At 35.1% G+C, this 57,671-nt stretch carries 60 protein-coding genes and 1 pseudogene; 59 read left to right on the forward strand and 2 right to left on the reverse strand.

From position 1 onward, the window contains the following. Nucleotides 1-8 precede the first annotated feature (8 nt). The 29 genes and pseudogenes from WMO42_RS03150 to pgeF all read left to right on the forward strand — a co-directional run bounded on the left by WMO42_RS03150 (nucleotide 9) and on the right by pgeF (nucleotide 28,907). Entirely contained in the window at nucleotides 9-563 is a 555-nt protein-coding gene (locus tag WMO42_RS03150; protein ID WP_349191547.1) for a hypothetical protein, read from the forward strand. Between the two features lie 125 nt (nucleotides 564-688). Continuing rightward, nucleotides 689-931, forward strand: a pseudogene (locus tag WMO42_RS03155) (type I restriction-modification enzyme R subunit C-terminal domain-containing protein); the annotation flags it as partial. Between the two features lie 165 nt (nucleotides 932-1,096). Beyond that, nucleotides 1,097-2,098 (forward strand): phosphate acetyltransferase, encoded by a 1,002-nt coding sequence (gene pta / locus WMO42_RS03160; RefSeq protein ID WP_022206630.1) that lies wholly within the window; start codon nucleotides 1,097-1,099, stop codon nucleotides 2,096-2,098. Between the two features lie 249 nt (nucleotides 2,099-2,347). Next, the gene (locus WMO42_RS03165) at nucleotides 2,348-3,547 is read left to right on the forward strand and encodes an acetate kinase (RefSeq protein WP_055174816.1); all 1,200 of its coding nucleotides are present in this window, start codon (nucleotides 2,348-2,350) and stop codon (nucleotides 3,545-3,547) included. Nucleotides 3,548-3,725: 178 nt separating this feature from the next. After that, nucleotides 3,726-4,250 carry a DUF177 domain-containing protein gene (locus tag WMO42_RS03170; RefSeq protein WP_022501711.1) on the forward strand — a complete coding sequence of 175 codons (525 nt, stop codon included), beginning with the start codon at nucleotides 3,726-3,728 and terminating at the stop codon, nucleotides 4,248-4,250. Nucleotides 4,251-4,254: 4 nt separating this feature from the next. Beyond that, nucleotides 4,255-4,434, forward strand: a complete 180-nt coding sequence (rpmF, locus tag WMO42_RS03175; RefSeq protein WP_022501712.1) for a 50S ribosomal protein L32 — start codon at nucleotides 4,255-4,257, stop codon at nucleotides 4,432-4,434. Nucleotides 4,435-4,725: 291 nt separating this feature from the next. Continuing rightward, nucleotides 4,726-5,742: a phosphate acyltransferase PlsX gene (gene plsX, locus WMO42_RS03180; protein ID WP_055306619.1), complete on the forward strand. Its 1,017-nt coding sequence runs from the start codon at nucleotides 4,726-4,728 to the stop codon at nucleotides 5,740-5,742. A gap of 197 nt (nucleotides 5,743-5,939) precedes the next feature. Next, nucleotides 5,940-6,173 carry an acyl carrier protein gene (acpP, locus tag WMO42_RS03185; protein WP_022501714.1) on the forward strand — a complete coding sequence of 78 codons (234 nt, stop codon included), beginning with the start codon at nucleotides 5,940-5,942 and terminating at the stop codon, nucleotides 6,171-6,173. A gap of 235 nt (nucleotides 6,174-6,408) precedes the next feature. Then, nucleotides 6,409-7,119: a ribonuclease III gene (rnc, locus tag WMO42_RS03190; RefSeq protein WP_349153172.1), complete on the forward strand. Its 711-nt coding sequence runs from the start codon at nucleotides 6,409-6,411 to the stop codon at nucleotides 7,117-7,119. Between the two features lie 16 nt (nucleotides 7,120-7,135). Beyond that, complete coding sequence (gene smc / locus WMO42_RS03195) at nucleotides 7,136-10,714, forward strand: chromosome segregation protein SMC (RefSeq protein WP_349191549.1); 3,579 nt, start codon at nucleotides 7,136-7,138, stop codon at nucleotides 10,712-10,714. A gap of 1 nt (nucleotide 10,715) precedes the next feature. After that, nucleotides 10,716-11,651: a signal recognition particle-docking protein FtsY gene (gene ftsY / locus WMO42_RS03200; RefSeq protein ID WP_349172275.1), complete on the forward strand. Its 936-nt coding sequence runs from the start codon at nucleotides 10,716-10,718 to the stop codon at nucleotides 11,649-11,651. A 116-nt stretch (nucleotides 11,652-11,767) separates the two neighbouring features. Continuing rightward, nucleotides 11,768-12,985 (forward strand): threonine ammonia-lyase, encoded by a 1,218-nt coding sequence (gene ilvA, locus WMO42_RS03205; RefSeq protein ID WP_055174806.1) that lies wholly within the window; start codon nucleotides 11,768-11,770, stop codon nucleotides 12,983-12,985. A gap of 200 nt (nucleotides 12,986-13,185) precedes the next feature. Then, nucleotides 13,186-15,171, forward strand: coding sequence for a carbohydrate-binding domain-containing protein (locus WMO42_RS03210; protein WP_349191550.1), 1,986 nt, complete (start codon nucleotides 13,186-13,188; stop codon nucleotides 15,169-15,171). 175 nt (nucleotides 15,172-15,346) lie between these two features. Then, complete coding sequence (ylxM, locus tag WMO42_RS03215) at nucleotides 15,347-15,691, forward strand: YlxM family DNA-binding protein (RefSeq protein ID WP_022501720.1); 345 nt, start codon at nucleotides 15,347-15,349, stop codon at nucleotides 15,689-15,691. 20 nt (nucleotides 15,692-15,711) lie between these two features. Beyond that, nucleotides 15,712-17,067, forward strand: a complete 1,356-nt coding sequence (ffh, locus tag WMO42_RS03220) for a signal recognition particle protein (protein WP_055174800.1) — start codon at nucleotides 15,712-15,714, stop codon at nucleotides 17,065-17,067. 35 nt (nucleotides 17,068-17,102) lie between these two features. Next, complete coding sequence (rpsP, locus tag WMO42_RS03225) at nucleotides 17,103-17,348, forward strand: 30S ribosomal protein S16 (RefSeq protein WP_022501722.1); 246 nt, start codon at nucleotides 17,103-17,105, stop codon at nucleotides 17,346-17,348. Nucleotides 17,349-17,369: 21 nt separating this feature from the next. After that, nucleotides 17,370-17,600 (forward strand): KH domain-containing protein, encoded by a 231-nt coding sequence (locus WMO42_RS03230; protein WP_022501723.1) that lies wholly within the window; start codon nucleotides 17,370-17,372, stop codon nucleotides 17,598-17,600. 217 nt (nucleotides 17,601-17,817) lie between these two features. Next, a complete protein-coding gene (locus WMO42_RS03235) occupies nucleotides 17,818-18,927 on the forward strand; it encodes a metallophosphoesterase (protein ID WP_349191551.1) in 1,110 nt (369 codons plus the stop codon). Next, a complete protein-coding gene (locus tag WMO42_RS03240; RefSeq protein ID WP_090139971.1) occupies nucleotides 18,924-21,302 on the forward strand; it encodes an AAA family ATPase in 2,379 nt (792 codons plus the stop codon). Before WMO42_RS03235 ends, WMO42_RS03240 begins: the two co-directional genes overlap by 4 nt. Nucleotides 21,303-21,326: 24 nt before the next feature. Next, nucleotides 21,327-21,842: a ribosome maturation factor RimM gene (gene rimM, locus WMO42_RS03245; protein WP_022501726.1), complete on the forward strand. Its 516-nt coding sequence runs from the start codon at nucleotides 21,327-21,329 to the stop codon at nucleotides 21,840-21,842. A gap of 141 nt (nucleotides 21,843-21,983) precedes the next feature. Beyond that, nucleotides 21,984-22,631 (forward strand): DUF4234 domain-containing protein, encoded by a 648-nt coding sequence (locus WMO42_RS03250; protein WP_349191552.1) that lies wholly within the window; start codon nucleotides 21,984-21,986, stop codon nucleotides 22,629-22,631. 136 nt (nucleotides 22,632-22,767) lie between these two features. Then, nucleotides 22,768-23,115: a 50S ribosomal protein L19 gene (gene rplS, locus WMO42_RS03255; RefSeq protein WP_022501728.1), complete on the forward strand. Its 348-nt coding sequence runs from the start codon at nucleotides 22,768-22,770 to the stop codon at nucleotides 23,113-23,115. A gap of 141 nt (nucleotides 23,116-23,256) precedes the next feature. Then, the gene (gene lepB / locus WMO42_RS03260) at nucleotides 23,257-23,817 is read left to right on the forward strand and encodes a signal peptidase I (RefSeq protein WP_349191554.1); all 561 of its coding nucleotides are present in this window, start codon (nucleotides 23,257-23,259) and stop codon (nucleotides 23,815-23,817) included. Between the two features lie 98 nt (nucleotides 23,818-23,915). Then, nucleotides 23,916-24,800 (forward strand): ribosome biogenesis GTPase YlqF, encoded by an 885-nt coding sequence (gene ylqF / locus WMO42_RS03265; protein WP_022501730.1) that lies wholly within the window; start codon nucleotides 23,916-23,918, stop codon nucleotides 24,798-24,800. Nucleotides 24,801-24,840: 40 nt separating this feature from the next. Continuing rightward, nucleotides 24,841-25,515, forward strand: coding sequence for a ribonuclease HII (locus WMO42_RS03270; RefSeq protein ID WP_055174792.1), 675 nt, complete (start codon nucleotides 24,841-24,843; stop codon nucleotides 25,513-25,515). Between the two features lie 20 nt (nucleotides 25,516-25,535). After that, a complete protein-coding gene (locus WMO42_RS03275; RefSeq protein WP_349191556.1) occupies nucleotides 25,536-27,095 on the forward strand; it encodes a flagellar hook-length control protein FliK in 1,560 nt (519 codons plus the stop codon). Between the two features lie 117 nt (nucleotides 27,096-27,212). After that, nucleotides 27,213-27,497, forward strand: coding sequence for an EscU/YscU/HrcU family type III secretion system export apparatus switch protein (locus WMO42_RS03280; protein WP_022501733.1), 285 nt, complete (start codon nucleotides 27,213-27,215; stop codon nucleotides 27,495-27,497). Next, nucleotides 27,490-27,927, forward strand: a complete 438-nt coding sequence (locus WMO42_RS03285; protein WP_349191557.1) for a YraN family protein — start codon at nucleotides 27,490-27,492, stop codon at nucleotides 27,925-27,927. The genes WMO42_RS03280 and WMO42_RS03285 overlap by 8 nt, the downstream gene beginning before the upstream one ends. Nucleotides 27,928-27,959: 32 nt before the next feature. Further along, nucleotides 27,960-28,907, forward strand: coding sequence for a peptidoglycan editing factor PgeF (gene pgeF, locus WMO42_RS03290; RefSeq protein ID WP_318255799.1), 948 nt, complete (start codon nucleotides 27,960-27,962; stop codon nucleotides 28,905-28,907). A gap of 176 nt (nucleotides 28,908-29,083) precedes the next feature. Here pgeF and WMO42_RS03295 read toward each other — a convergent pair whose 3' ends face one another. Next, nucleotides 29,084-29,926 (reverse strand): hypothetical protein, encoded by an 843-nt coding sequence (locus tag WMO42_RS03295; protein WP_349191558.1) that lies wholly within the window; start codon nucleotides 29,924-29,926, stop codon nucleotides 29,084-29,086. 142 nt (nucleotides 29,927-30,068) lie between these two features. Here WMO42_RS03295 and der point away from each other — a divergent pair, with 142 nt between their 5' ends. From der to WMO42_RS03325, 6 genes are read left to right on the forward strand one after another with little or no spacing between them, the layout of a single operon-like run. Continuing rightward, nucleotides 30,069-31,394: a ribosome biogenesis GTPase Der gene (der, locus tag WMO42_RS03300; protein ID WP_022501737.1), complete on the forward strand. Its 1,326-nt coding sequence runs from the start codon at nucleotides 30,069-30,071 to the stop codon at nucleotides 31,392-31,394. After that, nucleotides 31,394-32,053, forward strand: coding sequence for a glycerol-3-phosphate acyltransferase (locus WMO42_RS03305; protein ID WP_055306613.1), 660 nt, complete (start codon nucleotides 31,394-31,396; stop codon nucleotides 32,051-32,053). The genes der and WMO42_RS03305 overlap by 1 nt, the downstream gene beginning before the upstream one ends. Nucleotides 32,054-32,074: 21 nt before the next feature. After that, nucleotides 32,075-33,085 (forward strand): NAD(P)H-dependent glycerol-3-phosphate dehydrogenase, encoded by a 1,011-nt coding sequence (locus WMO42_RS03310; protein ID WP_055174776.1) that lies wholly within the window; start codon nucleotides 32,075-32,077, stop codon nucleotides 33,083-33,085. A 9-nt stretch (nucleotides 33,086-33,094) separates the two neighbouring features. Beyond that, a complete protein-coding gene (gene rsmD, locus WMO42_RS03315) occupies nucleotides 33,095-33,676 on the forward strand; it encodes a 16S rRNA (guanine(966)-N(2))-methyltransferase RsmD (protein ID WP_278320339.1) in 582 nt (193 codons plus the stop codon). Further along, complete coding sequence (gene coaD / locus WMO42_RS03320; RefSeq protein ID WP_055174771.1) at nucleotides 33,677-34,195, forward strand: pantetheine-phosphate adenylyltransferase; 519 nt, start codon at nucleotides 33,677-33,679, stop codon at nucleotides 34,193-34,195. It abuts the gene before it with no gap. Beyond that, the gene (locus WMO42_RS03325; protein ID WP_055174769.1) at nucleotides 34,192-34,836 is read left to right on the forward strand and encodes a hypothetical protein; all 645 of its coding nucleotides are present in this window, start codon (nucleotides 34,192-34,194) and stop codon (nucleotides 34,834-34,836) included. The genes coaD and WMO42_RS03325 overlap by 4 nt, the downstream gene beginning before the upstream one ends. Nucleotides 34,837-34,953: 117 nt before the next feature. Here the strand turns inward: WMO42_RS03325 and WMO42_RS03330 are convergent, their stop codons facing one another. Then, entirely contained in the window at nucleotides 34,954-36,093 is a 1,140-nt protein-coding gene (locus WMO42_RS03330; protein ID WP_349191560.1) for a hypothetical protein, read from the reverse strand. 115 nt (nucleotides 36,094-36,208) lie between these two features. Here WMO42_RS03330 and WMO42_RS03335 point away from each other — a divergent pair, with 115 nt between their 5' ends. The 24 genes from WMO42_RS03335 (at nucleotide 36,209) to rsfS (ending at nucleotide 57,534) form a co-directional block, all read left to right on the forward strand. Further along, entirely contained in the window at nucleotides 36,209-37,084 is an 876-nt protein-coding gene (locus tag WMO42_RS03335) for a M23 family metallopeptidase (protein ID WP_318295444.1), read from the forward strand. An 86-nt stretch (nucleotides 37,085-37,170) separates the two neighbouring features. Beyond that, the gene (locus WMO42_RS03340; protein ID WP_055306609.1) at nucleotides 37,171-37,971 is read left to right on the forward strand and encodes a GTP pyrophosphokinase family protein; all 801 of its coding nucleotides are present in this window, start codon (nucleotides 37,171-37,173) and stop codon (nucleotides 37,969-37,971) included. A 23-nt stretch (nucleotides 37,972-37,994) separates the two neighbouring features. Then, nucleotides 37,995-39,368, forward strand: a complete 1,374-nt coding sequence (locus WMO42_RS03345; RefSeq protein WP_055306608.1) for an RsmB/NOP family class I SAM-dependent RNA methyltransferase — start codon at nucleotides 37,995-37,997, stop codon at nucleotides 39,366-39,368. Between the two features lie 15 nt (nucleotides 39,369-39,383). After that, nucleotides 39,384-40,109: a pseudouridine synthase gene (locus WMO42_RS03350; protein ID WP_349191563.1), complete on the forward strand. Its 726-nt coding sequence runs from the start codon at nucleotides 39,384-39,386 to the stop codon at nucleotides 40,107-40,109. 98 nt (nucleotides 40,110-40,207) lie between these two features. Beyond that, entirely contained in the window at nucleotides 40,208-42,166 is a 1,959-nt protein-coding gene (locus tag WMO42_RS03355; RefSeq protein WP_349191565.1) for a YgiQ family radical SAM protein, read from the forward strand. Beyond that, nucleotides 42,163-42,738, forward strand: coding sequence for a hypothetical protein (locus tag WMO42_RS03360; RefSeq protein ID WP_055174751.1), 576 nt, complete (start codon nucleotides 42,163-42,165; stop codon nucleotides 42,736-42,738). The genes WMO42_RS03355 and WMO42_RS03360 overlap by 4 nt, the downstream gene beginning before the upstream one ends. Nucleotides 42,739-42,753: 15 nt before the next feature. Next, the gene (locus WMO42_RS03365) at nucleotides 42,754-43,908 is read left to right on the forward strand and encodes an RluA family pseudouridine synthase (RefSeq protein WP_349191566.1); all 1,155 of its coding nucleotides are present in this window, start codon (nucleotides 42,754-42,756) and stop codon (nucleotides 43,906-43,908) included. Then, entirely contained in the window at nucleotides 43,866-44,402 is a 537-nt protein-coding gene (locus tag WMO42_RS03370) for a Holliday junction resolvase RecU (RefSeq protein WP_022501751.1), read from the forward strand. Before WMO42_RS03365 ends, WMO42_RS03370 begins: the two co-directional genes overlap by 43 nt. 2 nt (nucleotides 44,403-44,404) lie before the next feature. Then, a complete protein-coding gene (locus tag WMO42_RS03375; RefSeq protein WP_349191568.1) occupies nucleotides 44,405-45,670 on the forward strand; it encodes a diguanylate cyclase in 1,266 nt (421 codons plus the stop codon). Nucleotides 45,671-45,789: 119 nt separating this feature from the next. Beyond that, nucleotides 45,790-46,974 carry an ATP phosphoribosyltransferase regulatory subunit gene (gene hisZ, locus WMO42_RS03380; RefSeq protein WP_022501753.1) on the forward strand — a complete coding sequence of 395 codons (1,185 nt, stop codon included), beginning with the start codon at nucleotides 45,790-45,792 and terminating at the stop codon, nucleotides 46,972-46,974. Nucleotides 46,975-47,022: 48 nt separating this feature from the next. Beyond that, entirely contained in the window at nucleotides 47,023-47,667 is a 645-nt protein-coding gene (gene hisG, locus WMO42_RS03385) for an ATP phosphoribosyltransferase (protein WP_055174745.1), read from the forward strand. A gap of 63 nt (nucleotides 47,668-47,730) precedes the next feature. Further along, nucleotides 47,731-49,020 (forward strand): histidinol dehydrogenase, encoded by a 1,290-nt coding sequence (gene hisD / locus WMO42_RS03390; protein ID WP_055174742.1) that lies wholly within the window; start codon nucleotides 47,731-47,733, stop codon nucleotides 49,018-49,020. A gap of 90 nt (nucleotides 49,021-49,110) precedes the next feature. After that, on the forward strand, nucleotides 49,111-49,710 hold the full coding sequence (gene hisB / locus WMO42_RS03395; RefSeq protein WP_082421569.1) for an imidazoleglycerol-phosphate dehydratase HisB: 600 nt from the start codon (nucleotides 49,111-49,113) through the stop codon (nucleotides 49,708-49,710). Nucleotides 49,711-49,742: 32 nt separating this feature from the next. Continuing rightward, nucleotides 49,743-50,831 carry a 1-(5-phosphoribosyl)-5-[(5-phosphoribosylamino)methylideneamino]imidazole-4-carboxamide isomerase gene (gene hisA / locus WMO42_RS03400; RefSeq protein WP_022501757.1) on the forward strand — a complete coding sequence of 363 codons (1,089 nt, stop codon included), beginning with the start codon at nucleotides 49,743-49,745 and terminating at the stop codon, nucleotides 50,829-50,831. Nucleotides 50,832-50,851: 20 nt separating this feature from the next. Next, nucleotides 50,852-52,084 (forward strand): ribonuclease E/G, encoded by a 1,233-nt coding sequence (locus tag WMO42_RS03405; protein WP_349191569.1) that lies wholly within the window; start codon nucleotides 50,852-50,854, stop codon nucleotides 52,082-52,084. A 4-nt stretch (nucleotides 52,085-52,088) separates the two neighbouring features. Continuing rightward, the gene (locus tag WMO42_RS03410; protein ID WP_349191570.1) at nucleotides 52,089-52,670 is read left to right on the forward strand and encodes a phosphatase PAP2 family protein; all 582 of its coding nucleotides are present in this window, start codon (nucleotides 52,089-52,091) and stop codon (nucleotides 52,668-52,670) included. Between the two features lie 140 nt (nucleotides 52,671-52,810). Further along, nucleotides 52,811-53,119 carry a 50S ribosomal protein L21 gene (gene rplU / locus WMO42_RS03415; protein ID WP_022205377.1) on the forward strand — a complete coding sequence of 103 codons (309 nt, stop codon included), beginning with the start codon at nucleotides 52,811-52,813 and terminating at the stop codon, nucleotides 53,117-53,119. Nucleotides 53,120-53,148: 29 nt separating this feature from the next. Beyond that, nucleotides 53,149-53,478, forward strand: coding sequence for a ribosomal-processing cysteine protease Prp (locus tag WMO42_RS03420; protein ID WP_022501760.1), 330 nt, complete (start codon nucleotides 53,149-53,151; stop codon nucleotides 53,476-53,478). A gap of 4 nt (nucleotides 53,479-53,482) precedes the next feature. Beyond that, a complete protein-coding gene (gene rpmA, locus WMO42_RS03425; RefSeq protein ID WP_022205379.1) occupies nucleotides 53,483-53,773 on the forward strand; it encodes a 50S ribosomal protein L27 in 291 nt (96 codons plus the stop codon). Nucleotides 53,774-54,010: 237 nt separating this feature from the next. Beyond that, nucleotides 54,011-55,309, forward strand: coding sequence for a GTPase ObgE (obgE, locus tag WMO42_RS03430; RefSeq protein ID WP_022501761.1), 1,299 nt, complete (start codon nucleotides 54,011-54,013; stop codon nucleotides 55,307-55,309). Between the two features lie 117 nt (nucleotides 55,310-55,426). Next, complete coding sequence (gene yhbY, locus WMO42_RS03435; RefSeq protein ID WP_022207054.1) at nucleotides 55,427-55,732, forward strand: ribosome assembly RNA-binding protein YhbY; 306 nt, start codon at nucleotides 55,427-55,429, stop codon at nucleotides 55,730-55,732. Nucleotides 55,733-55,790: 58 nt separating this feature from the next. Then, entirely contained in the window at nucleotides 55,791-56,408 is a 618-nt protein-coding gene (nadD, locus tag WMO42_RS03440; RefSeq protein ID WP_055174734.1) for a nicotinate (nicotinamide) nucleotide adenylyltransferase, read from the forward strand. Between the two features lie 146 nt (nucleotides 56,409-56,554). Beyond that, nucleotides 56,555-57,133: a bis(5'-nucleosyl)-tetraphosphatase (symmetrical) YqeK gene (gene yqeK / locus WMO42_RS03445; RefSeq protein WP_022501763.1), complete on the forward strand. Its 579-nt coding sequence runs from the start codon at nucleotides 56,555-56,557 to the stop codon at nucleotides 57,131-57,133. A 44-nt stretch (nucleotides 57,134-57,177) separates the two neighbouring features. After that, on the forward strand, nucleotides 57,178-57,534 hold the full coding sequence (gene rsfS, locus WMO42_RS03450; RefSeq protein ID WP_022501764.1) for a ribosome silencing factor: 357 nt from the start codon (nucleotides 57,178-57,180) through the stop codon (nucleotides 57,532-57,534). The last annotated feature ends 137 nt before the right edge of the window (nucleotides 57,535-57,671 follow it).

Genomic DNA, 57,671 nt, shown 5'->3' on the forward strand with positions numbered 1-57,671 from the left:
TGTTAGGTATGTATTTAATATCAGCGTATTTTGATGAAAATACTAATAAAATATTGAAACATCTGCAACAAAGAATTGCCGATAAAACAGGCAATGATTTTATGATAAGGAATAATGTTATGCCTCATCTTACAATCAGTGCAATTGAGGCAAGGAATGTTGATGTGTTAATTCCAGCATTTGAAAAGGTATGCAGGGAAAGGTTACAGCCTTTAGATGAAAAAGGCGTTGTAAATATAAATAATACGATAAATATAGTATCGGTCGGACAGCTTTTTCCTCGCGTGATATATGCCGCACCTGTACTTAACGAGTATATGATGAATCTTTCAATATCAATATATAATGAATTTGCAACAATTCCAGAAACTAATATAAGCAAATTTTATCAGCCATATTCGTGGATGCCGCATATTACACTTGGCAAATGTCTTGATAAGGAGCAGATGAGACAGGCATTTGCTGTATTACAGGATTTATTTATGCCTATAGATGGTCAGATTGCTAAAATAGGATTGTCTACGGTCAATCCATATAGAGAAGTGTTGAGTGTAGAACTGTAGCTGTTAAAAGTTATGAAAGTTAAATTGCCATATCTGATAAGAATTGACGATTTTAAATTTAATTACGTCATATAGTGTTTTAATTTAGTCAAATGATTGATAAATGACTAAATTAAAATACAGCAAATGCTGTTAAAGAAGCATTTTCAGAGTATCTTACTAATACGAATCTTGATAGCAGACAGATTTATTTCGTAAATCAGATAGTAGAATATATTGTTCACAATGGAATGATGAGAGATTTTTCAATTCTTCAGGAATCACCATTTACTGATCAAGGAAGTGTCGTAGATATATTCACAGATTTAACTGTGTGGTTTGGAATTAAAAAGGTTATAGATACCATAAATGATAATGCAGCAGCTTAAATAACATTGGATTATAGACATAATTCAGTAAAATTGCTTAACATTTAGAACAATCCTCACCTTGTCTTACGCAAAAAAAAGGTATATAATGGGGGCAAAAGTAGCGGTAACATAATGGTAAACATAATGTGCCGAAATTCATATTTTAAGGAGGAGTCAGTAATCATGGCATTTATTGACACAATTTACGCTAGAGCAAAAGCAGATAAGAAGACTATCGTTTTACCAGAATCTATGGATAAGAGAACATTCGCAGCTGCTGAGAAGATTTTAAAGGAAGGTATCGCTAATCTTATAATCATCGGTACACCAGAAGAAATCGCTGAGAACAGCAAGGGATATGATATTACAGGTGCTACAATCGTAGATCCATTCAATGATCCTAATAAGCAGAAATATATCGACAAGTTCGTTGAATTAAGAGCTAAGAAGGGTGTTACACCTGAGATGGCTAAGGAACAGATGGAGAAGGATTATATGTACTATGCATGCCTTATGTGTAAGTGCGGTGATGCTGATGGTGCAGTTTCAGGTGCCTGCCATTCAACAGGTAACACAATCCGTCCAGCTCTTCAGTTATTAAAGACTAAGCCAGGTATCAGCAGTGTATCAGGTTTCTTCCTTATGGAGGTTCCTAACTGTGAATTAGGCGAGAATGGATTATTCGTATTCGCTGACTGTGCTGTTAACCCAGATCTTGATTCAGAGAAGCTTGCAGAAGTTGCAGCATTATCTGCAGATTCATTCAAGAGCTTTGTTGGTGCAGAACCTAAGGTTGCTATGCTTTCATTCTCTTCATACGGAAGTGCTAAGCACGAAAGAGTAACTATGGTAGCTGATGCAGTTAAGATTGCTAACGAAAAGTACCCAGACATTGCTGTTGATGGTGAACTTCAGTTAGATGCTGCTTTAGTTCCAGAAGTTGCAGCACTTAAGGCTCCTAACAGCAAGGTTGCTGGTAAGGCTAATACATTAGTATTCCCTTCACTTGAAGCTGGTAACATTGGTTACAAGTTAGTTCAGAGACTTGCTAAGGCTGGCGCTTATGGTCCAGTTCTTCAGGGTCTTTCAATGCCAGTTAACGATCTTTCAAGAGGATGCTTCGCAGAAGATATCGTTGGTGTTGTAGCTATGACAGCAGTTCAGGCTCAGGATGCTGCTAAATAATTGTGTACATACATTTTGATGATATGATTGCCACGCGGCAGTCAGGTACATCATTTATAATAATATGAGGGACGAATTATTTGCCCCTCATATTGTTTGTATAACTAACATAGACTGATTATTTAATATGATATTTTTATTTTGAATATAGTGCTATCGGTGAACCGATAAAGAAAGTATTGTTAAATGATTTATATTATATTAAATGATTATATAACTTATATTTAATTTTATAGGAGATTAATAAGAATGAATATTTTAGTATTAAACTGCGGAAGCTCATCACTTAAGTATCAGTTAATCAATATGGAAGATGAGAGCGTTATCGCAAAGGGTCTTGTAGAAAGAATCGGTATTGATGGTTCTATCCTTACACATAAGCCAACAGGAAAGGATAAGTATGTTGTTGAAACACCTATGAAGGATCACAACATTGCTGTTAAGCTTGTACTTGATGCTCTTATGGATGCAGAACACGGTGTGATCAAGTCTACAGACGAAATTGCTGCTGTAGGTCACAGAGTACTTCATGCAGGTGAGAAGTATATCGAGTCTTGTCTTGTAACAGAAGATGTTAAGAAGGTAGTAAGAGAGTGCTTCGATTTAGGACCTCTTCATAACCCAGCTAACCTTATAGGTATTGAAGCTGTTGAAGCTGCTATGCCTGGTAAGCCAAATGTAGCTGTATGGGATACAGCATTTGGCGGAACAATGGAGCCAAAGGCTTATCTTTACGCTATTCCTCGTGAATACTATGAAAAGTATGGCGTAAGAAGATACGGTTTCCACGGAACAAGCCACAGCTTTGTATCAAAGGAAACAATCAAGTTTGCTGACCTTGACCCTAAGACAGCTAAGGTTATCGTATGCCACCTTGGTAATGGTGCTTCAATCTCAGCTTCTATCGGTGGCAAGTGTGTAGATACATCTATGGGTCTTACTCCACTTGAAGGTCTTATTATGGGTACTCGTTCAGGTGATCTTGATCCAGCTATTATCGAATACCTTTGCAACCATGAGAATCTTACAGTAAGCGAAATGCTTAATATTCTTAACAAGAAGTCAGGTGTACTTGGTATGTCAGGTGGTATTTCTTCTGACTTCAGAGATCTTAACGCAGCAGCTAACGAAGGCAATGAAGTAGCTAAGGTTACACTTGAAGCTTATGCTTACAGAGTAGCTAAGTACATCGGTTCTTATACAGCAGCTATGAATGGTGTTGATGCTATCACATTTACAGCTGGTGTTGGTGAAAATGCAGCTTGGTTAAGACCAATGGTATGTAAATATCTTGGATTCCTCGGAGTTGAACTTGATGAAGCAGCTTCTGAGAAGGCTTGCGGTGTTGAAGGCATCATCTCTACACCAGAATCAAAGGTTAAGCTTTGCGTAATTCCTACAAATGAAGAACTTGCTATTGCAAGAGAAACATTAGCACTTGTAAAGTAATTAACGACATATGTTAATTGATTAAATATATTACGATTGAATATATTGTGCGGTTTAATATATTGCGATTAAATATATTAAATTAGTTATTGACAAACCAATATAAGGTGCGTATAATAGACCAAGTGTGGTAAGCGTTATGCTTATTTACTATATATAGTATGAATTGGAGACAATTATGCTAATTGATTTAAGAGAGCTTTTATCCGGTTCACAGGATGAGAAGAGTTATAAAGCAGATATTGAGATGAATACATTTAATACAGGTTCTTCTGATTATGATATAATTGATAAGCCTGCGGTTGATGTTATCATTAAGAAGCTAGGTAAGAATAAGCTTTCTATTAAGGCTGATTCTTATGTTACCCTTAGTATTCCTTGTGACAGATGCTTAGAGCCAGTTGATACACGCGTTGACTATACGGTTGATGAGATTGTTGACTTTAATGATAACGCATCCGAGGAAGAAGCAAAAGAAGAAAAAGACTATATTGATGGATACGACCTCGACGTGGACAAGTTAGTTTTCGGCGAAATACTGATATCCATGCCGGGAAAGACCTTATGTAAGGAGGACTGCAAAGGAATTTGTCTGATTTGCGGTGCGAATCTGAACAAAGGAGAGTGCGGTTGTGACAGGGATATCCTGGATCCAAGAATGTCTGTTTTCAAAGATATTTTAAAGAATTTTAAGGAGGTGTAACCGAATGTCAATTTGTCCTAAGAATAAATCTTCAAAGGCTAGAAGAGATAAGAGAAGAGCTAATTGGAAGATGAGCGCTCCTAATCTCGTAAAGTGCAGCAAGTGTGGTGCATTAATGATGCCTCATAGAGTATGTAAGTCTTGTGGCTCATACAACAAGAAAGAAATCGTTACTGTAGATTAATTTCTATAGAGTAACTTATTTAATGAGTCTGTCCTTTAGAGGGCAGGCTCATTTTTTATGCCTTTCGTGTACGTTTCTAATAAATGAAAGTTTCTAATCTGCCTGGATGGTGGGACGGATACGGCTAAGACCAAAGGTGTTCCTGTTCATAGATATATTCTTTTTGGATCCTTATTAAGAATATAGGTGAAATACATTTTTAGCATATGCTTTCTTTTAAGCTTTGCTTGCATAAATAGCATTTTAGTAGTATATTTAAAAGGCATAATTTATATAAGGAATGGTATATTTATGATAAAAGTTGCACTTGATGCTATGGGTGGAGATAATGCCCCTGGCGAGATTGTTAAAGGTGCGGTAGATGCCGTAAATACAAGCAAAGAATGTTTTGTATATCTTGTTGGAAAAGAAGATGTTGTTAATAACGAACTTTCCAAATATACTTATAGCAAAGAGCAGATAGAAGTTGTTAATGCTACAGAGGTTATAGAAACAGGTGAGCCACCTGTTATGGCTATAAGACATAAGAAAGATTCATCTTTGGTTAAGGCTCTTAATATGGTTAAGAATAAAGAAGCTGATGCTTTCGTATCAGCAGGAAGTTCTGGTGCTATATTAGTTGGTGGACAGGTTATTGTTGGACGTCTTCCAGGCGTTGAAAGACCACCAATAGGTGCGATTGTTCCTACTGATAAAGGCTGTGTGCTGATAGTTGACAGTGGGGCTAATGTTGATGCCAGACCAGCTTTTCTTGTGCAGTGGGCTAAGATGGGTTCTATATATATGGAGAACTGTCTTGGGATTAAGAAGCCAAGAGTAGCGATAGTTAATGTTGGTCTTGAAGAGGAGAAAGGCAACCAGCTTGTTAAGGAGACATTTCCACTTCTTAAAGCGTGTGATGATATTAACTTTATAGGAAGCATTGAAGCAAGAGAGATACCAAGAAGCGGTGCAGATGTTATCGTGTGTGATGCATTTGTTGGTAATGTTATATTAAAGCTTTACGAGGGTCTTGCTGGTACAATTATATCTAAGATTAAGGGTGCATTTTATTCTAATCTTAAGTCAAAGATTGGAGCAATGCTTGTTAAGGACTCAATTAAGAGTACACTTAAGACTATGGATGCATCAGAGTATGGTGGAGCACCACTTATAGGTCTTAATGGTCTTGTTGTTAAGACACACGGAAGTGCCAAAGCTAAAGAGGTAAAGAATTCAATTCTTCAATGCGTGACATTTTCAAAAAGCAATATTAATGAGCAGATTGTTGAGTCACTTTCGCATATGCCGGAATTAACAGAAGAATAGATATAATATTTATAGTAGTACAAGGATGTACATTATATTTATAAAAGTAGTACAAGAACGGATATTATATTTATAATAGTAATACAAGAATAGATGTTATATTTATAATAAGAATATCAGATTTAGAATTGTGTATAACGCCTGATATATATTGATATTCATATAATTAAGATATCAGGTCAGAATGGAGGATTTATATGGAATTTCAGAAGTTACAGAGAATTATTGCAGATGTACTTAATATAAGCGAGGATAAGATTACTAAAGAATCAGCATTTGTTGATGACCTTAAGGCAGATTCTTTAGATGTATTCCAGATTATAACAGAGATTGAAGACCAGTTCGGTATTCAGATTCCAGACGATGCAATTGAGAATATTGTTACTGTAGGAGATGCAGCAACTCAGATTCAGAATGCACTTGCTAAATAATTAATATAAAGAATATTGGTGTTGATATAGCAGGGGTCTATAATATGTGTCAATAGAGCATTAATTTATAAGTGTGCATATTACACGGATAAATTAATGCTTTTTTATGTAACAGGAAATTTTGATAGAATTCCCTGTTACATATAAAGTAATCTGGCAGGATTTTATCTGACTGTATTTTCTTTTTTGAATAAATTGGACATAATTATAAGATTGACACCAGATTGGAGATTGAATGTATAATAAGAATTTATCTGAGTTAATGGATAAAATTAATTATCAGTTTAAAGATATTAATCTTTTAAAAAATGCACTTACTCACAGCTCTTATGCTAATGAGAAGACGATTAAGAAGTATAAGGATAATGAAAGACTTGAGTTCCTTGGTGATGCAGTTCTGGAACTTACATCAAGCGATTACATTTATAAGAATTACAGCAATATGAATGAGGGCCAGATGACAAGACTTCGTGCAAGTATTGTATGTGAACCTACACTTGCTATATGTGCAAGAGCTATTGGAATTGATAATTTCATAATGTTAGGTAAAGGTGAGGAATTAACAGGCGGAAGAAAGAGAGATTCTATAGTATCAGATGCCTGTGAAGCGGTAATAGGAGCAATATATCTGGATGGTGGTTTTGCTAATGCAAAAGAATTCGTTAAATCATTTATTCTTAATGATTTGGAAAGCAAGCAACTCTTTTATGATAGCAAAACTATTTTACAGGAAGTCGTACAGGCGGCACATAAGGAAGTTGTATACGAGATTATAGGAGAATCAGGACCAGAGCACGATAAAGACTTTATTGCAAGTGCGAAGGTCAATGGAATGTTCCACGTTACAGCCAAGGGTCATACCAAGAAGCACGCTGAACAGCACGCGGCATATGAGGCACTTGTGGAATTAAAGAAGCAGGGATATGAAATTCCTATAAGAAAATAGCAAAGGAATTGTATATATGTATTTAAAGAGTATAGAGGTTCAGGGCTTTAAGTCATTTGCCAATAAGATAGTATTTGACTTTCATAACGGAATTACAGGCATTGTAGGTCCTAATGGCTCTGGGAAAAGTAATGTCGCCGATGCTGTAAGATGGGTTCTTGGTGAACAAAGTGCGAAGCAGCTTCGTGGGGCGAAAATGGAAGATGTCATATTTGCAGGAACACAGAACCGTAAACCTGTTGGTTTTGCGTATGTTGCAATAACACTTGATAATAGTGACCACGCACTTCCTGTTGAATATGATGAAGTTACGGTATCAAGAAGAGTATACCGTTCAGGGGAAAGTGAATACAAGATTAATGGACATACCTGCCGATTAAAAGATGTAACAGAGATGTTCTATGATACAGGTATCGGTAAAGAAGGTTATTCAATTATCGGACAGGGACAGATTGATAAAATCCTTAGTGGTAAACCTGAGGAACGCAGGGAGCTTTTTGATGAGGCGGCAGGTATTGTTAAGTTTAAACGCCGTAAAGCTGCGGCTATCAAGAAGCTTGATAATGAAAGAAATAATCTTGTCCGTGTTAATGATATTTTATCAGAACTTGAAAAGCAGGTTGGCCCATTACAGGTACAGTCTGAGAAAGCAAAGGAATATCTTAATTTAAAGTCAGATTTGAAAAAATATGATGTCAACGCATTTTTATTAGAAACTGACCGTATAAGAAAAGAAATTGCTGAGCTTGATAATAAAATAGAGATTGCTGATAATGATCTGGCTGGCTCAAGAAATGAATATGATGCTACTAAGGCAGAATATGAAGAGGCTGAGAACCAGCTTAATGAGCTTAATCTTACAATCGAGCAGACTAATCAGGTATCTTCTGCATTAGAGCTTGATAACCAGAAGTTCAAGGGTGAGATTAATCTGTTTGAGGAACAGGTTAAGACATTTAACGCCAACAAGCAGCTTCATTCTGAGAGAATTAATGACATTGAGAAGGATAAGACTGCCAAGACAGCTTCGATTAATGAATTAAAGAAGCAGGCAGAGGCGATTAATACAGAGATTAATGAATATAACACAAAGCTTAATGCCATTAATGAGGAAGCTGAGGCTGTAAAGGCTGAGATAGACGGAATATCAGGACAGATAGAGAACCGTCAGACACTTATATATGATAATCTGACAGAACAGTCATCTATCAAAGCAGAGAACCAGAAGTTCATTACAATGCTTGAACAGCTTGAAATCCGTAAATCGCAGTTAAACAGCAGGATAATAACTGGAAAAAGTGATGAAACAGCACAAAGACAGGTAATAGCTTCTATTACTTCACAGTTAAAAGAATGTGATGTTAATATAAGCAGTATCAATGATTCTATTGCAGAAGCCAATGCCAATGTAACATCTATTAAGGGGGTAATAACGGAGAAGACACAGGAACTTGACAAGCTTACACAGAATTACCATAGAAGCAAGTCAAGACTTGAATCTTTAGTTAATATAACTGAACGATATGACGGATATGGCAACAGTATCCGTAAGATAATGGAGTTAAAGGACAGTACCCCTGGTATTCTTGGTGTTATCGCTGATATTATTAAAGTAGAGAAGCAATATGAAACTGCTATTGAAACAGCGCTTGGCGGAACAATCCAGAACATAGTTACAGACAAAGAGAATACTGCTAAGGAACTTATTAATTACCTTAAAGTAAATAAGCTTGGCCGTGCAACATTTTTACCACTCAATGCTATTCATTCAAGAAATACATTAGAGAACGATAACTGCATTAATGAGAAGGGTGTTGTTGGAGTTGCCAGCAATCTTGTAAGGGTGTCTTTTGAATATGAAGGACTTGCAAAGTATCTGCTTGGACGTATTCTTGTAGTTGATAATATAGAAAATGCTCTGGTAATTGCAAGAAAGTATAAATATTCATTAAGAATTGTAACACTTGAAGGTGAGCAGCTTAATCCAGGCGGTTCAATGACAGGTGGTGCTTTTAAGAATTCAAGCAACCTTCTTGGACGAAGAAGAGAGATTGAAGAACTTAAGACAGAAGTTTCAAGCATAAGCAAGACAATAACAGAAACCAAAGCTTCTATATCAGAGCTTAGAAGTGAAGTCGGTAAGAACAGGGATAATCTTGACCAGTTAAATAAACAGCAAAGAGAGACACACATTAAGAAGAATACTTTAGATGTAACTCTTAAGCAGGCTGATAACAAGTTAAAAGAGATAATTGATGGATATTCAAATGCAGTAAATGAACAGGCTGGAATAGATGCTGAGATATCAAAGGTCAACAGTGATAAACAGCAGGTAAGTGGAAGCCTTAATGTGCTTGACAGCGAGAATGAGGCTTCAAGAAAAGAGATTGAGAACCTTAATAAGCTGCTTGAAGAAAAGAAAGCGAATGAGGCGGCAGTATCACTTAAGCTTGAGAATTTAAAGATATCACATTCATCAGTTGAACAGAAAGCTGCATTTATTAATGAAAATATTCAAAGACTTTCTGATGAGATTAATAGTCTTGATAATGAAAAAGAGAGTATTAACGATAAGATAAAACAGACAGCAGAATTAATAAAGACTAAACAGCAGGAAATAACTGATGTTAAGGATAATATTGAAAAGACAGTTAAAGAGCTTGAAGCTAACAACGATAAGCTGTCCAAGCTAAAGGCTGACAAAGAAAAGGTTACTGCAAGCCATAAGGAGTTCTTTAAGAAAAGAGAAACCCTTAATGAGCAGATTATCCTTCTTGAAAAAGAAAGCATGCGTCTTCATAACCAGCACGATAAGCTTGATGAATCTAATGATTCACTTGTTGATTATATGTGGAATGAGTATGAGCTTACATACAGCTATGCACTGGAATTAAAGAGCGATGAATTAACTAATCTTAATGATTTAAGAAAGCTGATTAATATACTTAAAGCTTCTATTAAGAAACTTGGCGATGTAAATGTTAATGCCATTGAAGAATATAAAGAAGTAAGCGAGCGTTATACTTTCTTAAAGACACAGCACGATGATATGATTGAGGCTGAACAGTCGCTTATGAAGGTTATAACAGAACTTGATAATGGAATGAGAACACAGTTTACTGCCAAATTTGAAGAGATAAAAGTGGAATTTGATAAGGTATTCAAGGAATTATTCGGCGGTGGACGTGGTACAATTGAACTTGTGGAAGATGAAGATATACTTGAAGCGGGCATTATAATTGTATCCCAGCCACCAGGAAAGAAGCTCCAGAATATGATGCAGTTATCAGGTGGAGAAAAGGCTCTTACAGCAATTGCGTTATTATTTGCCATACAGAACTTAAAGCCATCACCATTCTGTCTTCTTGATGAAATTGAAGCTGCACTTGATGATTCTAATGTTGGAAGATATGCTAATTATCTTCATAAGCTTACAAAGCATACACAGTTTATTGTAATTACCCACAGACGTGGAACTATGGCTGCGGCAGACAGATTATATGGTATTACTATGCAGGAGAAGGGTGTATCAACTCTTGTTTCTGTAGACCTTATTGCCAATGATCTGAATGAGACTAAAGAAAGGAAGAGTTAATATGGGACTTTTTAGTAAACTTAAAGAAGGTCTTACAAAGACCAGAGATAATATCGTATCGGGCATTGATAATATATTTAATGGCTTTTCTTCAATTGATGATGATTTCTACGAAGAACTTGAAGAGACTCTTATTATGGGAGATATTGGTGTCAGGGCAACTGATGAGATTATTGAAGACCTTAAGGCTAAGGTTAAAGAGAATAAAATAAAAGACCCTAAAGATTGCAAGCAGTTATTGATTGATACAATCAAAGAGAAGATGAACCTTGGGCCCAATGCATATGAATTTGAGAATACTAAGTCAATTGTTATGCTTATTGGTGTTAATGGTGTTGGAAAGACTACCTCTGTAGGAAAGCTTGCAGGCCATTTAAAAGAGCAGAACAAAAAGGTTGTCCTTGCTGCGGCTGATACATTCAGGGCTGCTGCCATTGAACAGCTTACAGAATGGGCTAACAGGGTAGGTGCAGATATAATTGCACAGAATGAGGGCTCTGACCCAGCGGCTGTAATATATGATTCTATAGCAGCGGCAAAAGCAAGGCACGCAGATGTTCTTTTGTGTGATACAGCCGGAAGGCTTCAGAATAAGAAAAATCTTATGGAAGAATTACGCAAGATTGACAGAGTTATTGAAAGAGAGTATGCTGATGCGTATAGGGAAAATCTTATAGTCCTTGATGCGACAACTGGTCAGAACGCAATTTCACAGTTACGCGAATTCAATGATGTAACTAATATAACAGGAATTATTCTTACTAAGATGGACGGAACAGCTAAGGGTGGTATCGCCGTTGCTATTCAGGCAGAATTTGGAATACCTGTTAAGTACATTGGTGTAGGTGAGCAGGTTAAGGACTTACAGAAGTTTGACTCAGATACATTTGTCAACGCATTATTTGATACATCAGATAATGAAGAAGATGATGATTAATGTAATATTTTAATTCAATTAATGATATTTTATATTGATAACTAGATTAATGATGTATATTATTGTTAATAATTGATTTAATAATATAAAGTAACTATAAGGAGAGTAGATTTACAATGGAAGAATTAACTTTAAAGAAATTTGAAGAAGCTGCTGAGAAAGTAAAGGAAGCTACATTACCAACTAACCTTATATTCAGCGAATATTTCAGCAACCAGACAGGCAATAAAGTATATCTTAAGCCTGAGAATATGCAGTATACTGGTGCTTACAAGGTAAGAGGTGCATATTACAAGATAAGCACAATGTCAGAAGAGGCAAGAAAGAAAGGCCTTATAACAGCATCTGCTGGTAACCACGCACAGGGTGTTGCATTTGCAGCAAAAAAGTATGGCGTAAAGGCTACTGTTGTTATGCCAACAACAACACCACTTATAAAGGTTAACAGAACTAAGGGTTATGGTGCTGAAGTTGTACTTTACGGAGATGTATATGATGAAGCCTGTGAATATGCTCTTAAGTTAGCAGAAGAAAAGGGACTTACATTTGTTCATCCATTTGATGACCTTGATGTTGCTACAGGACAGGGCTCAATTGCTATGGAGATTATTAAAGAACTCCCAACAGTTGATTATATCCTCGTTCCAGTTGGCGGCGGCGGACTTGCAACAGGTGTATCTACACTTGCCAAGCTTCTTAATCCTAATATTAAAGTAATCGGTGTTGAACCAGCCGGTGCTAATTGTCTGCAGGCTTCTTTAAAGAATGGAAAGGTTACAACACTTCCAACTGTCAGCACAATAGCTGATGGTACAGCAGTTAAGACACCGGGTACAAAGGTATTCCCATATCTTCAGAAGAATCTTGATGATATAATAACAGTTCCTGATGAAGACTTAATTGTATCTTTCCTTGATATGGTTGAAAATCATAAAATGATAGTAGAGAACTCAGGTCTTCTTACAGTTGCAGCACTTAAACAGCTTAAGGTTAAAGATAAGAAGGTTGTTTCAATTCTTTCAGGTGGTAATATGGACGTAATAACAATGTCATCTGTTGTTCAGCAGGGTCTTGTTCAGAGAAGCAGAATATTTACTGTATCTGTACTTCTTCCAGATAAGCCGGGGGAACTTGTAAGAGTTGCACAGATAATTGCCAACGCTAATGGTAATGTAATCAAGCTTGATCATAACCAGTTTGTAAGCATTAACAGAAAGGCTACAGTTGAATTGAGAATAACTATTGAAGCTTTCGGACATGAACACAAAGACCAGATTGTATCTGAGCTTGAAAAGAACGGTTTAAGACCACGTCTTGTTAAGGTTAATATCTAATTTATCAAAGTGACACTGATATGTTACGCTGATACATAAAAGTTTTATTTTAACAGGCTTACATAAAATGTATATAATATACAAGTATAGATGTGAAATCAGTTTTGTGGCTGGTTTCACATTTTTTACACACAATTTACATATTTACACCACTATTTGCCATTATGATAATCGCATAAACAACAAAGGAGATGACTCATATGGTAAAGAATAAATTATTATATGCAACAATAGCAGCTATGTTAATGGGGGCTGTATTTACAGGCTGTTCTAATACTCATAATAACAATACAACAACAGAGAGCCAGAGCATTGTATCACTCGAGGAACTTGCCTCAAGTGCGGATTCAGATTTATCAATCGAATTAGATGATGAAGATAAGGTATCATCATGGGATGATTCATCAGCTTCACATATTACACTTGGAAGCCAGATTAGTTCTGATAGTTCATCGGTTGAAATATCAGGTTCAACAGTTACAATCACTAAAGCAGGAACATATGTTATATCAGGAAATGTAACAGAAGGAAATATAATCGTTAATACGACAGATAAGGGAACTGTAAGATTAATTCTTAATAATGCTTCTATAAGCAATACAACAACAGCACCAATTAAGGTGTTAAATGCCAAGAAAGTTATACTTACACTTGCCGATAACACAACTAATACAATTACAGACAGCAGTCGTTTATCTACAGAAGAAGATTATTCAGCCGCTATATATTCTAAAGAGGATTTAATAATCAATGGAAATGGTACATTAAATGTCAATGCTGGATACCGCAATGGTATTAAGAGTACAGATGACTGCATTATCGTATCTGGTACATTAAACATAACAAGTACTGAGGACGGTATAATCGGTAAAGATCTATGCAGAGTTGTAGCGGGTGATATTAATATTAATGCAGGTTCAGACGGGATTAAGTCAACTTATGATACAGACACAACTAAAGGAAATGTTATCATTGAAGGCGGTAATATAACTATTAAGGCTTCTAATGATGGCATACAGGCTGAAAATATACTTGTTATTAATGATGGTACTATTAATATAAAGACTAATAATGGTGCGGCTGATACAACACAGACACATACAGATAATATGTATATGGACCGTGGTGGTTTTGGTTTTAATAACAATAAGACAACAACTACCACAGATGATACAGTTGAGAGCAGAAAAGGTATTAAAGCTGGCAATATGCTTATAATCAATGACGGAGACATAACAATAGACTCTGATGATGACTCTGTACATTGCAATTCAGAAATCTATATATATGGTGGTACTATAAATGCAGCTACAGGTGATGACGGAGTACATGCGGATGACTTGCTTACTGTCAATGGTGGAACAATAAATATAACACAGTGCTATGAAGGCATTGAAGCTGATGACATAGTTATTAATGATGGAGATATAAGCGTTGTTTCAAGTGATGACGGCATTAATTCATCTGATGGAAGTATAACAATTAATGGCGGTAATCTTTTGATAAATGCAAGCGGTGACGGACTTGATGCCAATGGCTCCATTATAATAAATGGTGGATATATCGTTGTACTTGGTCCAACCTCGGACGGCGATACAGCAATTGACTATGATGACAGTTGTACAATTAATGGTGGAACAGTTATGGCATTTGGCTCAAGCGGAATGCTTGAAATTCCAAAAGGTGCAAGTAATGGAGCCTGTATAGTTACTGCATTTACATCTGTAAGCGGAGGCAGCAAGTATACATTAAGCGATTCAAATGGCAATGAAATATTATCATATACACCATCAAAGGCTTATGCCGCAGCAATTGTATATTCAGATAAGATAACAACAGGTAACACTTATAACATTACAGCAGGAAGCACTACATTATCAATTGAAGTTACATCTGATGTCACAAGCAATGTTTCAAGCGGTCTTGGCAAAGCTGGTGGAATGAATATGCCTGGCAATGGCGGCTCAGGTATGCCTAATAACGGTTCATCAGATAATGGTATGAATGGTAATTCTAACGGCTCAATGCCAGATATGTCAGGCAATGGAGCACCTGATATGAATGGAAACAGCTCTGGTGATATGCCATCAATGGGCGGCAATTCATCTAACAATGGTGGTAATATGCCTAATATGAATAATGGCAGCTCTAATGGCAGTGCACCACAGATGAATAACAGAATGTAATAACCAGATAAATATTAAAAGCTGTTTTAACACGAATAACCAGTGTGTTTTATGGTTTAAAAAATAAATAAAAAATATTTAAAAGTGTCAAGTAAAAAAGCTTGACACTTTTTATTTGCTATGATATTATACTCAAGGCTTATAAATCATTTGAATCAGAAAGTTAAGGTGTGTTGTGGAACGTATTGTAGAACAGACATTATTATATGATTTTTATGGCGAACTGCTTAATGAACATCAGCGCAATGTATATGAAGATGCTGTATTTAACGATTTATCTTTAAGTGAGATTGCTGATGAATATAATATATCAAGACAGGGTGTTCACGACCTTATCAAGAGGGTATCCAATACATTAGAAGGATATGAGTCCAAGCTTCATCTTATTGAGAAATTTATGGATACTAAAGCCAAAGTAACCAAGATAGACGAGCTTGTTGATTCTTATATTGCTTCACCAGATATGAAGCTGATATTAGAGATCAAAGACCTGTCTAACGAAATTATCGAAGATTATTAAACATTTTAGGAGGATATATAATGGCATTTGACAGTCTTTCAGATAAACTTCAAAACATATTTAAGAATCTTCGCGGCAAAGGACGCCTTTCTGAAGCTGACGTAAAGGCAGCACTTAAAGAGGTTAAGATGGCACTGTTAGAAGCTGATGTTAATTTTAAGGTTGTTAAGAACTTTATTAAGTCAGTAGAAGAACGTGCGATTGGTCAGGATGTTATGTCAAGTCTTACACCGGGACAGATGGTTATTAAGATAGTTAATGAAGAGATGATTTCCCTTATGGGCTCTGAGACAACAGAGATTGCTATTAAGCCGGGGAATGAAATTACTGTCATTATGATGGCGGGTCTTCAGGGTGCTGGTAAGACAACTACTACAGCCAAGCTTGCAGGAAAGTTCAAAGCCAAGGGCAAGAAGCCTTTGCTCGTAGCTTGTGATGTATACAGACCAGCAGCTATAGAACAGCTTACTATCAATGGTAATAAGCAGGGCGTTGAAGTATTTTCTATGGGAACAGGACATAACCCTGTAGATATTGCTAAGGCTTCGATAGCACACGCCAAGGAGAATAATTACAACATAGTAATTCTTGATACAGCCGGACGACTTCATATTGATGAGAATATGATGGATGAGCTTATTAATATAAAGAGTGAGGTTAATGTTGACCAGACTATTCTTGTTGTTGATTCTATGACTGGACAGGATGCGGTAAATGTAGCATCTTCATTTAATGAAAAGGTTGGAATTGACGGAGTTATCCTTACTAAGTTAGATGGTGATACAAGAGGTGGTGCAGCACTTTCAATTAAGGCTGTCACAGGTAAGCCTATTCTTTATGTTGGTATGGGAGAGAAACTGTCAGACCTTGAACAGTTCTATCCTGATCGTATGGCATCAAGAATTCTTGGAATGGGTGATGTTCTTACACTCATTGAGAAGGCTGAGGCACAGATTGATGCAGATAAAGCCAAAGAGATGGAAGCTAAGATTAAAAAAGCTGAATTTGATTTTGACGATTTCCTTGAATATATGGGACAGATTCGTAATATGGGTGGTATAGGTTCTATTATGAGTATGCTTCCAGGTATGGGACTTGGCGGTAATATGAAGAATATCCAGATGCCAGATGAAGATGAGGCAGAAGCTAATCTTAAGCGTACAGAAGCAATCATACATTCTATGACTGCTAAGGAACGTAAGAATCCAGATATTCTTAATCCATCAAGAAAGAACAGAATAGCACGAGGAGCTGGTGTTGATATCAGCGAAGTAAACAGGCTTGTTAAACAGTTTGAGCAGATGAAGAAGATGATGAAACAGATGCCTGGTATGATGAAAGGTGCTAAAAAGGGACGTTTTAAGTTGCCTTTTTAACATAGATATAATTAATTACAGGAGGTGAAACAATAATGGCAGTAAAGATCAGATTAAAGAGATTAGGTGAGAAGAAGTCTCCTTTCTATAGAATTATCGTAGCAGATTCAAGATCTCCAAGAAATGGTAGATTTATTGAAGAAATCGGTACTTATGATCCTAATTACGATCCATGCAAGCTTAACATTGATGCTGAACTTGCTAAGAAGTGGTTATCAAACGGAGCTCAGCCTACAGAAGTAGTTGGAAAGCTTTTCAAGATGGCAGGTATCGAAAAATAAGACTAGTGGAGGTATTTAGCTATGAAACAGTTAGTGGAAGTTATCGCTAAAGCACTAGTTGATAATCCGGATGAGGTTGTAGTAACAGAAACACAGAAAGATAAAGCAATTATCGTAAATTTAAAGGTTGCTTCCTCAGATATTGGTAAGGTAATCGGTAAATCCGGAAGAATTGCAAAGTCTATTAGAGCTGTTGTATCTGCAGCCGCATCGAATACCGACAAAAAGGTTATTGTAGAGATAGACAATTAATGCACTGTTAATGAGCCATTATGCTTAATGTATAAGCATAATGGCTTATTTTGTATATATCTACCAATAGAAAATATGTTCGACATAGTGTATTATATATGTAATTGATGATTATATAATGCCAATAATTATAAAATAATTAATCGCAGGATAATAAGATTATTGCTGCAGCATTATTATATAGATTAATTAAGTAAGATAAAAGTGGGGAAGCATTATGAAGATAATACATTGTGCAGACTTGCACCTTGATTCTAATATGACAAGCAATCTAAGCAGGGAACAGGCTAAGCAGAGAAAAGCTGAGCTTCTTGCTACATTTGAGAGAATGATTGCTTATGCTAAAGATAACTCTGTGAAGGCTGTTATTATTGCAGGGGATTTGTATGACAAGAAGAATATATCAGCTAATGCAAGAAATGTTTTTCTGTCTGCAATTAATAACAATCCAGATATAACATTTTATTATCTAAGAGGTAATCACGATGCAGAAAGTCTTTTTATAGATTGTGATACAATACCGGATAATATTAAGATGTTTAATGACAGCTGGACTTCATATAAGATTGAAGCACCAGAGGATAATTCAGTAATTACTATTAATGGTGTGGAATTAACAGCAGATAATTCCAATGTTATATATAACTCACTTGTACTTGACAGTAATAATTATAATATTGTTACTTTGCACGGACAGGAAGCTATGTCATCGTCAAAGGATAAGACTGAGGTAATTTCATTAAAGGAACTTAAGAATAAGGCAATTGATTATCTCGCACTGGGACATATCCATTCATACAAGATGGAACAGCTTGATTCAAGGGGAGTATATTGTTATCCAGGATGCCTTGAAGGACGAGGCTTTGATGAATGTGGTGAACACGGTTTTGTACTTCTTGATATTAAGGATAACAAGCTTGTAGGTAATGAATTTATCAGTGTTTCCTACAGGAATTTGTATGAAGAAGATGTTGATATATCTGAATGTATGAATTCAGTAGAGATGGCAGAAAAAGTAAGAGAGGTTCTTTATAATAAAGATTATGCGTCTGCAAGCCTTATCAAAGTTGTGCTTACAGGACAGATTGATATTAACGCAGAGAAGAACCTTACATATATTACTGAGAATTTTAAGAATGACTATTATTATTTTAAATTATATGACCATACTTCAATAAAAGTAGATTACAGCTCATACCAGTATGACAAGTCATTAAAAGGGGAGTTTGTAAGACTGGTAGAAAGTGACGATACACTTGATGATATTACGAAAGCTTCAATAATAAAGATAGGCATTGATGCGTTATCAGGAGAGGAATTTATATGAAATTAATCAGTTTACATATTGATAATTTTGGACAATTTAATAATTTTGACTATGTATTTGAAGATGGCATTAATCAGATTGTAGAAGAAAATGGCTGGGGTAAAAGTACGCTTGCAGCATTTATCAAGGTTATGTTTTTTGGTTTTGATAACACCAGTAAAAGAGATGATTATGTTAATGAAAAAAGGCGGTTTAAGCCTTGGCAGGGCGGCTTATATGGTGGAAGTCTTGCATTTGAGATTGATAATAAGCAGTATACAATATACCGTACCTTTGAAGCTAAAGATAAGGACGATACCTTTAAGCTTGTAGATACTATAACGAAATTAGATTCATTTGATTATACTTCTGATATTGGTAAAGAGATATTTGAAATTGACAGTGATTCTTTTGAAAAAACAGCTTACATTTTTCAGAATAATTGTGAAAGCGGCAGTACAGGCGATATAGCGGCACTTCTTGGCTGTGACGCCGTAGATGATGTAGATGTTAATAATTATGATGAAGTAATCGGACATATGAATGATAAGATTAATTCGCTTAGTCCCAAAAGAAAGACCGGGCAGCTTTACAAGATGAAAGAGGATATTGAACGGCTTAAGGCAAAGCTTATGGGAAAGAATGAGCTTGAACAGGCACTACAACAGACAATTTCATTAATCACTGAACAGAAGAAGGAATATAACAGGCTTGATAAAGAGCAGACGTCTGTTTCAGATATTCTTGATAAAGCTTCCAGACGGAAAGATCTTTTAGCCTTTAAAGAACAATATGATATATATAATTCGCAGCTTGCAGAACGCTATACAGCTTATAAGCAGTATGAGGAAGAATATAGCAAACTTCCGTCTGTTGAAAAGTTAAGTATACAGTTCAGCAACTTAGATGAGCTTAATAAAATATCCATCCAGTTAAAGCACATTGAGTTGAGTTCGTCAGAAAAAGAACGTCTTGACAGCCTTGAAGAGAAACTTTCTAATGTTACAGACAAAGAGATTGATTATTATATGAAAGCATATAATAAAATGTCTTCACTATATCAGGATATTAAAGATACAAGAGCACACCTTACTGCTAATTATGAAGCTGTATATGATAAGCCGAAGAAATCTTCGCCTGCTATTACTATTGCGGCAGCTATTATTGGAATTATATTAATTGCTGCAGGTATTATAATTCCTTCGCTGGCAGTTATTACTTTTTTACTTGGTATTGTATGTATAATGGGAGGTATTGCTTATGGTCTTGTTAACAAAGACCGATACAAGAATAATATGCGTACCTATAATATCCGTAATGAACAATATGATATTATAAAAGAAAAGCTGGATACTCTTACTAAACAGTATAACAAGCTTCAGCACGATATTGATGAATGGATATCAGCGATAGTGCCAGAACATAATATTGATGATACATATTATGAACTTATGCAGTTAAGCCAGCAGAAGAAAGAACTTTCAATGCTTAGGGACAGAGAACTTAAATATAATAAAAGGTTGAAAGAGTATAATGTAACAGCTATAATTGGAAGTATTAATACATTTATGTCTGATTATATGGAACATACCGCAATACCTGATATTCAGGGCTTTGATAATGCTATTAATGAATGTATATCAAAGCTTAACAGTATAAGACAACGGATTAATTATATTGAACAGTACAGAAAGTCTTATATGGATGCTGACAATGCATTTAAGCGTTTCAGGCAGAATAATGTTAATTATGAACAGCAGTTAAGTATGCTTCGTGAACTAGATGATATGCCTGATTATGATATTACTGAACTTAATGCACAGCTTAATAATATAAGGTCTGGTATGGAATTGTGCAGTAATACTATTAACGAATATAACAGCAGGCTTAATTCCAAGGAAAATGAGCTTGATGAGCTGAGTTCGTATGAGAGTCAGTTAAATGGACTTGAAGCAGACTATGAAACACTCCTTGCCAACTATAATAATCTGTTAAAAGCTAAAGATTATCTTGAAAAAGCAAGGATTTCATATGCAAAGAAGTATCAGGCACCTGTAAATGCTAAGTTTAAAGAGTATTTTGATATTGTGTCTGATAATACAGACAGCAATATGTATAGTTTTGATATACATAATAATCTTTTAAAGAATGAAGCTGGGCAGTACAGGGAGATTAGGTTCTTAAGTTCAGGCTGTAAGGATTTGGCTGGAATATGTATGCGTTTTGCATTTATTGATTCAATGTATAAAGATAAAAAACCGTTTATAATATTGGACGATCCATTTGTAAATATGGATACATTTTCTATTAATAATGCACACAGGCTGATTGAAAAGCTTGCGAAGAAGTATCAGATATTATATTTTACCTGTCATAACAGCAGAACTATGAAATGAATAATTACGATTTAAGAGGTGTATATGCAAGATTTATTAAGAGTTGGTGTTATAACATCGACACACGGAATAAGAGGGGAAGTTAAGGTATTCCCTACAACAGATGACCCTGACAGATTTAAGAAATTAAAGGAATGTATAATAGCGGGCAAGCGTGGCAATGTCAATGTTACAGTGCAGTCAGTAAAGTTCTTTAAACAGTATGTAATTGTGAAATTTAAAGAATTTGACAACATTAATGATATTGAAATCTATACAAAATGTGATCTGCTCGTAACACGTGATAATGCTGTAAAATGTGAACCAGGCGAATATTTTATATGTGATTTAATAGGACTTCGTGTAATTACAGATGAGGGTGAAGAATTAGGCAATCTGACAGACGTAATTGAAACAGGAGCTAACAACGTATACGAGGTTACTTCTGATACAGGCAAAATATATTATCTGCCAGTAATAGACCAGTGTATATTAAGCCATGATATGACTAACAGGACAGTTACAGTTCATATATTAAAAGGACTGCTTGATATTAATTAACAGTATATTGATTAATAATATAATACATATTTTACTTTTGAGATATATATGCTACAATAAGCACAAGTGGGTTAATATGAATTGACATAATATATACATATAGTAACCCACAATAATTTATATATGAGGAGGAATCACTATATGATTCAGAAACGAAACATTGCAATGTACATCATTCTCTCGATTGTTACTTGTGGAATTTTTGGCATTTACTGGTTTATATGTCTTACTGACGACTCTAAGCTGGCAGCCAATGATAATGAGAGTGCTTCTGGTCCGGTAGCGTTCTTGTTAACAATTGTAACCTGTGGAATATACGGCTGGTACTGGGCTTACAAGCTTGGTGACAGAGTTGACTACGCTGCTAATTCAAGAGGAATAGGAGATGGCTCAAGCAATTCCAAAATTCTTTTTATTGTATTACAGCTTTTGGGACTGGGAATAGTTAACTACCTTATTGCACAGGATAAGCTCAATAAAATCTCAGATTATGATTCATTCAATGGCAATGGTTATAATGGATTTAATGGCGGTTACAGCAATAACAACTATAATTCTGATAATAATTCATTCAACAATTACAATGCAGCTTCTGATAGCTCATACAGCGGTAATACAGATAATTACTCATCAGATAGCAGTTATGCTGATAATGTATTTAACAATGCCAATAATGACAGTTCATCATATGGAAGCTCTGCCAGTGAAGAACCAGGTAACAGTTATACAGGTTCAGTGAATAACGCACCTTATGGTAGTCCGTTTGATAATGACAAGTCAGATAACTAAAATTTTATAAATTAATTAAATTTTGGTCTTGCATATTATTAGTATATATGTTATCCTTATCAAGTTGTGAAAAAGAGAGATGGTCCTCTGTTGTGTATATCACATTAAGAACGTCGGAATAATAAGGAGGTCACACATGAATACAATTATTAAGAACATCGAAGATGCTCAGCTTAAGGCTGAAGTACCAGCATTTAATGTAGGTGATACAGTTAGAGTATCAGCTAAGATTAAGGAAGGAAACCGTGAAAGAATTCAGGTATTTGAAGGAACTGTTTTAAAGAAGCAGGGTACAGGAGTTCGTTCTACATTCACAGTTAGAAAGATTTCTAATGGTATCGGTGTTGAGAAGACTTGGCCATTACATTCACCTATCGTAGAGAAGGTTGAAGTTGTAAGACGCGGTAAAGCTAGACGTGCTAAGTTATTCTACTTACGTCAGAGAACAGGTAAGGCTGCTAAGGTTAAGGAATTAGTTAGATAATTATTATTATCTCATTATAAAGAATGTCACTTGTTATGTTAATAGTAACAGGTGACATTCTTTTTTTGACACATAAAGATGTATTTTGTATAATAAATAGAAATGTATATTTGTATACTAAATCATAGATTGGAGGAGAATATGATTTCATATCATAGAAGATATCAGGAAAATACTACTTTACTTAACCTTTTAAAATATATATTTGATATTTTAATGGTTATATTAACAGCTTATGTGCTTGTTTCATTCAGCTGCACAAGAACGACTATACTTGGAGGTTCTATGGAATCTTCGATTAATAACGATGATACTGTGCTTGTTAATAAATTTGCATATGCAATAAAAGGTCCTAAGCGTTTTGACTGCATAGCATTTGAACCAGACTCTATCGGCTCTTCCAAGTTATATGTTAAAAGAGTTATCGGACTTCCTGGAGAAACTGTCCAGATTAAAGAAGGACACATTTATATTAATGGAGAATTACTTGAGAATGATATTACTGATACATATATTGTAACAGCAGGTATGACAATTAATCCTGTAAAACTCGGAGATGATGAATATTTCTGCCTTGGAGATAATCGTAACAACAGTGAGGACAGCCGTTTTTCAAGTATAGGAATGGTTAAAAGAAAGCATATTATAGGAAAGACGTGGATGGTGCTTAGTCCATTTGAAGATATTAAATTTATTAAATAGCATTTATTAAGATTAAAGTATGGATACTAATCAAAGTATCGATATTGATATGATATAAACACTAATTATTCGTATTAATTGTAGAAATGAGGTATAAAATGAACTATCAATGGTATCCCGGTCATATGACCAAAGCCAAAAGAATGATGGAAGAAAATATTAAACTTATAGATCTGGTTATTGAGATTGTAGATGCAAGAATACCTATAAGCAGCCGTAACCCTGATATAGACAGCCTCGCGGTCAATAAAGCAAGAATTATTCTTCTTAACAAATCAGACCTTGCAGATGATAAGATAACTAACCAGTGGATTAATTATTTTAATGAAAATAATATATACTGCCTTAAGCTTAATTCAAGAAATAATTCAGGCATTAAGCAGGTCAACGGTCTTATAATGACAGCCTGTGCAGATAAGATAGAGCGTAATAAGCAGAGAGGAATATTAAACAGACCAATAAGGGCAATGGTTGTTGGAATACCTAATGTCGGAAAGTCAACATTTATTAATTCCTATGCTGGAAAAGCTAGTGCCAAGACAGGCAATAAGCCGGGCGTTACTAAGGGAAAACAATGGATAAAGCTTAATAAGAATGTTGAGCTTTTAGATACTCCGGGTATTTTATGGCCTAAGTTTGACAATCAGGAAGTCGGCAAAAGACTTGCTATGATAGGTTCTATGAATGATGAGATACTTAATGTCGAGGAGCTTGCTATCGATACAATAAAATATATATATAGTGAATATTCTGATAATGTTATTGAACGCTACGGTCTTGATAAAGAAAAGACTGCCGCAAGTTATGATGAAAATGCTATCAATCCAGATAATTCAGTAGCGTTATATATTATGGAACAGGCGGCTGTTAAGCGAGGCTGTATCAAGAAGGGCAATAATATTGATTACGAGAAAATATCTAATATTATTCTGGATGATTTCAGAAGTGGACGATTAGGACGAATATCATTAGAAACCCCTTAAAAGATGCTTAGAAGATACTTAGAAGATAATGGAGAGAACAATGTCAGATAAGATTAAGACAACCAAAGAAGAACGTGAAGCTAAAAAAGCATTAAAGCTTGCACAGGAAAAAGAACGTATTGAAAATATGTGCGTATATGAAAAGGAATATGAAGCATTTTCTTATATATGTGGTATAGATGAGGCTGGAAGAGGTCCGCTTGCAGGTCCTGTTGTTGCTGGTGCGGTCGTTCTTCCAAAGGATTGCAGGATATTATATGTGAATGATTCCAAGAAATTAAGTGAGAAAAAAAGAGAAATGTTATATGATGTGATACTTAATGAAGCCGTAAGTGTAGGCGTTGGAATTGTATCACCAGAAAGAATTGATGAGATAAATATATTAAATGCAACTTATGAAGCTATGAGAGAAGCTATTAATAACCTCACGGTTAAACCCGATATATTACTTAACGATGCAGTTACAATACCGGGTGTTGACATTGAACAAGTACCTATTATCAAGGGTGATGCAAAAAGTCTTTCAATTGCAAGTGCCAGTATAATTGCCAAGGTTACAAGGGACAGGCTTATGTACCATTATGATGAGTTATATCCTGAGTATGGATTTGCCAAGCATAAGGGTTATGGAACAAAACTTCACACAGATGTTCTTAAAGAAATCGGACCTTGTCCTATACATAGAAAAACATTTATTACAAAAATATGTCCTTAAAATAAAATGGAGGCTGGCTTATGGATATTAATATACAACAATTACTAAAAACAACTCTGGGACAGACGAGCCAGTCATATGATGTTAATAACAACAGGGTTGAGCAGAATACTGCCTCTAATATTAATCAGGCACAAAATATTACCAATAACAGCTCGCTTATCAAAAACCTTATTGCTGGAAGCGTGCTGACAGGCTTTATAAGTGAATTAAATAATTCTAATGCAATTATAAGCCTTAATGACGGTTCTCTTCTTTCTGCAACTTTAGCCAACCAAGGGGCAGTTAAGCAGGGAGAGGTTGTTACATTTATAGTCAATCAGGTAAAGGATAATCAGATTTCATTAAAGGTACTGCCGGCTGATGAACAGCAGAATATGTTCATTGATAAAGCACTTGAAGCGGCAGGTCTGTATCCTACTGAGGAGAATACAGCTATGGTCAAAGAACTGTTATCCCTTAATATGCCGGTTAATACAGATATGCTTAATACTGTCAATAAATATATGGCACAGTTTCCGGATAGTGACATTAAGACAATTGCCAATCTTGTACGTCTTGATATGCCTGTAACAGAGGAGAATATCAATCTTTATAAGGCATATGAAACATTTAATGCCAAGCTTGACGGACAGCTTAGTACTATGGAGAATGCACTGTCTGATAATATAATGCGTGCATTTAGCGATTTCTCCCGTGATGATATACAACAGCTTAATACTGTCATTAATAGTATGTATGGAAATGCAGATGATAACACAAATGTTACATCAAAACTGGTAACAGAAAGCTTTTCCAAGGATTTTATTAACGAATTATCAAGACAATTAACAGAAAGCTCTAACGGTGATATTGCAGAGAAATTAAATGACCCTTCAACGACTACTAAAGATATGCTCAACGCTATTCTTAATAATAATAAAATAACTGACTCTGCATTTCTTCCAACCAATAAAGCGACATTTGACAAGCTTTTACATCAGTTTATCAATGAAACTATGCGTATAACACCTAAAGATGTTGCAGACACTCCTGATACGCTCACCAATTATTACAAGCGTACCAAAAAAGTAATGGAAGATGTCGAAAATGTATTAAAGAGCAGTAAAGCAGATAATGATCTGGCTAAAAATATGTCTGACATAAAAAGCAATATTGATTTTATGAATGACCTTAATAAGAATATGACATTTTTCCAGATGCCGCTTAAATTCTCTGATAGCGAAGGCAATGGGGATTTGTATGTATTTACTAACAAAAAATCACTTGCTAACAATCCGGATGAAGTAAGCGCTATGCTTCATCTGGATATGCCTAATCTTGGATCTGTTGATGTATATGTAAAGCTTAATCATACCAATGTATCTACGAATTTTATTCTTGAAACAGAGGAATTGCTTGATTTTGTATATGCTCATATTGATGAATTAAATGAACGTCTTGAACAGCTTGGTTATTCAACACATTTTGAGATGACCTTGTCTAATAAAGAAAATGACTTTGATTTTAATACAGACTTTATAGAAAAAGATGTACATTCGGACAATGGCGGACAGTATGTATTTGATATAAAGGCTTAGATATATAAAAGTATAAATATATATAATCATATATATAGTCATAAATATCTATAAAGTCATAAAAGTCTATGAAAGAGGGGCGTGAAAATTTATTTTTGTGCAGAAATGAGGATTAGGATGGATAAGGATAACAACAAACCAAAGATTGCGGTTGCACTTCAATATGAAAAAGGTGAGCAGGCACCTAAAATCCTAGCCACAGGAAAAGGGTATCTTGCTGATAAGATTATTGAAAAAGCTAAGGAAACTGATGTTCCAACATATGAGGACAGCAAGCTTGCCAACACATTGTCTAATCTTGAAGTAGGAGATATGATACCACCTGAATTATATACAGTAGTTGCTGAAATACTTGTATTCGTGGACAAGACAGATAAATTACGAGGCAAAATTAATGGCTGATAAGTCTAAGAACAATAGTAAGTTTAAGAGTAGCAGCACACTTGATGATATAAGTGCATTGCATAATATAAACAAACCTAAAAACAGCAGGGCTACAGGCTCTGAATATGAAACATTAGCTGCTGCATTTCTTGAACAAAACGGACATACAATTATTACAAGAAACTATAGAACCAGATATGGTGAGATTGATATAATATCAAAATGTAATTCAACGCTTGTGTTTACAGAATGTAAATACAGAAGTTCTTCAAAATTCGGCGACCCGCTGGAGGCTGTTAATCTTCACAAACAGCAAAAGATATGTCATACAGCTATGAATTTCTGTGTAAAATACGGGTATGTCAATTATCCGTGCCGCTTCGATGTAATAGCAATATATAAAGACGGAACAATAAAACATATAAAAAATGCGTTTGAATACTCTTGAATTTTATGATTAATGAATTAATGGAGGTGTCTATGCCTTACAGCATATTCGATTTAAAAAGATTAAATACAAAAGAGTTGTATCATAAACTTATAGAAAAATATGGTAATGAAGATAATTTTACGGATACAATTATAACGAATGTTTCTGCTGATAATGTGCCATACCTTACATTTAAGCCTTTTGTGAACAATCCTTATATAAGGCAGGCATTCTCTACACGTCTTGGCGGTGTTAGCAGTGGTATGTATGAAAGTATGAATCTGACTTTCAATCCAGTAGGGCAGTATAGTGCTGACAGCTATGAAAATGTACTTGCCAACTTTAAATTAATGGCTGATACTATTGATATACCTGTTGAAAATATGGTGTATACCAAGCAGACACATACTACAAACATCAAAATTGTCGATAATTCCAATAAAGGAATGGGTATTATAAAAGAACGTAATTACGATAATATAGATGGAATTATAACTAATACTAATAATCTTTGTCTTGTATCATCATTTGCAGATTGTATTCCTGTTACTCTTGTTGATGCTAAAAAAGGTGTTATAGCAGCACTTCATTCTGGCTGGAAAGGAACAGTTGGCAATATATCACAGAATGGCATTGAATGTATGAAGGAAAGCTTTGGCTGTAATGAAGCTGATATTATTGCATTTGTTGGTCCTGGAATATGTAAGAACTGCTATCAGGTAAGTGAAGATGTTGCCATAGAATTTATGAAGGTATATTCTGCCGAAGAGACAGAGCTGATATTAACACCAGATGATGACAATAAATATACAGGCAAATACCATCTGGATTTGATAGCTGCTAATTATATCAACCTTATTAATGCAGGACTTCTCCCACACAATATATATGTAGCTGATGTATGTACAAGCTGTAATAAAGAGCTGCTTTTTTCACACAGGGCGAGTGGTGGAAGACGTGGTATTATGTGTAATTTTATATATATGCGATTAATCTGATATAAAAATGGTTAATTAAAAAACTTTCCATTCATAAGGAATTATATAATATAAACGATTACAAATTATAAATATTGATTATAAAAAATGAGCTGCCAAGCAGATGATTTATTAAATGCTAATCATTTAATATTAACTAATCATTCAGCGTATCAGCTCATTTTTATAATTCAGGCTTATTTATTATGTGTTCTCTTATATTCTTCCCTTAATCGTGCTTCCTCATTAACTCTCTTAGCCCGTCCCTTAGGACCCACCTTGGTAATTACCAGTAATATTACAAGAAGTATAAGTATCGGAACACCAACCGTAATAATATTAGAGAGAGTTTCTGTAAATACGGCATTCTGCAAAGGTGAATTCTTTACTTTCTGGTATTTGGCTGAGTTAATTATGCTTACAAGGTTATTATTCATATCATCGCTTACTTTATCAGTCTTGGACTGTATTGCATAAGTGTATATATACCCTCTGACAACCGTATAATATTTTCTGGTGTATACAGTAACATCATTAGATAATGAATAAACATCTGTCACAAAATATGGAATATCATTGATTGTGACAATGCTGGAATTAAGCAGTTCCTCTTTAATATTATCATTGTTGATAGATGACTGGGAGGCAACATATTCTTTATATAATGAATCAAGTGAATCTTCGTCTAATTCATTAAAGCTGCTAAGACTGTTGGAAGCTGTATTGCCATATATAACAACTTCATAATTAACATCTTCTGGAACAGCTTCAAGATAGATCTTATTGGCTATCATATTATTAGTTAATACAGCAGCCTCATCAACCCCAAGCTTTTCGAGGTATGAATTATTGTTAGTTGTTGTTCTTGTAAAACATATAAGTTCTTTTGGAACATCTACGACTAAATCTATATCAGCAAATTTAAAATGATTGGTATCTGCGGCACTAACATATGCCGAAGATAATCCTGATACTGAAAACAGAGTGACTGCCGACATAACAACTGCTGCCAGCTTTTTTATTAAACCTTTATTAAACACGAAAAACCTCCCATAAATTAAGCATTTTCAATATTCCGTATAATAGCATAGTGCTTTACAAAAAGCAATTAAACTGTTATTATATTTTAGATTATGTATGTTAATTTTTCATAAAATAAGAAATTAAATCGGAGGCAGATATATGAGTAAACCAATAGTCGCTGTAGTAGGACGTCCCAATGTTGGTAAGTCAACATTATTCAACGATCTTGCAGGACAGCAGATTTCTATTGTAAAAGATACCCCTGGTGTAACCAGAGATAGAATATACGCTGAAGTTACATGGCTTGATAAATCATTTACTTTAATTGATACAGGTGGTATTGAACCAGATACAAGTGATGTAATTCTTGCACAGATGAGAGAGCAGGCTGAGATAGCTATTGAAACGGCAGATGTAATTATATTCCTTACTGATGTTAAGCAGGGACTTGTTGATTCAGATGCTAAAGTAGCAGATATGTTACGCCGTTCAAGAAAGCCTGTTATTCTGGCAGTTAATAAGGTTGATAACTTTGATAAGCTTATGCCTGATGTATACGAATTCTATAACCTTGGAATTGGTGACCCGCATCCAATATCAGCAGCATCAAAGCTCGGTCTTGGTGATATGCTTGATGAGGTTATCAAGCATTTTCCGCAAGAGTCTGAAACTGAGGAAGAAGATGAGCGTCCAAAGGTTGCCATTATTGGTAAACCCAATGTTGGTAAGTCATCAATTATTAATAAGCTCCTTGGAAAGAACAGGGTAATTGTATCTAATATTGCGGGAACAACAAGAGATGCGATAGATACAACTATAACATATAACAAGAAAGAATATGTATTCATTGATACTGCTGGTCTTAGACGTAAGAGCAAGATAAAAGAAGATCTTGAAAGATACAGTATTATAAGAACTGTTGCAGCTGTTGAAAGATGTGATATAGCCATTCTTGTAATTGATGCAACAGAAGGTGTTACTGAACAGGATGCTAAGATTGCGGGAATAGCCCACGAGCGTGGCAAAGGTATAATTATTGCTGTCAATAAGTGGGATGCCATAGAGAAGAACGACAAGACAATATATGAATTCACAAGCAAGATAAAAGATACTCTTTCATTTATGTCATATGCAGAGATTATATTTATATCAGCACAGACAGGACAGCGTCTTGGAAAGATATATGAGCTGATTGATACTATAATCGACAGCCAGACTATGAGAATCCCAACTGGTGTTCTTAATGAAATTCTTACAGAAGCTGTTGCTATGAAACAGCCGCCTTCAGATAAGGGTAAGAGATTAAGAATATACTATATGACACAGGTTTCTGTTAAACCACCGACATTCGTAATGTTCGTTAATGATAAGGAATTAACACATTTCTCTTATACAAGGTATATTGAGAACCGTATAAGAGAAGCGTTTGGTTTCAGAGGTACTTCAATAAGGTTTATTAACAGGGAACGTAAGGAGAAAGAATAATGCTTAACAGATTGATATGTCTTATTCTAGGATATTTTATTGGTGCAATTATCCAGACAGGTTTCTGGATTGGCAAGTTTAATCATATTGATATAAGAGATTATGGCAGTGGCAATGCTGGAACAACTAATACTATGCGTACACTTGGAAAGAAAGCCGGATTTATAACATATTTTATGGATGCTTTTAAATCCTGCATTACTGCCATAATCATACATTTTATATATGGCAGTAATTCAGATATATCAGAAATGCTTCTTATCCTTTATGGCGGATTTGGAGTTGTCCTTGGACATAACTTTCCGTTCTACCTTGGATTTAAAGGTGGAAAAGGTATTGCTGCTACATCAGGATTAGTAATAAGTCTTATACTTTTTCCTAAATATTGCTTTATGTTTACAATATTTGGAATGGTAACATTTGGATTAGTAACCAAGTTCTCAAGATATGTATCATTAGGTTCTATTACCGGCATAATTGGTTTCTTTATAGAATTTGTAATATGGGGGCTTGTTGGATGGCTTCCACTTAACAATAATGAATTCATAGAGGCTTCTATAGTTGTGTTATTATTCGTTATTCTTGGTGTTGCACGTCACAGTGGTAATATTAAAAGACTTATTAATGGAACAGAACGTAAAATTGGAGAAAAAAAGTAATGCAGTAATGGAGGATTATTAATGGTAAAGATAGGTGTATTAGGAGCTGGAAGCTGGGGACTTGGTCTTGCTATGCTTCTTCATAATAATGGACATGATGTAACAGTCTGGTCAGTATTTCCAGACGAGATTAATGAGCTTAACGCCACACGAGAGAATAAAAAATGTCTTCCAGGTGTAATATTCCCAGAAAGCGTAAAATTCTGTGCTGACACAGAAAAAGTTGTAACTGAAAGTGATGTGCTTATACTTGCGGTTGCTTCTCCTTATACAAGGTCAACAGCTAAAATCGTCGCACCATATGTTAAAGAAGGACAGTATATCGTTAATGTCGGCAAGGGTATTGAGGAGGAGTCTTTAAAGACATTATGTGAGGTAACAAAGGAAGAAATTCCACAGGCTGTAGTTGCTGTGTTATCAGGTCCAAGCCACGCTGAGGAGGTTGGAAGGGGAATTCCTACAACCTGCGTAATTGGTACAGCTAACAAGAAAGATGCAGAATATTTGCAGAATATGTTTATGAGTAATGTATTCCGTGTATACATAAGTCCTGATGTTCTTGGAATATGTATAGGTGGTGCATTGAAAAATGTAATCGCGCTTGCTGCTGGTATTGCTGACGGCTTAGGATATGGAGATAATACTAAGGCTGCACTTATAACAAGGGGGATTGCTGAGATAACACGACTTGGTCTTGCTATGGGTGCGGATTTTGCTACATTTTCAGGCTTGTCTGGAATAGGCGACCTTATTGTTACCTGTGCGAGTATGCACAGCCGTAACAGACGTGCCGGAATTCTTATCGGCAAAGGCTATACAACTAAAGAAGCTATGGATGAAGTACAGATGGTTGTAGAGGGTGTATATGCAGCTAAGGCAGCTAAGAAGCTTGCTGAAAAGTACAACGTAGAAATGCCAATAGTTGAACAGGTAAATCAGGTGTTATTTGATGGCAAATCTCCAGCAGATGGCGTTAAAGACCTTATGTTAAGAGATAAGAAAATCGAAGCCGGCAATGTTGAATGGCACTAAATTATTAATATACGAGAGGTTAATCATATGCGAGTTATTGCAGGTTCGGCCAGAAGTCTTCCTTTAAAAACTATTGAAGGAACAGATACCAGACCAACTCAGGATAGAATTAAAGAGACATTATTTAATATGCTCCAGTCAGATATTCCAGGATGTAAATTTCTTGATTTATATTCTGGAAGCGGTGCAATTGGAATTGAAGCCTTAAGTCGTGGAGCGGCTAAGGCTGTGCTTGTTGAGAATTCAAAAAAGGCAGTTGAATGTATTAAGGATAATCTTACGTTTACCAAGCTTGCTGATAAAGCAGATGTTATGGAAATGGATGTATTATCTGCAATCAACAGGCTTAAGGGCAAAGATGTATTCTCAATCGTCTATATGGATCCACCATACTCTAATGATTATGAGCGTGATGTATTAGCAGCCCTTAGAAATTCAGATATTATAGATGAATATACAATTATAATTGTTGAGGAAAAGCTTGATGCTGACCTTGACTATGCTGACGAATGTGGTTTTGATATTTACCGGGTAAAAAAATATAAGACTAATAAACATTTATTCTTAAGACTGAAGGGAAGTGCAGACTAAATGAAAAAGGCTATATATCCTGGAAGCTTTGACCCTGTTACATTAGGACATCTTGATATAATAAAGCGTTCAGCAGCACTTGTTGACCACCTTATCGTGGGTGTGTTAAACAACAGTACCAAAACACCATTGTTTTCAGTTGATGAACGTGTTAATATGTTAAAAGAAGTTACGAAAGACATTCCTAATGTCGAAATTTTAAGTTTCAGTGGACTACTTGTAGATTTTGCAAGAGAGCATAATGTACAGGCTATAATAAGGGGACTTAGAGCCGTAACTGATTTTGAATATGAACTTGCTATGTCTCAGACTAACAGAGTAGCCGCTCCCGATATTGATACAATATTCCTTAATACAAGTCTTAAATATGCTTATTTAAGTTCAAGTATCGTTAAAGAAATGGCTATGTATGGCGGCGATATAAGTAAATTCGTACCAGAGTCTATTGTAGATATAGTGAGAGAACGATACAGCAGTAGTTATAATATTAAGGCAAATGAAAAGGGAGATATAAAATGAGTAGAATCGAACAGCTTATAAGCGATATAGAAAGCTACATAGATAATTGTAAATTTCAGCCATTATCTAATACTAAGATTATTGTAAATAAAGAGCAGCTTGAAGATATGCTGGCTGAATTAAGATTAAAGACACCTGAAGAAGTTAAGAAATACCAGAAAATTCTTAACAACAAAGATGCCATAATTGCCGATGCAAAAGAACAGGCAGAATCTATTATTAATGCTGCACAGATACAGACAGAAGAACTTATTAATGAACACGAGATTATGCAACGTGCATATGCACAGGCTAATGCCCTTATAGAGCAGGCAAGTGCACAGGCACAGGCTATTCTTGACAGTGCGACAGAAGATGCCAACAGCATACGTCAGGGTGCTATGGACTATACAGATGATATGCTTGAGAAGCTTCAGTATATAATCGAAAAGTCTATCCGTGACAACCGCGAGAAGTACGACTCTTTATTGTCTGGTCTTGAAAATGTTCTTTCGATTGTCAATAATAATCGTAATGAATTAAAAGCACCTGTTGTACAGGAAGAAGAGGAAGCTGTAGATAACGCACCTGACCAGCGTGAAGACAGCACAGATGACTATGGTTATGAAGAAGAATTTGAGGATGAGGATATCCTTGAATAATTATAATATAAATACAAAAATATAATACCAATATAATATATATAGTAACAATATAAGGCTTATGTAAGAAATATAATTTGCTGTATAGATTATATTAATGAATTTATATAATGCTAATCAGAATACATATATCAGTAATAATGATATGCCGGCTGTTGCGAGGCTTAACATTATTTTCTGGTATATGTATTTTTTTATGTTTATCCCGTTATTGTTATTAGATGTTCCAGTAATTCCTATTGTCTGCATTAATGTAGATATTCCGCCAAATGCATTGGCTGTCAATATAAATGCAGCCTTAACTGAAGCACTGATATCACTTGAAGCGATAAGATATATGCCGTTAGTTATCTCTAACAGAGAACATATAATCATATTGATATAATTAAATCTTCCAAAAAGTACATCTATCATAGAGCATATGCAGGAAAATATAACAATATATCCACACATTTTTAATACATTATCAATTGATTTTATTATGGCATTGTCTAATACATTGAAGAAATTCTTATGTGAATTTATAGTGTGTTGTCTGCCGTTATTACACATATTATCCGTATGTTGGATATTATATGAATTTAAGTTAACTTTGTATCTGGTATTAGATGTCCTATTATAAAATATTTTTGCTGTGCAATTATTAATTGGTTCTTTATTACTATTTTTATTATTATTGTTATTCACTGGATATTTAATAAGCTGTACAGCACACAGAATTATTACAGGAAGATATACAGCAATAAGGAATTTTATTATTGTTATGGAGTTATTTATGGTGCCATAATATATGTATCCGATAACGAATCCGGGGCTTGATATATTACAGTATCCTGTTATATTATCAATTATTCTGCTGTCTGATTGTTTCTTATAATTAATGCAGTTAATAGCACCTATTGGAAATCCACAGAGCACACTTATAAATATAATAAATACAAGTCCCAGACGGCTGTTCACTGGCATATAATAATTAATACAGCCGGTGATAATCATAGCCACCAGCAATCCCGGCATAACACTCAAAGCCCATAATTTGATACCTTTAAGCGTTGCATTAATAATAATGTGTGGTGAACAGACAGTTACAAGAAATATTATAAGCATTATAAGAAATATCACATTATGGCTGTATTTCTTATGGTTTATTTTAGACGAATAACTATTATCACATCTATTGATTAATGAAAGTGTATATGTGTTATTGTGATTATTATTTAATTGTGGAGAATAAGCAGAATTCTTGATTTTACCCATATATTTATTTCCTGATAAGAAAGTCTTATTTGTCCGTTTAATATAATTTATTCTATTCATTACAACAGCCTGTTAGACATATTATTTAGTGAATAATAAAGTGAAAATGGAAAATATGAATAAAACGGACATTATAAATAATAAAACGAATCTGCTTATTATCACAATATGCTGTGCCTTAATATGCAGTATTCATCTTAATATTATAAGACACTATACGCGCATTGCGGCATATACGACATTAACCGTATCAGATGATAACTTCCGTGCAATGCAGGTGGAATGTGATTTGCAGGATATTATTAATAAGGCAGAACAGATGAATGTAAACCCTGCTGAGTTATTTATTGTGCTGTGTTGTATGAATGAATGTCATATAACGGACAATGCTGTTAAGCGGCTTACCGTGTCTGATTTTGACAAGGTCAAAACAATCTTCTGTAAGAAAAATGCTGCTGAATTCAAGCTTTTAAAACAAACCGCAACAGGCATACTATATGATATGGAATATTTTCCTGTGCCACACTCTTCAAAGACAGAGCAGTGGGTTAACTATGTTAATTCGTGGAATTATGAAAGAACCTACAAAGGTAACAGAACACACGAGGGAACTGATATATGTGCTGATATTAATAAAGATGGATTATATCCTGTTGTGTCTGTATGTGACGGAACAGTAACTAACGTCGGCTGGTTAGAGCTTGGCGGTTACCGGATAGGCATAACGTCTGCTAATAAAATATATTACTATTATGCCCACCTTGATTCCTATGCCAAAGCTTATAAAGCAGGTGATATAATTCATAAGGGAGAGCTGCTTGGCTATATGGGAAGTACAGGATACAGCAAAGTAGAGGGTACATCTGGCAAATTTCAGACACATTTACATTTTGGGATGTACATAACTGATAATTCAGGCAATGAAGTGTCAATCAACCCATATTGGATACTAAAATCTAATCAAAATAAGACTTTAATTTATGGTTATTAGTATCGTTATGTGCTATAATTATCGTCGGCTAATAGTGAAAAGATTTAAAGAATTTATGAAAATATATAATAGAAACGAGGACTTATATGGAAATACAGATGTGGAAAGAAATCCTTAACCCATACGAGCTTGCGGTAGAGGAGCTTCAGGTTAAGTTTAATCATATGGTTAAAGAATACCGACAGGCAGGCATATATTCTCCAATTGAACAGGTTTTAGGAAGGGTTAAATCTATATCCAGTATCTTATTAAAAGCCCAGAAGCATAATATAGACCTTAATGAAATTGAAGGACATATTCTTGACATCGCTGGTATAAGGCTTATATGCCAGTTTACTGATGACATATATAATGTAGCTGACCTTATAAGGGCAAGAAGCGATATGGAAGTCATAACTGAGAAAGATTATGTCAAGAATATCAAGGAAAGCGGATATCGAAGCTATCATATTATAGTCCAGTATAAAGTTGAAACTGTAAAGGGGACTAAGATAATTCCAGTAGAAATCCAGATACGAACACTTGGAATGAACTTCTGGGCTATAATTGAACACTCTCTCCAGTACAAATATAACGGCAATATTCCAAAGCACGTAAGGGAACGACTTACATCAGCCGCAGATGCCATATATACGCTTGATAACGAGATGATGAGTATTCACGATGAAATTATTGATGCACAGAATTATGTATCAACCAAAGCTAACATTGTATCTGACATACTTAATAATATACAAAGCCTTTATAAAGTTGCTAACAAGCAGGAAATCATCAGAATTCAGGATGAATTCTATGAGATATACCAGACTGATGATGTTGCCAGACTGCAAAGATTCAGCAGGCAGGTAGATATGATTGCAGAGAATTATAAAGCACAGAGTATATAAAATGTATAAAGAAAGAGGATTTTATGAATTTACCAGAGAAATATCTTAATTCAATGAAAGATATGCTTAAAGATGATTTTGATGATTATCTTGAAAGCTTTAATGATAAAAGATTATATGGACTTCGTGTTAACAACCTTAAGATTTCAACAGAAGATTTTCTTAAGATAAGTCCATTTAAGCTTACACCCATACCTTGGATTGAGAATGGCTTTTACTATGAAGAAACAGATAAACCAGCAAAGCACCCATATTATTACGCCGGACTTTACTATATTCAGGAGCCTAGTGCAATGACACCAGCTAATGTACTTCCTATTGATGAGGGCGATGTTGTATTTGATATGTGTGCCGCACCAGGAGGAAAATCGACAGAGCTTGCAGCAAAGCTTAATGGAACAGGACTTCTTATAACTAATGACATAAGCAATTCAAGAACCAAGGCACTGCTTAAGAATGTTGAAGTATCTGGTATTTATAACCTTTGTGTGCTTAATGAAGACCCAGCTAAGATATCAGGAAGATTCACAGAATTCTTTGATAAGGTTCTTATAGATGCACCTTGTTCTGGTGAGGGTATGTTCAGAAAAGATAATAAACTTATCAAGGCGTGGGAACAGAGCGGTCCAGAAGTATATTCTGCAATACAGAAAAGCATTATAATACATGGTGCGAAAATGCTCCGCCCAGGTGGAATGATGCTTTATTCAACCTGTACATTTTCTTCTCTGGAAGATGAAGAGAGCATTAAATATCTTCTTGATAACTGTCCAGATATGAAACTTGTTGATATTAAACCATACGAAGGATTTACTAAGGGCTTTACTGATATTGATAATGATAATAAGTATAATCTTGACAAATGTGTGAGGATATTCCCACATAAAATGCATGGCGAAGGACATTTTGTTGCACTTCTTAAAAAGGATAATCCAGATGACATTAATAATGCACATTATACAAGAGGATCATTTAATACTAAAATTCCAGATGAGTTAAAGGATTTCCTTGCAAATGTATCAATGGATATCGACACTAAATATATTAATATAAGAGATAACCGTGTGTACTATATTTCCAGGTATATGGCTGATGAAAAGGGTCTTAGAATAATAAGAAATGGTCTTTTGCTTGGTGAACTTAAAAAGAACCGCTTTGAGCCAAGTCAGGCACTTGCTATGGCACTTACAATGAGACAGTATAATAACTGCATTAACCTTAGCGTAGACGATGAACGTGTTGTAAGATATTTAAAGGGCGAGACAATTGACGTTGATGATTTTGCTGACAGCAAGGGCTGGGCATTGCTTTGCGTTGACGGATATCCTTTAGGCTGGGGTAAATCTAATGGCTCGCAGCTTAAGAATAAATATCTTGCCGGCTGGAGATGGATGTAGAAGGAAAGGACTTTAATGGTTATTAGATTAGACAAATATCTTTGTGATATGCAGGCTGGAACAAGAAGTGCCGTAAAAGACATAATCAGAAAGAAAAGGGTTACAATCAATGGCGAAGTTATCACTCGTCCAGAGATTAAAGTCGATATAGACAAGGATGTTGTAGCTGTTGATAATAACGTGTTAGGCTATTCAGAATACGAATATTATATGCTTAATAAGCCAGCAGGCGTTGTGTCTGCTGTATCTGATAAGGATTTTAAGACTGTCGTTGAACTTATAACTGATAACAAACGTAAGGATTTATTTCCGGTTGGAAGACTGGATAAGGATACAGAAGGACTTCTTATCATAGCTAATGATGGTGATATGGCACACAGGCTGTTATCACCAAAACACCATATTGATAAGACTTATTATGTTGTAGCAAAAGGCAGTATAGACAATAAATATATTGATGAGTTTAAAAATGGGCTTGTTGTTGATAAAGATTTTACCGCAATGCCAGCAAAGCTTGAGATACTTAAATATAACAATCAGGATGATACAACATTTTTAAACATAACAATTCAAGAGGGAAAGTTTCATCAGATAAAAAGAATGTTTAAGGCAGCCGGTTCAGAGGTGCTTTATCTTAAAAGATTATCAATGGGACAGTTACAGCTTGATGAAACACTTGAACCTGGAATGTTCAGGCCATTAACCGGTAGTGAAATTAATTTATTAAAAAGCTGGAATTAACATTTGTGTCTGTGTGCACTTGACACAAATTAACCAGATATCTGTTAGATACATTGCAGTTATACTGCATTAAAGTGTGCACAGAAATGAGGATATATATGATACACGATTTTCTCCCCGTTTGCAGGGAAGATATGGAAAAAAGAGGGTGGGAGCAATGTGATTTCGTCTATGTTTCAGGTGATGCTTATGTAGACCACCCATCGTTTGGACCTGCTATCATATCAAGGGTATTGGAATCCTTTGGATATAAAGTTGGAATAATAGCACAGCCAGACTGGAAGAATAAAGACTCCATAACAATACTTGGCGAACCACGTCTTGGATTTTTAGTGTCTGCGGGTAATATGGACTCTATGGTAAACCATTATACCGTCAATAAGAAAAGACGTCATTCAGATGCCTTTTCACCTGGCGGAGTTATGGGATTAAGACCTGATTATGCGACAATTGTATACTGTAACTTAATTAAGCAGGTATACAAATCAACTCCTATTATATTAGGTGGAATTGAAGCTTCATTAAGAAGAATGTCGCACTATGATTACTGGTCTGACAAAGTAAAACATTCCGTTCTTATAGATTCGGGTGCAGATATAATCTCTTACGGAATGGGCGAACATTCTATTGTTGAGATAGCTGATGCACTTAATGCAGGAATTGATGTAAAAGATATAACTTATATCAATGGAACTGTATACAAGACTAAGACATTGGATAATTTATCTGACTATATAAATCTTCCATCCTATGATGAGATTGTAAAAGATAAAAGAATATATGCTGAAAGTTTTTATACACAGTATAAAAATACTGATCCATTTACTGCAAAGATACTTGTAGAAAAAGCCAAAGAAAAACTATATGTCGTACAGAATCCACCAGCAAAACCACTTACTACTATGGAGATGGACGATGTATATGCACTTCCGTATATGAGAGATTATCACCCAATGTATAAAGCAGATGGCGGAATACCGGCTTTATCAGAGATTAAATTCTCAATAACAAGCAACAGAGGGTGTTTTGGAGGCTGTTCATTCTGTGCCTTAACATTTCATCAGGGAAGGATAATTCAGGTAAGAAGCCACGAATCCATTGTTGATGAAGCTGTTACTATGACTAAAGATAGAGATTTCAAGGGGTATATACACGATGTTGGAGGACCTACAGCTAATTTCAGGCATACTTCCTGCGAAAAGCAGCTTACTAAGGGCGTATGTATGAACAGACAGTGCCTTTTTCCGGCTCCCTGCAAGAATCTTACAGTTGACCATTCTGATTATATTAAGCTTTTAAGAAAGCTTCGTAAAGTGCCTGGCGTTAAGAAGGTGTTTATCCGTTCAGGAATACGTTTTGACTACTGTATGTGTGATGCGGATGATACATTTATTAAAGAGTTATGTGAACATCACATAAGCGGACAGTTAAGGGTTGCACCTGAGCATATATCAGATAATGTCCTTACGAAAATGGGCAAGCCTTCCAATGATGTATATGAAAAGTTCTTACAACGTTATAAGCGCATTAATAATAAGACAGGCAAGCAGCAGTTCGTTGTCCCATATCTTATGTCAAGCCACCCCGGTTCGACTATGAAGGAGGCGATTGAGCTTGCAGAATATATAAGGGATCTTGGTTATATGCCCGAACAGGTGCAGGATTTCTATCCAACACCATCAACGCTGTCTACCTGTATGTATTATACAGGCTTAGATCCTGCTACTATGGAGAAGGTATATACTCCTGTAAGCCACCACGAAAAGGAAATGCAGAGAGCCCTTATACAATACCGTAATCCAGATAATTACGATCTTGTTAAGGAAGCCCTTATTAAAAATGGACGTACAGACCTTATAGGATTTGGACCAAAATGCCTTATTCCACCAAGAAAAATATCCCATAACACAGGAGGAAAGAACTTTTCATCACGCAAACATAAGACTGTTAAAAATACCACAGCTTATAACAATAAGGGAAAACATAATAGTGCTGGTGCGGGTAAAAGAAGTTCCAATAATAAATCAAAATCTACTAAAAAAGGACATAAGTTATGAGTAAAAAAGAAAAAGGTGAGTTTGGTTATCTTAAATACAAAAGAAGTTTTAACCTGCTTCTTACTATTATTGCATTTTTAATAATTGCCGCAGTATTTGTAACAGGTTTAATAATCTTTAAATCAAGAAATAATTATATGACACTTGTGGCAACTGTTCTTGTACTTCCCGGTGCTAAAATAGCAGTTTCTTATTTTATATTACTGCCACATAAGGTATGTGATAAGGAACTATATACAAGCGTTGAAGCTGCAAAGGGAGAGTTATCAGCTTTATATGATGTAATTGTCAGCAATAACAAAAAGCCCATTGGCGTATGTGCTATGGTCATATCTGACAACACAATAATTGCATTAAGCCATGATAAAGCTCCGGATAAGGCATTATTTGAGACAAGCCTTAAAGAATTCTTAAAGAATGATAAGTTAAATGTGACTGTCACTCTTTATACAGAAAAGGATACATTTATTAAAAGAGCAGCTAATATGGCGGCTAACTATGACAATAGCGATACGAATAAGAACAATCGTATAAAGTATGTAACTGAAAGCTGCCTTAATATGTGCTTATAATATGTGGAGTGTTGAATGAAAGAATTAATAATAGATAAATTAGGCGACAACCAGAGGCTTGATAAGTATCTTTCAAAGTATCTGTCTGCCGCAAGTAAAAGCTTTATATATAAAATGCTTAGAAAAAAGAATATTACACTTAATGACAAGAAGGCTGACGGAAGCGAGAAATTACAATCAGGCGACTCTGTCAAAATATTTTTTTCTGATGAAACACTTAATAAGTTCAGTGAAGGCAAAAGCTGCATATCTAATGCTGTCAGCAGACAGACCAATAATATGACAGACAAAGCTGCTGATAACACTGCTAATGAACCTGCTGTAAAAACAGATGGCAAACATACAGACAGCACGGCTGATAAATATTCCTACACAGCTTCTAAAAAAGGTCTTTCTGTTGATTATGAAAAAATATACAGACCGCTTGATATTGTGTATGAAGATGAGAATGTCCTTTTTATTAATAAGCCTGTTGGTATGCTGTCACAAAAGGCAGATAAAAATGACTGCTCTTTGGTAGAATATATTACAGCATACCTGCTTCATAATAATTCTCTTACATATGAAGACCTTGCTATGTTCACGCCGTCAATATGCAACCGCCTTGACAGAAATACAAGCGGCATAATTGCGGCAGGTAAGACGATGAAAGGCTTGCAGGAGCTTTCATCACATTTTAAGGAAAGAACACTTACCAAATATTATATATGTATCGTGGCTGGAAAGGTTGATAAAAGACAACTGATTAAAGGCTATCTTTACAAGGATAAAAAGCTTAACAAAGTTACAATATGCCAGACGCTGCCAAAGGGCAGGGATACAAGTGAATATCTTCCAATCGAAACGGAATATATCCCTGTTGCATATTCTGATAATGCCACGCTTCTAAAGGTTCATCTTATAACCGGACGAAGCCACCAGATACGTGCCCACCTTGCAAGTATCAATCATCCGCTGGCAGGTGATTATAAGTACGGAAAAGCTTCTTTTAACAGAAGGTTCACTGACAAATACAATTGTAAAAGCCAGTTATTACATTCTTATGAGCTTAATATACCTGATATGGATATCCATATACATACGGATATTCCAGATATATTTTTAAATATATTAAAAGGAGAAAATATATGGCAGCCTGGAATTCAAGAGGTCTTAGAGGCTCTTCATTAGAAGAATATATTAATATGACCAATGAGAAATATCTTCTGAACCATTTAGGACTTATACAGAAGATACCAACACCTATAACGCCTATTAAGATTAATCAGGAGACAAGACAGATTACACTTGCATACTTTGAACAGAAGAGTACTGTTGATTATATAGGTGTTATACAGGGAATACCTGTATGTTTTGATGCTAAGGAATGTGCTGCAGATACATTTCCAATACATAATATACACGAACATCAGGTTGAATTTATGAAAGAATTTGAAAGGCAGGACGGAATTGCTTTTATAATATTATTTTTTTCAGCAAGAGATGAGTTCTATTATTTGCCATTTTCTGATATAATAAAATTTTGGGAAAGAGCTAAAGCTGGTGAAAGAAAAAGTTTTACTTATGATGAGATTGATAAAAGCTTTAGAATCAATTCTGGCAAAGGCATTATGATTCACTATCTGGAAACGATTCAAAAAGACTTAGACAGACGGGAGCAGTAATTATGAAACATAATTATCTTGACAATTATGAATTAGTCAATGGATATGCACTTATTGACACGGATTTTTCGATTATCACAGCTAACGAGAAAATGTACAAATTTCTTGGTGCTGTGCGAAAGGCAGCAATCTCTGATGCAATTCATCAGGTAGATATTGATGATTTTATTAATGTGTCTAATAACCTGCGTATTGGGCAAAGTAAAAGTATGGTTCTGCGTATGAAAAGAGTTGATAACTCATACAGATGGGTTCTTATGGATATAAAAAGACTTTATATGTCCAATAACCACAAGAAAGAATACCTTGAACTTAATATATCTGATGTCATTGGTCTTAAAAATCATACTAATCATCTTAATGAAGATATAGGAATATATAGGAGAGTGCTATCAATAAATGATAAATTAGTCTACACCTATGAATATGATAAAGATTTATTTACCATATATAATTATGTTAATGACGATGCCATAGCTGTAATATCTTCAACTATTGATGATGTATATGAAAGAATTCTAAAAAAAGGACTTATACCAAATGAGTCAATAAAAGAATATACTGCATATTTTAATAATATAAAAAATGCTAAGAGTGTGTACGATCACCATTTTAGTATAAATGTTAATTATGGTGACGGATTAAAGCCTACTGGCTCATATATAAATGGCTCAACAATATACGCACAAAGAAAGCCAATACGTTCAGTTGGAACACTTAAGCTTCCAGATGCCAATAATGTATTTTCAAAGACTACATATGATTATGAAGACTGTAATAAAATGCTTGGACGTGAGGGACTTGAGAAATATACGCTTAACAATATTTCTTATAATAAAAATTATAGATTTGCATTTATCAAGGTTCATATTGATAATATTACTGAATTCAAGGATACCCATGGCGAAAAGGCTTATAATACAATTCTTGACATAATCAAAGAAACATTATTAAAGGTTGTAGAATACCGTGGTGTAGCAGGTAATCCTGATAATGAAACAGAATATGTTGTTATAGTTAAAGATCTTTATAATGAATCAGAGCTAAGGGCATTTATCGAATATATGAGGTCACGTATTATATGGGAATGTAAAGCATTTGATGTCTCATTTATGCCATTATTCTCTATAGGAATTGGACGATATCCTGATAACGGAACAGATTTTAAGGTTATAACTGATAAACTAATAAAAGCCACAGACATTGCTATATCAAAGGGCGGTAACAGATATATAATCTACAAGGAAGATATTCACGGAGAACTATAATATTGTATACAATCAGGCTTGACAGCCTAAAAGTCATTATGTATAATCTCTTTAACATATTATCACGTTACTTTAGTAAAGTGACACTGATATAAATTTTACACGAATCGAGGATGATTATGAAAAAAGATCTGCTTCATACACCTGAAGGTGTACGCGATATATACAGCACTGAATGTGTTGAGAAGAAAATAATAGAAAACAAGCTCCACGATGTATGCCGTCTTTACGGATATAACGACATCCAGACACCATCTATTGAATATTTTGATGTATTTAGCAAGGAACGAGGCAGTGTGCCTTCTAATGAAATGTTCAAGTTATTCGACAGATATGGCAATACTCTTGTGTTAAGGCCTGATATGACACCTTCTATAGCAAGAGCAGCAGCTAAATACTTTGAGGATCATATTCTTCCTATTAAACTCTGCTATGTCAGCAATACATTTATTAATGTCAGCAAGTATTATCAGGGCAGATTAAAAGAGAATACAGTTATCGGTGCTGAATTAATAGATGATGCTTCAATTGATGCGGATTACGAAATAATCTGTATGGTAATTGACTGTATGAAGAATGCTGGGCTTACTGAGTTTCAGGTAGAGCTCGGCAATGTAGCTTTCTTTAACGGATTATTAAAAGATGCAGGAATTAAAGGAGATACATACGAAGAACTTCTTAATCTTATTAATGAGAAGAATTATATCGGTGTAGAAGAAATCCTTACTAATCTTAATATTGATAAGAATACAGCTAAGGTATTATTAGAGCTTCCACAGCTTTTTGGACAGGCAGAGGTGCTTGATAAAGCCAGAAGCCTTACTAATATTCCAGAATGCATAGAGGCTGTTGACAGACTTACCAATCTTTATGAGCTTCTTAAGATTAATGGCTACGATAAGTATGTATCCTTTGACCTTGGTGAATTAAGTAACCATACATATTACACAGGAATTATATTTCACGCATTTACATTTGGAACGGGCGAACCAATTGCAAGTGGTGGACGATATGACAAGCTTCTTGGACAGTTCGGCTGTGACAAGGCTTCTATTGGTTTCTCTCTTATAATTGACAGACTTATGGCTGCAATTAACAGACAGAATATAGAGATTGAAGTTGAATACAGCGGTGTGCTTCTTGTATACAGTGAGGATAAGCTTCAGGATGCTGTCAAACGTGCTAATGAATTAAGAAAAGACGGCATTAATGTATGTATGATAAGAAAGAATAATAATAAGTCTGAAAGCCAGTATATTGAATATGCAAAGGCTTCACAGCTTTCAGATGTTGTTTATATTTAACATGCACAGATTTAATCTGCTCTATAAAGAACAAGAATGGAGATTAGTATGAGATACATAACTATTGCACTGGCTAAAGGCCGTTTAGCTAAAAAAGCACTTGAGATATTTGAACATATCGGTGTAACTTGTGATGAGATGAAAGACGAGAACACAAGAAAGTTAATATTCACTAATGAAGAGTTAGGTATAAGATTTTTCCTTGCAAAGCCTTCAGATGTTCCAACATATGTAGAATATGGTGCGGCTGATATTGGTATTGTAGGCAAGGATACACTGCTTGAGGAGGGACGTTCATTATATGAAGTATATGACCTTAAAATCGGGCAATGTAAAATGTGTGTATGTGGTCCAGCCTCAGCCAGGGAGAAATTACAGCACCACGAACTTATAAGAGTTGCTTCCAAGTATCCTAATATTGCCAAAGACTATTTCTATAACAAGAAGCACCAGACAGTAGAAATCATAAAGCTTAACGGTTCAGTTGAGCTGGCACCTATTGTAGGGCTTTCAGAAGTTATTGTTGATATTGTAGAGACTGGTGCAACACTTAGGGAAAATGGTCTTGAAGTTCTTGAAGAAGTATGCCCATTATCAGCACGTATTGTTGTTAACCAGGTAAGTATGAAAATGGAGAACGAAAGAATTACAAAGCTTATTAATGATATAAAGAATTACCTTGAGAATAAATAATCACTAATAATTGTTTATATTAAATAATAAAATATACATTCAACGAATGGGATGGAGGACTATATGAGAATAGTTAAATTAACAGATGAAACTAAGAATAATATCCTTGAGGATTTATTAAAAAGAAGTCCTAACAGCTACGGAAAGTTTGAAGCAGCAGTTAATGATATTCTTTTAAATGTAAGAACTAACAAAGACGAGGCTCTTTTTAAGTATACTAAAGACTTTGATAAGGCTGACATTAATGCTTCTAATATCGTTGTAACTAAAGAGGAGATTGAGGAAGCCTACACAAAGGTTGACCCAGCTTTAGTTGATGTAATAAGAAAATCTCTTAAGAATATTAAGGAATACCACGAAAAGCAGAAGCAGTACAGCTGGTTTGACTCTAAGCCGGACGGAACTATTCTTGGACAGAAAGTAACTCCATTAGCAAGAGCTGGTGTATATGTACCTGGCGGAAAAGCTGCTTATCCATCATCAGTTCTTATGAACGTAGTACCTGCTAAAGTAGCGGGTGTTGAACAGATTATTATGTGTACACCTCCAGACCACGAAGGAAAGGTATATCCTACAACACTTGTAGCAGCTAATGAGGCTGGCGTTGATGTTGTATACAAGGCAGGCGGTGCTCAGGCAATTGCAGCTATGGCTTATGGTACAGAGTCTATTCCAAAAGTTGATAAAATATGTGGTCCGGGTAATATCTATGTTGCCCTTGCTAAAAAAGCTGTGTTTGGTTATGTAAGTATAGACTCTGTTGCAGGTCCTAGTGAAATTCTTGTAATTGCTGATGAGACAGCTAACCCAAGATATGTAGCCGCAGATCTTTTATCTCAGGCTGAACACGATGAGATGGCATCAGCAATCCTTATTACAACAAGCAGTGAGCTTGCCAATAAAGTATCTGCTGAGATTGACGGCTTCTTAAAGGAACTATCAAGAAGTGAGATTATATCTAAATCACTTGATAACTATGGTTATATTCTTCTTGTAGATGATATCAATGAAGCTGTTTCAGTTGCCAACGATATAGCATCAGAACATCTTGAGATTGTAACTAAAGATCCATTTAATGTAATGACTAAGATTAAGAATGCAGGTGCAATATTCCTTGGAGAATACAGCTCAGAGCCTCTTGGAGATTACTTTGCTGGTCCTAACCATGTACTTCCTACTAATGGTACAGCTAAATTCTTCTCAGCATTAAGTGTTGATGACTTTATTAAGAAATCAAGCATAATATCTTATTCAAGGGAAGCTCTTGAAGCTATACATAATGATATTGAGAACTTTGCGTCAGCAGAACATCTTACTGCACACGCTAATTCAATAAAAGTTCGTTTTGAATAAATCGGACATTATATGTGATGTTATGGGTAGGATATCTTTTTTACCCTGACATCTTTAATATATAATTATATCAGAATCGAGGACGTATATATGTCAAATATGCAGGCAAGACAGGCAACAATTCATAGAAAGACAAGTGAGACAGATATAGAGCTTTTTCTGTGCCTAGACGGAGAGGGCAATGCACAGGTAGATACAGGAATAGGCTTTTTTGACCATATGCTAAAAAGCTTCGCAAAGCATGGTATGTTCGACCTTAACTTAAAAGTTACAGGCGACTTAATCGTTGACTGCCACCATACTATTGAAGATGTTGGTATCGTGCTTGGAGAAGCTGTTAAAAAAGCTCTTGGTGATAAGAAGTCCATAAGAAGATACGGTGATATTATACTTCCTATGGATGAAGCACTTATATTATGTGCGATTGATTTATCAGGAAGACCATATCTTGTATTTGAGTCACAATTCACTTCCGATATGGTTGGATATTTTGATACACAGATGGTTAAAGAATTCTTCTATGCCATATCATACAGTGCAGGAATGAACCTTCATATAAGAAAGATAACCGGTGAGAATGACCACCACATTATTGAGGGAATGTTCAAGGCATTTGCCAAGGCTTTAGATGAAGCTTGTATGAAAGATGCAAGAATTAAATCAGTATTATCTACAAAGGGAAGCCTGTAAATATAAATATTAAGTAAAGATTGGAGCATACAATGAGATTATACCCAGCTATTGATATTAAAGACGGACAGTGTGTAAGATTAAAAAAAGGTCTTTTTAATGATGTAACAGTATATTCAGATAAGCCTTATGAAATAGCCAGGGGCTTTGAACAGGACGGTGCTAAATTCATACATACTGTTGACTTGGATGGTGCATTAAAGGGGCGTGGCGTAAATGCTGACACAATCAGAAAGATAGTATCAAGTGTCAATATACCTGTCCAGATGGGCGGTGGAGTAAGAACACTTGAGAATATTAAAGAAGTTCTCGACCTTGGTGTATACCGTGTAATTATTGGTACTAAGGCAGTTGAAAATCCTGATTTCATAAAGCAGGCAATTGATAAATTCGGACCTGAACATATTGTTGTTGGTGTTGATGCCAAGGACGGGCTTGTAGCCGTTGAAGGCTGGGAAAAGGTAAGTGACAAGACTGCTCTTTCTTTAGCTTTGGCTATGAAAGATATGGGTGTCCAGACAATTGTCTATACTGATATATCTAAAGATGGTATGCTTCAGGGTCCTAATATTGAACAGACTAAGCTTTTATCTGATAAGACAGGAATTAATATAATCGCTTCTGGCGGAATGTCCTGTGTGCAGGATTTAAAGAATATCAATGATGCAGGTATCCACGGAGCAATAATAGGAAAAGCCTTATATGAGAACAGAATTAACCTTAAAGACGCTGTTGATATGTTTGAATCTGGAAGTTCTGTAATTGAAGCTTCTAAAAAGCTTAATACAAGCCTTTCATTTTCTGATTTCAAACTTAACTCAGATGGTTTAATTCCAGTAGTTGTACAGGACTATGTCAATAATGAAGTGCTTATGGTTGCATATATGAACGAAGAAGCCTATAACCATACTGTTAATACAGGGGTTATGACTTATTACAGCAGAAGCCGTCAGGAATTATGGATTAAGGGCGAAACTTCTGGTCATTACCAGTATGTAAGTTCACTTGACATTGACTGTGATAATGATACAATACTTGCAAAGGTACGTCAGATAGGTGCAGCCTGCCACACTGGCAACAGAAGCTGTTTCTATCGTAATCTGTACCTTAGAGATTTATAATTCATAGATGAGAGCAGGATATGACTATTAAATATATCATTACACAGATTAACGATAATATAATATATTCAAAGTATAACAACAACGGTTGTCTTAGTCTTAATATAGTAGACAAAAGCAGCCTGGTTGGTAATATATACATTGGCAGAGTTGAAAATGTTGTTAAAAACATCAGCTCTGCTTTTGTTGAAATTGAAAATAAAATTAAATGCTATTACCAGCTTGAAAATAATAAGAATAATATATTTCTTAATACAAAGAATAATAAAGCTGTCAACATTGGTGATAAGCTTTTAGTACAGGTAAGCAATGATGCCCATAAGACAAAGCCTCCTACAGCGACTTCCAAGATAGATATATCAGGACAGTATATTGTAGTGTCAAGTGATGTCAAAGGTGTGTCAATATCTAACAAATGCAAGAAAGCTTCTGTATGTATAGAAGCTTCTTCTGTTCTAAAGGACTATATTAAAGAACATCTTACAGCTTTTAATGATAAACTTCAGGCTTCAGGTACATTTTCTTATGGAATAATTATAAGAAGCAGTGCCGCTAATGCAGATATTAATACAGTACTTAATGAGGCTTACTCTCTTATAGACCAGTACGAACATATAATACAGAATGCTGTATTTGGAACATTTTACACTAAGCTTTATGAAAAAGAGCCGCCTATGGTAAGCGAACTCAGGCATCTTAGTGCTGATAATACAATCGAAGTCATCACAGATATTCCATATTATTATGATTTGCTTAATACACATTTTAAAGATAACAGCAATATGAGTTTACGATTATATGAAGATGAATTACTGCCTCTATATAAGCTTTATTCTGTCGAAAAGACATTATCAGAAGCATTATCCAGAAAAGTATGGCTTAAATGCGGAGGCTACATTATAATCGAACAGACAGAGGCTATGAGTGTTGTCGATGTCAATTCAGGCAAAAATGTTACAAAAGCAAAAAAAGAAGCTGATAAAGAGAACAACATTTTAAAGACTAATATTGAAGCTGGAATTGAAATTATAAGACAGCTCCGCTTAAGAAATATTTCTGGAATTATTATTATTGATTTTATTAATATGGCACAGCAGGAAAGCAGGGATAAATTATTATCAGTTCTTAAGGAATACGCCCGATTAGAAAGTATCCAGACTAATGTGGTTGATATTACACCTCTTGGACTTGTTGAAATGACACGAAAGAATAATGGCAAGACATTAAAAGAATTAATCAAAACCGGAGAGTGAGTTTATGTCAGAGAATAATTTAACGGGCTATGAAAAAAGATATAATGCTGTATACAATTACCTTGATACGCATAAGGCACTAAAGAACATTCTGCTCTTATTATATAAAGTGCTTCCGTATGTTACTGCACTATCGTATATGGTTCTTATTGTATTATGTGCCAGATCCAAATCAACAATCGCAACACCTGCAATTGCTCTAAGCGTAGATGCAACAGGTTATGTTGAAACATCTAATGTATTTATTACAGCTAAACTTATACTTGCACCATTAACTTCATTTATATTTGTATCATTTATAAGAAAATGTCTTGATTCACCAAGACCATATACAAAATATAATATAACACCTATTGTAAAAAAAGATAAAGAGGGAGAGTCTATGCCAAGCAGACATATATTCTCAATCACTATTATTGCAATGTGCTGGTTATATATATGCCAGCCTGTCGGTATTATACTTTTAGTTATGACACTTGTGCTTGCAGTATTAAGAGTTGTTATGGGTGTGCATTTTATTAAAGATGTTATTGCCGGAATTATATATGGAATTATATGCGGATTTATAGGATTGTGGATTTTATAATTTTTTTAGAATTATTTTTTTAAGACTATTGACATTTGTTTACTGATACTATATTATATTCTAGTGTGCCGCTCAGTTAGGACATAAGCAGGTATTTTACCTCTCCAAAACTGGCGAGTAATTATTTTAGGAGGTGCCATATGTACGCAATTATTGCAACAGGTGGTAAACAGTACACAGTTTCAGAAGGCGATGTAATCAAGGTTGAAAAGCTTGGTGTTAACGCTGGCGATACTGTTACATTTGACCAGGTTCTTTTCGTTAATAACGGTGAAGCTAAGGTTGGTGATCCTACAGTAGCAGGAGCAACAGTTACAGCAAGCGTTGTTGAAGAAGGTAAGGACAAGAAAGTCATCGTGTATAAGTATAAGAGAAAAACTGGATATCACAAGAAGAACGGTCACAGACAGCTCTTCACTAAGGTTAAGATTGAAAAGATTAATGCTTAATTATTAATCGGATGTGAGGTGTGTTATCCATGACTCATATAACAATCTACAAGTCGTCTGCTACGAACAGGACTGTAGGCTTTAAGTCAGCAGGACATGCTGGCTATGCAGAAGAAGGTAGTGATATTATCTGTTCTGCAATTTCTGTATTGACTATCAATACGATTAATTCGATTGAGCAATTCACGGATGCCGTATATGATATGTCGGTTGATGATGAGGAGGCTAGTATTGATTACATAGTCACTTCTAATATCAGTGATACAACACAGGTATTGTTAGATGCCTTAGAACTTGGTTTAAGAACTATGGCTGCTGATAATCCTGATTACTTATTGATTACCGTCAAGGAGGTGTAATGTTATGTTGAATTTGAACCTTCAGTTTTTCGCTCATAAAAAGGGTGTTGGTTCTACAAAGAATGGTAGAGATTCAGAATCTAAGAGATTAGGTGCAAAGAGAGCTGATGGACAGTTCGTTTTAGCTGGTAATATTCTTTACAGACAGCGTGGAACAAAGATTCATCCAGGTGTTAATGTTGGTCGTGGTGGCGATGATACATTATTCGCACTTGTTGATGGAACTGTTAAGTTTGAAAGAAAGGGCAGAGATAAGAAGCAGGTTTCTGTTTATCCTGTTGCCTCAGAGAACTAATTAGTTTTTATAAGCTCCAAATCTTCGGATTTGGGGCTTTTTGTGAATTAGAGGGGATAATTAATTAACTAATTAATATCTAATTATTGTTTTAACCTATAAACAGGCAATATTTCTTTTAATATATAATACAAATATTGCTATACGATATTTCAGATATGATATTTCAGATTGGCTTATTTATATATTTATGTAATATAACAAGCGGCTTTTAGCAGCGTTAGAATGGAGATTAATATGTTTTCAGATAAAGTAAGAATATTTATTAAATCTGGTAAGGGTGGGGACGGACACGTAAGTTTCAGACGTGAGCTTTATGTACCTGCTGGTGGACCAGATGGCGGTAATGGTGGACACGGTGGTGACATCATATTTCAGGTAGATAAAGGACTTAATACACTTGGTGATTTCAGACATAATAGCAAGTATATCGCACAGAGCGGTGAAGAAGGCGGAAAGAAAAGATGTACTGGAAAGAACGGAGAAGACCTTATAATCAAAGTTCCTGAAGGTACTGTAATATATGATGACGAATCAGGCAAGGTAATTGCTGATATGTCAGGCGATAATATGAAAGAAACTATCCTTAAAGGTGGACGCGGCGGAAAGGGTAATATGAACTATGCCACAGCTACAATGCAGGCTCCACAGTATGCACAGCCGGGACAGGAAGCTAAAGAGCTCTGGGTAAGACTTGAATTAAAATGTATTGCTGATGTAGGTCTTGTTGGTTTCCCTAACGTGGGTAAATCTACATTTTTATCAAGAGTAACTAATGCACGTCCAAAGATAGCTAACTATCATTTCACAACACTTAACCCTAATCTTGGTGTTGTTGATATAGATGGTGGTAAGGGCTTTGTAATAGCTGATATTCCAGGTCTTATAGAGGGTGCTTCTGAGGGCGTTGGTCTTGGACACCAGTTCTTAAGACACATTGAGAGAACTAAGGTTATTATCCATATTGTAGATGCAGCTTCTACTGAGGGACGAGATCCTATAGCTGATATTAAGGCTATCAATGCAGAATTAGAGGCTTACAATCCTGATCTTCTTAAAAGGCCTCAGGTAATAGCTGCCAATAAGATTGATGCCATATATGATGACGGCTCAGGAACTAACCCTGTAGAGCTTATAAAGGCCGCATTTGAGCCGGAAGGCATTAAGGTATACCCAATATCAGCCGTAACCGGACAGGGCGTTAAAGAACTTTTATACGCAGTAAGAGAGCTTCTTGATAACTTCCCTGATGATGTAGTTATATTTGAGAAGGAATTCGATGTTGACGAACTTCTTGATAACTCAGATGATAATTACAATGTATATATTGACGAGAATGGCGTATTCATCGTTGAAGGTGAACGTATTGATAAAATGCTTGGTTACACTAACCTTGAGTCAGAAAAAGGCTTTAACTTCTTCCAGAAGTTTATGAAGAGTTCTGGTGCTATCGACCGACTTGAAGAACTTGGAATTGAAGAGGGCGATACAGTACGGGTTGGCGATTATCTTGAATTTGATTATTATAGAGCTTAATAGATTTTATTATTATAGAGCTTACTTAATAGAAATAATGTATGACACTATAAATATTTCATTGCATAATCTTATCACTGACTATGCAATGAAACACATAAAAGAAAGGAATTAACTATGACAAGCAAACAGCGTGCATATTTAAAGGGACTTGCTATGACTATGGATCCAATATTCCAGTTTGGAAAGAATAGTCTTACACCAGAAAATACCAAGGCTATAGCCGAGGCATTGGAAGCAAGGGAGTTAATAAAGATTAATGTTCTTCAGAACTGTGCTGATGATCCTAAGGAAATCGCACAGATTGTAGCTGAGAGAACACACTCACAGGTTGTTCAGGTTATCGGAAAGAAGATTGTATTATATAAAGAGTCTAAGGATAACAAGAAAATTGAACTTCCTAAGGATAATAAGAAGAAGTAATATCAAATTAAATAAATCATATTACAGAATTAACATAATGAGTTTTTAAGGAGGCTATATGTCCGGCATAGTTGGAATAATGGGCGGTACATTTAATCCTGTCCACAATGGACACATTGCGATTGCCAAAGCGGCACACGAACAATTCAATATACCATATATTCTTGTTATGCCATCATATTCGCCGGCTTATAAGGACAACAGCAATATAGTTTCTGCCACACATCGCTGTAATATGGTCAGCCTTGCTATTAAAGATTATGACTATATGGAATTATCAACATTAGAGATAGAACGTGGTGGCAGAACTTATACAGCCGATACATTAAAACTGCTGAAAGACGATTATGATAAGATATACTTTATAATCGGTGCAGACTCATTATTTACACTTAATACATGGTATAAGCCTGATTATATATGTGCCAACTGTCATATACTTGCCGCTAACAGGGACGAACACCCACTCGATGAGCTTATAAAAAGACGTGACTGGCTTATAGATAAGTATAATGCACATATAGACTTAATATCTTGCGATGATTACCCATTCAGCTCAACATTTATCCGTGATGAAGCGGCGGCAGGTCACAATATTTCGCCGTTTGTTGGAAATGCGGTTGCTGGATATATAGCCGACAATGGATTGTATAATAAAAAATTTTTTACGGCTTAAAAATAAAAGATACTAATATCAAAAAGATTTTTGCTGCAAAATGGTAATTTATAAATATAAATATATATATATTTATATATCAATGCATAGTAAACCATTTAATTATTTTACTTCTTTATTAGTGTACTAGAATGGAGATAAATGGTATGGATAATTCATATATTGAAAGCCTTAGAAAAGATGTTAAACGTGCTTTAAAGAGTGATAAAATGCGTTTCAGACACACTATTGGTGTTGCAGATACATCTGCCTGTCTTGCATCAAGATATGGTGTAGATATGCAGAAAGCGTATATAAGCGGCCTGTTACACGACTGTGCAAAATGTGTTCCAGACGAACAAAAAATAACCGAATGTGAACAGAATAATATAGAAATAACTAAGTCAGAATACGAAAGCCCTTATCTTTTACATTCAAAGCTTGGTGCATTTTATGCAGATGTAAAATATGGTATTAAAGATGAAGATATACTTGGTGCTATCAAATGGCACACAACCGGACATCCTGATATGACTATGCTTGAGAAAATCGTATTTGTAGCTGACTATATTGAACCATATCGCAACAAAGCGGCTAATCTTGATACAATCAGATATCTTGCATTTACTGATATTGACAAAGCTGTTTTACAGATATTAAATGATACAATTAATTATCTTAACAAAAAAGGCAATCCTATTGACAGCATTACTCTGGATACCTATAACTTTTATAAATGCAAATAAACCTTAATAATAATAGAAAATGATAACAGAAAGGACTAAATATTATGATAAAAGATACTTCAAAACAGATGGCAAAAGTAGCTGTAGAAGCATTAAAGGAAAAAAAGGGATATGATGTAAAAGTAATAGATATAAGTGAAATATCTATCCTTGCAGATTATTTCATAATTGCCAACGGAAGCAATGCCAATCAGGTGCAGGCTATGGTTGACAATGTTGAAGAGCAGATGTACAAGGCTGGCTTTGATGACCCTAAGGTAGAGGGTTACAACAATGCTTCTTGGATTCTCCTTGACTATAATGATGTTGTACTTCACATATTTGATGAAGAAAGCCGTTCATTCTATAATCTTGAAAGATTATGGCGAGATGGCAAAGAAGTTGATGTAGATACGCTCTAAAAATAAAAAAGCAATAATAAAAGCTGTAAATTTATGATTATCGGTATTATTTATCTATCACCATTCATAAATTTACAGCTTTTATTATATACATTATAATTATGATACTATATACAGTGTGTATTATGTACTATATT

Source organism: Lachnospira sp. CLA-JM-H23 (genome assembly GCF_040096425.1).
In the GTDB taxonomy this organism is placed as follows: domain Bacteria; phylum Bacillota; class Clostridia; order Lachnospirales; family Lachnospiraceae; genus Lachnospira; species Lachnospira rogosae.

Bases quoted from the DNA above. Each gene is read 5' to 3' on its own strand.
- rplU (WP_022205377.1), top strand. From the start codon at position 52,811: ATGTACGCAATTATTGCAACAGGTGGTAAACAGTACACAGTTTCAGAA.
- rplS (WP_022501728.1), top strand. From the start codon at position 22,768: ATGAATACAATTATTAAGAACATCGAAGATGCTCAGCTTAAGGCTGAA.
- WMO42_RS03280 (WP_022501733.1), top strand. From the start codon at position 27,213: ATGGATAAGGATAACAACAAACCAAAGATTGCGGTTGCACTTCAATAT.
- yqeK (WP_022501763.1), top strand. From the start codon at position 56,555: ATGGATAATTCATATATTGAAAGCCTTAGAAAAGATGTTAAACGTGCT.
- hisG (WP_055174745.1), top strand. From the start codon at position 47,023: ATGAGATACATAACTATTGCACTGGCTAAAGGCCGTTTAGCTAAAAAA.
- smc (WP_349191549.1), top strand. From the start codon at position 7,136: ATGTATTTAAAGAGTATAGAGGTTCAGGGCTTTAAGTCATTTGCCAAT.
- nadD (WP_055174734.1), top strand. From the start codon at position 55,791: ATGTCCGGCATAGTTGGAATAATGGGCGGTACATTTAATCCTGTCCAC.
- WMO42_RS03165 (WP_055174816.1), top strand. From the start codon at position 2,348: ATGAATATTTTAGTATTAAACTGCGGAAGCTCATCACTTAAGTATCAG.
- rpmA (WP_022205379.1), top strand. From the start codon at position 53,483: ATGTTGAATTTGAACCTTCAGTTTTTCGCTCATAAAAAGGGTGTTGGT.
- WMO42_RS03350 (WP_349191563.1), top strand. From the start codon at position 39,384: ATGGTTATTAGATTAGACAAATATCTTTGTGATATGCAGGCTGGAACA.
- rpsP (WP_022501722.1), top strand. From the start codon at position 17,103: ATGGCAGTAAAGATCAGATTAAAGAGATTAGGTGAGAAGAAGTCTCCT.
- WMO42_RS03270 (WP_055174792.1), top strand. From the start codon at position 24,841: ATGTCAGATAAGATTAAGACAACCAAAGAAGAACGTGAAGCTAAAAAA.
- hisB (WP_082421569.1), top strand. From the start codon at position 49,111: ATGTCAAATATGCAGGCAAGACAGGCAACAATTCATAGAAAGACAAGT.
- plsX (WP_055306619.1), top strand. From the start codon at position 4,726: ATGATAAAAGTTGCACTTGATGCTATGGGTGGAGATAATGCCCCTGGC.
- WMO42_RS03345 (WP_055306608.1), top strand. From the start codon at position 37,995: ATGAATTTACCAGAGAAATATCTTAATTCAATGAAAGATATGCTTAAA.
- WMO42_RS03250 (WP_349191552.1), top strand. From the start codon at position 21,984: ATGATTCAGAAACGAAACATTGCAATGTACATCATTCTCTCGATTGTT.
- hisD (WP_055174742.1), top strand. From the start codon at position 47,731: ATGAGAATAGTTAAATTAACAGATGAAACTAAGAATAATATCCTTGAG.
- WMO42_RS03210 (WP_349191550.1), top strand. From the start codon at position 13,186: ATGGTAAAGAATAAATTATTATATGCAACAATAGCAGCTATGTTAATG.
- rimM (WP_022501726.1), top strand. From the start codon at position 21,327: ATGCAAGATTTATTAAGAGTTGGTGTTATAACATCGACACACGGAATA.
- WMO42_RS03240 (WP_090139971.1), top strand. From the start codon at position 18,924: ATGAAATTAATCAGTTTACATATTGATAATTTTGGACAATTTAATAAT.
- yhbY (WP_022207054.1), top strand. From the start codon at position 55,427: ATGACAAGCAAACAGCGTGCATATTTAAAGGGACTTGCTATGACTATG.
- rpmF (WP_022501712.1), top strand. From the start codon at position 4,255: ATGTCAATTTGTCCTAAGAATAAATCTTCAAAGGCTAGAAGAGATAAG.
- coaD (WP_055174771.1), top strand. From the start codon at position 33,677: ATGAAAAAGGCTATATATCCTGGAAGCTTTGACCCTGTTACATTAGGA.
- WMO42_RS03335 (WP_318295444.1), top strand. From the start codon at position 36,209: ATGAATAAAACGGACATTATAAATAATAAAACGAATCTGCTTATTATC.
- hisZ (WP_022501753.1), top strand. From the start codon at position 45,790: ATGAAAAAAGATCTGCTTCATACACCTGAAGGTGTACGCGATATATAC.
- WMO42_RS03170 (WP_022501711.1), top strand. From the start codon at position 3,726: ATGCTAATTGATTTAAGAGAGCTTTTATCCGGTTCACAGGATGAGAAG.
- WMO42_RS03330 (WP_349191560.1), bottom strand. From the start codon at position 36,093: ATGGGTAAAATCAAGAATTCTGCTTATTCTCCACAATTAAATAATAAT.
- rsfS (WP_022501764.1), top strand. From the start codon at position 57,178: ATGATAAAAGATACTTCAAAACAGATGGCAAAAGTAGCTGTAGAAGCA.
- lepB (WP_349191554.1), top strand. From the start codon at position 23,257: ATGATTTCATATCATAGAAGATATCAGGAAAATACTACTTTACTTAAC.
- WMO42_RS03230 (WP_022501723.1), top strand. From the start codon at position 17,370: ATGAAACAGTTAGTGGAAGTTATCGCTAAAGCACTAGTTGATAATCCG.
- ffh (WP_055174800.1), top strand. From the start codon at position 15,712: ATGGCATTTGACAGTCTTTCAGATAAACTTCAAAACATATTTAAGAAT.
- WMO42_RS03365 (WP_349191566.1), top strand. From the start codon at position 42,754: ATGAAAGAATTAATAATAGATAAATTAGGCGACAACCAGAGGCTTGAT.
- WMO42_RS03375 (WP_349191568.1), top strand. From the start codon at position 44,405: ATGAAACATAATTATCTTGACAATTATGAATTAGTCAATGGATATGCA.
- WMO42_RS03235 (WP_349191551.1), top strand. From the start codon at position 17,818: ATGAAGATAATACATTGTGCAGACTTGCACCTTGATTCTAATATGACA.
- WMO42_RS03340 (WP_055306609.1), top strand. From the start codon at position 37,171: ATGGAAATACAGATGTGGAAAGAAATCCTTAACCCATACGAGCTTGCG.
- pgeF (WP_318255799.1), top strand. From the start codon at position 27,960: ATGCCTTACAGCATATTCGATTTAAAAAGATTAAATACAAAAGAGTTG.
- ftsY (WP_349172275.1), top strand. From the start codon at position 10,716: ATGGGACTTTTTAGTAAACTTAAAGAAGGTCTTACAAAGACCAGAGAT.
- WMO42_RS03305 (WP_055306613.1), top strand. From the start codon at position 31,394: ATGCTTAACAGATTGATATGTCTTATTCTAGGATATTTTATTGGTGCA.
- der (WP_022501737.1), top strand. From the start codon at position 30,069: ATGAGTAAACCAATAGTCGCTGTAGTAGGACGTCCCAATGTTGGTAAG.
- WMO42_RS03355 (WP_349191565.1), top strand. From the start codon at position 40,208: ATGATACACGATTTTCTCCCCGTTTGCAGGGAAGATATGGAAAAAAGA.
- hisA (WP_022501757.1), top strand. From the start codon at position 49,743: ATGAGATTATACCCAGCTATTGATATTAAAGACGGACAGTGTGTAAGA.
- ilvA (WP_055174806.1), top strand. From the start codon at position 11,768: ATGGAAGAATTAACTTTAAAGAAATTTGAAGAAGCTGCTGAGAAAGTA.
- WMO42_RS03275 (WP_349191556.1), top strand. From the start codon at position 25,536: ATGGATATTAATATACAACAATTACTAAAAACAACTCTGGGACAGACG.
- WMO42_RS03150 (WP_349191547.1), top strand. From the start codon at position 9: ATGTATTTAATATCAGCGTATTTTGATGAAAATACTAATAAAATATTG.
- WMO42_RS03370 (WP_022501751.1), top strand. From the start codon at position 43,866: ATGGCAGCCTGGAATTCAAGAGGTCTTAGAGGCTCTTCATTAGAAGAA.
- WMO42_RS03420 (WP_022501760.1), top strand. From the start codon at position 53,149: ATGACTCATATAACAATCTACAAGTCGTCTGCTACGAACAGGACTGTA.
- ylqF (WP_022501730.1), top strand. From the start codon at position 23,916: ATGAACTATCAATGGTATCCCGGTCATATGACCAAAGCCAAAAGAATG.
- WMO42_RS03285 (WP_349191557.1), top strand. From the start codon at position 27,490: ATGGCTGATAAGTCTAAGAACAATAGTAAGTTTAAGAGTAGCAGCACA.
- WMO42_RS03325 (WP_055174769.1), top strand. From the start codon at position 34,192: ATGAGTAGAATCGAACAGCTTATAAGCGATATAGAAAGCTACATAGAT.
- obgE (WP_022501761.1), top strand. From the start codon at position 54,011: ATGTTTTCAGATAAAGTAAGAATATTTATTAAATCTGGTAAGGGTGGG.
- WMO42_RS03360 (WP_055174751.1), top strand. From the start codon at position 42,163: ATGAGTAAAAAAGAAAAAGGTGAGTTTGGTTATCTTAAATACAAAAGA.
- WMO42_RS03310 (WP_055174776.1), top strand. From the start codon at position 32,075: ATGGTAAAGATAGGTGTATTAGGAGCTGGAAGCTGGGGACTTGGTCTT.
- rnc (WP_349153172.1), top strand. From the start codon at position 6,409: ATGTATAATAAGAATTTATCTGAGTTAATGGATAAAATTAATTATCAG.
- WMO42_RS03410 (WP_349191570.1), top strand. From the start codon at position 52,089: ATGTCAGAGAATAATTTAACGGGCTATGAAAAAAGATATAATGCTGTA.
- acpP (WP_022501714.1), top strand. From the start codon at position 5,940: ATGGAATTTCAGAAGTTACAGAGAATTATTGCAGATGTACTTAATATA.
- pta (WP_022206630.1), top strand. From the start codon at position 1,097: ATGGCATTTATTGACACAATTTACGCTAGAGCAAAAGCAGATAAGAAG.
- WMO42_RS03405 (WP_349191569.1), top strand. From the start codon at position 50,852: ATGACTATTAAATATATCATTACACAGATTAACGATAATATAATATAT.